This window comes from Pseudomonas sp. P4_C1 (assembly GCF_056402155.1).
Genome location: NZ_JBFUHY010000013.1, coordinates 1 through 56,415, shown reverse-complemented (window position 1 = coordinate 56,415; position 56,415 = coordinate 1). Strand labels below are relative to the sequence as shown.

54 protein-coding genes and 3 pseudogenes (1 of these 57 only partly in view) are annotated in these 56,415 nt (G+C 57.9%); 33 read left to right on the top strand and 24 right to left on the bottom strand.

From position 1 onward, the window contains the following. Both AC1DU9_RS11400 and AC1DU9_RS11395 read left to right on the top strand, forming a co-directional pair. A protein-coding gene (locus AC1DU9_RS11400) for a hypothetical protein (RefSeq protein WP_477810170.1) crosses the window boundary here: on the top strand, positions 1-162 show its 3' portion. It extends 3 nt beyond the left edge of the window; only the last 162 of its 165 coding nucleotides appear in the window; the start codon falls outside the window, past its left edge; its stop codon occupies positions 160-162. Positions 163-478: 316 nt separating this feature from the next. Continuing rightward, positions 479-979: a hypothetical protein gene (locus AC1DU9_RS11395; RefSeq protein ID WP_477810169.1), complete on the top strand. Its 501-nt coding sequence runs from the start codon at positions 479-481 to the stop codon at positions 977-979. Positions 980-1,045: 66 nt separating this feature from the next. Here AC1DU9_RS11395 and AC1DU9_RS11390 read toward each other — a convergent pair whose 3' ends face one another. Continuing rightward, the gene (locus tag AC1DU9_RS11390) at positions 1,046-1,636 is read right to left on the bottom strand and encodes a helix-turn-helix domain-containing protein (protein ID WP_477810188.1); all 591 of its coding nucleotides are present in this window, start codon (positions 1,634-1,636) and stop codon (positions 1,046-1,048) included. A gap of 53 nt (positions 1,637-1,689) precedes the next feature. Further along, positions 1,690-1,851, bottom strand: coding sequence for a hypothetical protein (locus AC1DU9_RS11385; protein WP_477810168.1), 162 nt, complete (start codon positions 1,849-1,851; stop codon positions 1,690-1,692). A 228-nt stretch (positions 1,852-2,079) separates the two neighbouring features. Between AC1DU9_RS11385 and AC1DU9_RS11380 the strand changes: the two genes are divergently transcribed. The 4 genes from AC1DU9_RS11380 to AC1DU9_RS11365 all read left to right on the top strand — a co-directional run bounded on the left by AC1DU9_RS11380 (position 2,080) and on the right by AC1DU9_RS11365 (position 7,322). Then, positions 2,080-4,194 carry an ATP-binding cassette domain-containing protein gene (locus AC1DU9_RS11380; RefSeq protein ID WP_477810167.1) on the top strand — a complete coding sequence of 705 codons (2,115 nt, stop codon included), beginning with the start codon at positions 2,080-2,082 and terminating at the stop codon, positions 4,192-4,194. A 13-nt stretch (positions 4,195-4,207) separates the two neighbouring features. Then, positions 4,208-5,257 carry an ABC transporter substrate-binding protein gene (locus AC1DU9_RS11375; RefSeq protein WP_477810166.1) on the top strand — a complete coding sequence of 350 codons (1,050 nt, stop codon included), beginning with the start codon at positions 4,208-4,210 and terminating at the stop codon, positions 5,255-5,257. After that, positions 5,254-6,174 carry a homocysteine S-methyltransferase family protein gene (locus tag AC1DU9_RS11370; RefSeq protein ID WP_223457259.1) on the top strand — a complete coding sequence of 307 codons (921 nt, stop codon included), beginning with the start codon at positions 5,254-5,256 and terminating at the stop codon, positions 6,172-6,174. The genes AC1DU9_RS11375 and AC1DU9_RS11370 overlap by 4 nt, the downstream gene beginning before the upstream one ends. Before the next feature lie 128 nt (positions 6,175-6,302). Further along, entirely contained in the window at positions 6,303-7,322 is a 1,020-nt protein-coding gene (locus tag AC1DU9_RS11365; protein WP_223457352.1) for an ABC transporter substrate-binding protein, read from the top strand. Between the two features lie 9 nt (positions 7,323-7,331). Here AC1DU9_RS11365 and AC1DU9_RS11360 read toward each other — a convergent pair whose 3' ends face one another. Then, a complete protein-coding gene (locus tag AC1DU9_RS11360) occupies positions 7,332-8,183 on the bottom strand; it encodes a LysR substrate-binding domain-containing protein (RefSeq protein WP_223457261.1) in 852 nt (283 codons plus the stop codon). 244 nt (positions 8,184-8,427) lie between these two features. Between AC1DU9_RS11360 and AC1DU9_RS11355 the strand changes: the two genes are divergently transcribed. The 9 genes from AC1DU9_RS11355 (at position 8,428) to metC (ending at position 18,544) form a co-directional block, all read left to right on the top strand. Further along, the gene (locus tag AC1DU9_RS11355) at positions 8,428-9,270 is read left to right on the top strand and encodes a transporter substrate-binding domain-containing protein (RefSeq protein ID WP_477810165.1); all 843 of its coding nucleotides are present in this window, start codon (positions 8,428-8,430) and stop codon (positions 9,268-9,270) included. Between the two features lie 61 nt (positions 9,271-9,331). Then, the gene (locus tag AC1DU9_RS11350; RefSeq protein ID WP_223457266.1) at positions 9,332-10,183 is read left to right on the top strand and encodes a transporter substrate-binding domain-containing protein; all 852 of its coding nucleotides are present in this window, start codon (positions 9,332-9,334) and stop codon (positions 10,181-10,183) included. Beyond that, positions 10,180-11,598, top strand: a complete 1,419-nt coding sequence (locus AC1DU9_RS11345) for an FAD-binding oxidoreductase (RefSeq protein WP_223457268.1) — start codon at positions 10,180-10,182, stop codon at positions 11,596-11,598. Before AC1DU9_RS11350 ends, AC1DU9_RS11345 begins: the two co-directional genes overlap by 4 nt. Beyond that, positions 11,595-12,806, top strand: a complete 1,212-nt coding sequence (locus AC1DU9_RS11340; RefSeq protein ID WP_223457270.1) for an aminotransferase class I/II-fold pyridoxal phosphate-dependent enzyme — start codon at positions 11,595-11,597, stop codon at positions 12,804-12,806. The genes AC1DU9_RS11345 and AC1DU9_RS11340 overlap by 4 nt, the downstream gene beginning before the upstream one ends. Beyond that, the gene (locus AC1DU9_RS11335; protein ID WP_223457272.1) at positions 12,803-13,537 is read left to right on the top strand and encodes an amino acid ABC transporter permease; all 735 of its coding nucleotides are present in this window, start codon (positions 12,803-12,805) and stop codon (positions 13,535-13,537) included. Before AC1DU9_RS11340 ends, AC1DU9_RS11335 begins: the two co-directional genes overlap by 4 nt. Then, on the top strand, positions 13,527-14,315 hold the full coding sequence (locus AC1DU9_RS11330) for an amino acid ABC transporter permease (protein WP_477810164.1): 789 nt from the start codon (positions 13,527-13,529) through the stop codon (positions 14,313-14,315). Before AC1DU9_RS11335 ends, AC1DU9_RS11330 begins: the two co-directional genes overlap by 11 nt. Then, complete coding sequence (locus AC1DU9_RS11325) at positions 14,302-15,138, top strand: amino acid ABC transporter ATP-binding protein (RefSeq protein ID WP_223457276.1); 837 nt, start codon at positions 14,302-14,304, stop codon at positions 15,136-15,138. Before AC1DU9_RS11330 ends, AC1DU9_RS11325 begins: the two co-directional genes overlap by 14 nt. 17 nt (positions 15,139-15,155) lie before the next feature. Next, positions 15,156-15,752, top strand: a complete 597-nt coding sequence (locus AC1DU9_RS11320) for a cysteine dioxygenase family protein (protein ID WP_223457278.1) — start codon at positions 15,156-15,158, stop codon at positions 15,750-15,752. 41 nt (positions 15,753-15,793) lie between these two features. Beyond that, positions 15,794-18,544: a cystathionine beta-lyase gene (gene metC / locus AC1DU9_RS11315; protein ID WP_477810163.1), complete on the top strand. Its 2,751-nt coding sequence runs from the start codon at positions 15,794-15,796 to the stop codon at positions 18,542-18,544. Positions 18,545-18,657: 113 nt separating this feature from the next. Here the strand turns inward: metC and AC1DU9_RS11310 are convergent, their stop codons facing one another. Continuing rightward, positions 18,658-19,533: a LysR family transcriptional regulator gene (locus AC1DU9_RS11310; RefSeq protein ID WP_223457282.1), complete on the bottom strand. Its 876-nt coding sequence runs from the start codon at positions 19,531-19,533 to the stop codon at positions 18,658-18,660. 102 nt (positions 19,534-19,635) lie between these two features. Here AC1DU9_RS11310 and AC1DU9_RS11305 point away from each other — a divergent pair. From AC1DU9_RS11305 to AC1DU9_RS11295, 3 genes and pseudogenes are all read left to right on the top strand, one after another. Next, a pseudogene (locus tag AC1DU9_RS11305) lies at positions 19,636-19,920 on the top strand (alcohol dehydrogenase catalytic domain-containing protein); the annotation flags it as partial. Positions 19,921-20,028: 108 nt separating this feature from the next. Further along, positions 20,029-20,571, top strand: a complete 543-nt coding sequence (locus AC1DU9_RS11300; protein WP_477810187.1) for a zinc-binding dehydrogenase — start codon at positions 20,029-20,031, stop codon at positions 20,569-20,571. A 33-nt stretch (positions 20,572-20,604) separates the two neighbouring features. Beyond that, entirely contained in the window at positions 20,605-21,474 is an 870-nt protein-coding gene (locus AC1DU9_RS11295; RefSeq protein ID WP_477810162.1) for an NmrA/HSCARG family protein, read from the top strand. Between the two features lie 102 nt (positions 21,475-21,576). Here the strand turns inward: AC1DU9_RS11295 and AC1DU9_RS11290 are convergent, their stop codons facing one another. Then, entirely contained in the window at positions 21,577-21,780 is a 204-nt protein-coding gene (locus AC1DU9_RS11290; protein WP_477810190.1) for a hypothetical protein, read from the bottom strand. A 126-nt stretch (positions 21,781-21,906) separates the two neighbouring features. Between AC1DU9_RS11290 and AC1DU9_RS11285 the strand changes: the two genes are divergently transcribed. The 5 genes and pseudogenes from AC1DU9_RS11285 (at position 21,907) to AC1DU9_RS11265 (ending at position 26,714) form a co-directional block, all read left to right on the top strand. Then, entirely contained in the window at positions 21,907-22,314 is a 408-nt protein-coding gene (locus AC1DU9_RS11285) for an acyl-CoA thioesterase (protein WP_108217673.1), read from the top strand. Between the two features lie 253 nt (positions 22,315-22,567). After that, a pseudogene (locus AC1DU9_RS11280) lies at positions 22,568-22,678 on the top strand (serine dehydratase beta chain); the annotation flags it as partial. An 11-nt stretch (positions 22,679-22,689) separates the two neighbouring features. After that, positions 22,690-23,715 (top strand): GlxA family transcriptional regulator, encoded by a 1,026-nt coding sequence (locus tag AC1DU9_RS11275; RefSeq protein WP_223457287.1) that lies wholly within the window; start codon positions 22,690-22,692, stop codon positions 23,713-23,715. A gap of 220 nt (positions 23,716-23,935) precedes the next feature. Further along, positions 23,936-25,147 (top strand): M24 family metallopeptidase, encoded by a 1,212-nt coding sequence (locus tag AC1DU9_RS11270; RefSeq protein ID WP_108217669.1) that lies wholly within the window; start codon positions 23,936-23,938, stop codon positions 25,145-25,147. 226 nt (positions 25,148-25,373) lie between these two features. Further along, positions 25,374-26,714 carry an MFS transporter gene (locus AC1DU9_RS11265; RefSeq protein ID WP_223457289.1) on the top strand — a complete coding sequence of 447 codons (1,341 nt, stop codon included), beginning with the start codon at positions 25,374-25,376 and terminating at the stop codon, positions 26,712-26,714. Positions 26,715-26,917: 203 nt separating this feature from the next. Here the strand turns inward: AC1DU9_RS11265 and AC1DU9_RS11260 are convergent, their stop codons facing one another. The 3 genes from AC1DU9_RS11260 to AC1DU9_RS11250 all read right to left on the bottom strand — a co-directional run bounded on the left by AC1DU9_RS11260 (position 26,918) and on the right by AC1DU9_RS11250 (position 30,500). After that, positions 26,918-27,934, bottom strand: coding sequence for a GlxA family transcriptional regulator (locus tag AC1DU9_RS11260; protein WP_477810161.1), 1,017 nt, complete (start codon positions 27,932-27,934; stop codon positions 26,918-26,920). 307 nt (positions 27,935-28,241) lie between these two features. Beyond that, positions 28,242-29,636: a GABA permease gene (gabP, locus tag AC1DU9_RS11255; protein ID WP_223457293.1), complete on the bottom strand. Its 1,395-nt coding sequence runs from the start codon at positions 29,634-29,636 to the stop codon at positions 28,242-28,244. Between the two features lie 81 nt (positions 29,637-29,717). Beyond that, entirely contained in the window at positions 29,718-30,500 is a 783-nt protein-coding gene (locus AC1DU9_RS11250; RefSeq protein WP_223457296.1) for a creatininase, read from the bottom strand. A gap of 432 nt (positions 30,501-30,932) precedes the next feature. Between AC1DU9_RS11250 and AC1DU9_RS11245 the strand changes: the two genes are divergently transcribed. The 4 genes from AC1DU9_RS11245 to AC1DU9_RS11230 are packed head-to-tail and all read left to right on the top strand — an operon-like array spanning position 30,933 to position 34,926. Next, entirely contained in the window at positions 30,933-32,060 is a 1,128-nt protein-coding gene (locus tag AC1DU9_RS11245) for an extracellular solute-binding protein (protein ID WP_477810160.1), read from the top strand. A 23-nt stretch (positions 32,061-32,083) separates the two neighbouring features. After that, positions 32,084-33,004, top strand: coding sequence for an ABC transporter permease (locus AC1DU9_RS11240; RefSeq protein WP_477810159.1), 921 nt, complete (start codon positions 32,084-32,086; stop codon positions 33,002-33,004). After that, a complete protein-coding gene (locus tag AC1DU9_RS11235) occupies positions 33,001-33,798 on the top strand; it encodes an ABC transporter permease (RefSeq protein ID WP_223457303.1) in 798 nt (265 codons plus the stop codon). Before AC1DU9_RS11240 ends, AC1DU9_RS11235 begins: the two co-directional genes overlap by 4 nt. A 39-nt stretch (positions 33,799-33,837) precedes the next feature. After that, positions 33,838-34,926, top strand: a complete 1,089-nt coding sequence (locus AC1DU9_RS11230; protein WP_223457305.1) for an ABC transporter ATP-binding protein — start codon at positions 33,838-33,840, stop codon at positions 34,924-34,926. A 286-nt stretch (positions 34,927-35,212) separates the two neighbouring features. On the opposite strand, the gene AC1DU9_RS11225 is transcribed toward AC1DU9_RS11230, so the two are convergent. Both AC1DU9_RS11225 and AC1DU9_RS11220 read right to left on the bottom strand, forming a co-directional pair. Further along, complete coding sequence (locus AC1DU9_RS11225) at positions 35,213-35,569, bottom strand: hypothetical protein (RefSeq protein WP_223457307.1); 357 nt, start codon at positions 35,567-35,569, stop codon at positions 35,213-35,215. Positions 35,570-35,664: 95 nt separating this feature from the next. Further along, positions 35,665-35,817: a DUF4406 domain-containing protein gene (locus AC1DU9_RS11220; protein WP_223457309.1), complete on the bottom strand. Its 153-nt coding sequence runs from the start codon at positions 35,815-35,817 to the stop codon at positions 35,665-35,667. Positions 35,818-36,001: 184 nt separating this feature from the next. Between AC1DU9_RS11220 and AC1DU9_RS11215 the strand changes: the two genes are divergently transcribed. The 3 genes from AC1DU9_RS11215 to arsJ all read left to right on the top strand — a co-directional run bounded on the left by AC1DU9_RS11215 (position 36,002) and on the right by arsJ (position 38,713). Next, the gene (locus AC1DU9_RS11215) at positions 36,002-36,373 is read left to right on the top strand and encodes a metalloregulator ArsR/SmtB family transcription factor (RefSeq protein WP_223457311.1); all 372 of its coding nucleotides are present in this window, start codon (positions 36,002-36,004) and stop codon (positions 36,371-36,373) included. 90 nt (positions 36,374-36,463) lie between these two features. Further along, a complete protein-coding gene (locus tag AC1DU9_RS11210; protein ID WP_223457313.1) occupies positions 36,464-37,468 on the top strand; it encodes an ArsJ-associated glyceraldehyde-3-phosphate dehydrogenase in 1,005 nt (334 codons plus the stop codon). Positions 37,469-37,477: 9 nt separating this feature from the next. Further along, complete coding sequence (arsJ, locus tag AC1DU9_RS11205; RefSeq protein WP_223457315.1) at positions 37,478-38,713, top strand: organoarsenical effux MFS transporter ArsJ; 1,236 nt, start codon at positions 37,478-37,480, stop codon at positions 38,711-38,713. 83 nt (positions 38,714-38,796) lie between these two features. Here the strand turns inward: arsJ and AC1DU9_RS11200 are convergent, their stop codons facing one another. From AC1DU9_RS11200 to AC1DU9_RS11175, 6 genes are all read right to left on the bottom strand, one after another. Beyond that, positions 38,797-39,561, bottom strand: a complete 765-nt coding sequence (locus AC1DU9_RS11200; protein ID WP_477810158.1) for an ABC transporter ATP-binding protein — start codon at positions 39,559-39,561, stop codon at positions 38,797-38,799. A gap of 16 nt (positions 39,562-39,577) precedes the next feature. Beyond that, complete coding sequence (locus AC1DU9_RS11195) at positions 39,578-40,288, bottom strand: ABC transporter permease (RefSeq protein ID WP_218429054.1); 711 nt, start codon at positions 40,286-40,288, stop codon at positions 39,578-39,580. Next, complete coding sequence (locus AC1DU9_RS11190) at positions 40,285-41,013, bottom strand: ABC transporter permease (RefSeq protein WP_108217648.1); 729 nt, start codon at positions 41,011-41,013, stop codon at positions 40,285-40,287. The genes AC1DU9_RS11195 and AC1DU9_RS11190 overlap by 4 nt, the downstream gene beginning before the upstream one ends. A 56-nt stretch (positions 41,014-41,069) precedes the next feature. Then, positions 41,070-41,852, bottom strand: coding sequence for a transporter substrate-binding domain-containing protein (locus AC1DU9_RS11185; protein WP_223457319.1), 783 nt, complete (start codon positions 41,850-41,852; stop codon positions 41,070-41,072). Positions 41,853-42,740: 888 nt separating this feature from the next. Continuing rightward, entirely contained in the window at positions 42,741-44,192 is a 1,452-nt protein-coding gene (locus AC1DU9_RS11180; protein WP_223457354.1) for a DUF1254 domain-containing protein, read from the bottom strand. 13 nt (positions 44,193-44,205) lie between these two features. After that, positions 44,206-44,541: an outer membrane protein transport protein gene (locus AC1DU9_RS11175; RefSeq protein ID WP_477810157.1), complete on the bottom strand. Its 336-nt coding sequence runs from the start codon at positions 44,539-44,541 to the stop codon at positions 44,206-44,208. A 313-nt stretch (positions 44,542-44,854) separates the two neighbouring features. On the opposite strand from AC1DU9_RS11175, the gene gbdR reads away from it, so the two are divergent. Then, entirely contained in the window at positions 44,855-45,958 is a 1,104-nt protein-coding gene (gbdR, locus tag AC1DU9_RS11170) for a choline metabolism transcriptional regulator GbdR (protein WP_223457324.1), read from the top strand. An 89-nt stretch (positions 45,959-46,047) separates the two neighbouring features. On the opposite strand, the gene antC is transcribed toward gbdR, so the two are convergent. The 3 genes from antC to antA are packed head-to-tail and all read right to left on the bottom strand — an operon-like array spanning position 46,048 to position 48,973. Further along, positions 46,048-47,079: an anthranilate 1,2-dioxygenase electron transfer component AntC gene (gene antC, locus AC1DU9_RS11165; protein WP_477810156.1), complete on the bottom strand. Its 1,032-nt coding sequence runs from the start codon at positions 47,077-47,079 to the stop codon at positions 46,048-46,050. Positions 47,080-47,097: 18 nt separating this feature from the next. Continuing rightward, a complete protein-coding gene (gene antB, locus AC1DU9_RS11160; protein WP_477810155.1) occupies positions 47,098-47,586 on the bottom strand; it encodes an anthranilate 1,2-dioxygenase small subunit in 489 nt (162 codons plus the stop codon). A gap of 1 nt (position 47,587) precedes the next feature. Next, entirely contained in the window at positions 47,588-48,973 is a 1,386-nt protein-coding gene (gene antA, locus AC1DU9_RS11155) for an anthranilate 1,2-dioxygenase large subunit (protein ID WP_477810154.1), read from the bottom strand. 309 nt (positions 48,974-49,282) lie between these two features. On the opposite strand from antA, the pseudogene AC1DU9_RS11150 reads away from it, so the two are divergent. Beyond that, positions 49,283-49,453: pseudogene (locus AC1DU9_RS11150) on the top strand (helix-turn-helix domain-containing protein); the annotation flags it as partial. Positions 49,454-49,617: 164 nt separating this feature from the next. Here AC1DU9_RS11150 and AC1DU9_RS11145 read toward each other — a convergent pair. From AC1DU9_RS11145 to AC1DU9_RS11130, 4 genes are all read right to left on the bottom strand, one after another. Continuing rightward, positions 49,618-50,871, bottom strand: a complete 1,254-nt coding sequence (locus AC1DU9_RS11145) for an OprD family porin (protein WP_223457330.1) — start codon at positions 50,869-50,871, stop codon at positions 49,618-49,620. Positions 50,872-50,962: 91 nt separating this feature from the next. Beyond that, positions 50,963-52,267: a CitMHS family transporter gene (locus tag AC1DU9_RS11140; RefSeq protein WP_477810153.1), complete on the bottom strand. Its 1,305-nt coding sequence runs from the start codon at positions 52,265-52,267 to the stop codon at positions 50,963-50,965. A gap of 123 nt (positions 52,268-52,390) precedes the next feature. Next, positions 52,391-53,725: a dicarboxylate/amino acid:cation symporter gene (locus AC1DU9_RS11135; protein WP_223457332.1), complete on the bottom strand. Its 1,335-nt coding sequence runs from the start codon at positions 53,723-53,725 to the stop codon at positions 52,391-52,393. Between the two features lie 43 nt (positions 53,726-53,768). Further along, complete coding sequence (locus AC1DU9_RS11130; protein ID WP_223457333.1) at positions 53,769-54,851, bottom strand: 4-oxalomesaconate tautomerase; 1,083 nt, start codon at positions 54,849-54,851, stop codon at positions 53,769-53,771. A gap of 164 nt (positions 54,852-55,015) precedes the next feature. Between AC1DU9_RS11130 and AC1DU9_RS11125 the strand changes: the two genes are divergently transcribed. Next, entirely contained in the window at positions 55,016-55,906 is an 891-nt protein-coding gene (locus AC1DU9_RS11125) for a LysR family transcriptional regulator (RefSeq protein WP_223457334.1), read from the top strand. 124 nt (positions 55,907-56,030) lie between these two features. Here AC1DU9_RS11125 and AC1DU9_RS11120 read toward each other — a convergent pair. Next, positions 56,031-56,415: NAD(P)(+) transhydrogenase (Re/Si-specific) subunit beta (locus AC1DU9_RS11120; RefSeq protein ID WP_477810152.1), on the bottom strand; the 385-nt coding region annotated here is incomplete at its 5' end.

The window sequence follows — 56,415 nt, the reverse complement described above, 5'->3', positions numbered from 1 at the left end:
TTCGTCGAATTGGGTTTTGGCGCACTGCTAACCCTGCTCCTTGTGTTGGTGTTCTCAGCCTTGCGGATTCTGCGTGAATACGAGCGCGAGGGCGGGGATTACCAGGCTGTCGGTGATTACGGCGAAGCAAGAGACGTTGAAGTCTCTCGAGTTTTTACATAATAGGGGAGCGTATGGTCCGTCTCCCGGCGGAGAAGAGAAACAAGTCGGTACTGGTTAGATCGTTTATTTCTTTCAGTTATGTAAAAAGATTTAAGTTGCATATCCAAAGCCGATGAAACGGCGTGATGGCTTTAAAGAAATCTGCAATAGCAATTAAACGGCTGCTATAGCAGTCGTAACTCCCCCTGGTACTTCATTAATCTGGCTCCGGCGTCCATTTTTGCTGCTGGATCACCCTCTTGCCGGCCATCCGCCAATCCTTAGAATCCACGCCATCAACTTCGTCCAACTCTCAAATCCTCCGGGGAACAACACCATGATGAACGCCATGCAGATGCCAATGCCAATGAACACCAACATGCCGATGATGGGCATGCCGATGATGATGGCGACCATGACTTGCGACATGATGGACGATGGCATGATGTGCAGGATGATGCCGGCCGCCGGCATGGACATGGCGATGTTCAAGAACAGCGCCGAAATGATGCAGATGATGATGAACTGCGGCATGCCGATGATGATGCATTGCGGCAACATGAGCATGATGGGCATGTCCCCGGCGAGCATGGCCATGCCGATGATGAACATGATGATGCCAATGCCGATGATGGGCATGCCGATGCCATCGATGAAGTGCGTGATGGAATGCACCATGATGGATGACTGCATGATGTGCAAAATCATGCCGATGGCAGGCATGAACATGGACATGATGAAAAGCTGCTGCGCCCTGATGATGAAAATGATGAACGACTGCAGCATGCCGATGATGATGAGCTGCAATGGCATGCCGCTGATGTGCTGCACCTGCTGATCCTTGGCATCAGACGTTAAAAAGCCCGGCAGGGTTAACCCTGCCGGGCTTTTTAATGTCCGCTTTTCAGTCCAGGCGTTCGGGGTAAGTCACCACAAGATAGGCCACCGCCTCACTGTCGGCCGGGTTGCGGTAGCGGTGGGGCTGGTCCGCATAGAACAGGATCGAGTCGCCGGTGGAGAGCAGGTAGCGCTTGTCGTTGACGCTGATCTCCAGCACACCCTGAGCCACCACCAGGTTTTCCTGCACTCCGGGGCCATGTCCTTCGGACTGATCCTCTCCCAACGGGCTCAGGCGCAGTTCGTAAAACTCCGATTGGCGCGCCACGTCGAACGGAAACAGCGCGCGGCTGACAAAGGCGCCGCTGGCACTGACCAGACGTTTGCTCTGGCTGGCCGACAGCATCGCCACCCCTTCGAAGGCCCGATGCTCCAGAAAGGCGGCCACCGACACCTTCAAGCCCTTGGCGATTTTGCACAGCACCTTGATGGACGGCACGCTGCGCCCGGACTCGATCTGCGCCAGCATCGCCCGGCTCACACCACACTGCCGGGCCAGGGCGTCAAGGGAAAGATGACGCTTGCTGCGCAGGCGTTGCAAGTTCTGTGCGACCCGTCCGCAGATCGGGTCTTCTTCCAATGGTTCCAGGTTGTTCAAATCCAGCACCGGTTCGTCGGCGCTCGCCAGAAAGCGCGAGGGTTCTTGCGCATTCACGCGTGACGCGTCTCGCTGGCTTTAGCGGCTTGCACCCACTGAGCGGCCTGCAAACCTGCATTGCGTGCGTACATTTCCCACATGGCCCGCGCCCGTTGCTGAGCCTGTTTGCGTTTGCGGTAGCTGACGAAGTCGATGACGTTGGCTGTCGGATTCATGGGGCACTTCCCTGTGGTGGTAAATGACGGGATGAACTGAGCGTACCCGGATAGTCATATAACTATAAATACTGTTTTTGTATTTATTAATTCTTTTTAGTTATTTTAAGCTCAGGCAATTGGACCGAGGTCTGACCCAGGGGAAGGAACGGAGCAGCTTAAGCTAATTCCAAAAAGATATTTGTTTGTGCTTTTTAAGATCCATTAGCTTTATAGAACTCAGAAAGTATGCCGGGAGCTCCTGTGACTATCATTCCATCCTCTTTTGCGACTGCCCGGCCCGAGTCTGCTCAACGACTTGCGAAACCCTCCGACGATCAAGCCAATGAGGATGATGTGGTCCTTGAGCTGCGAAACGTCACCAAAGCCTATCTGCGAAAAAAAGGTTCTTCTGCACCACCGGCAGTGAGCAATGTCAGCTTGAAGGTGCGTCGGGGCGAGGTCTTGTGCTTGATGGGGACGTCTGGAAGCGGCAAGTCGACGTTGTTGCGTCACATCAACCGCTTGATCGAACCCACGAGTGGTGAAGTCTTGATCGAGGGTCAAGCGATCAGCGGGTTGAGCCACAAGGCTTTACGTGATTTGAGGTCGCGACGCATCGGTATGGTGTTTCAGCATTTTGGTTTGTTACCTCACCGCACAGTGCTGGATAACGTCGCGCTTGCGCTGGAGTTGCGGGGCGAACGTGAGTCGATTCGTCACGCGGCAGCCTCCCTGCAGTTGCAGGCGGTAGGGCTGGAAGGTTGGGGCGAGCATTATCCGCATGAGCTCTCCGGCGGCATGCAGCAACGTGTCGGCCTGGCACGGGCCTTGGTGACGGAGCCTGAAATTCTGCTGATGGACGAGCCTTTCAGTGCTCTGGACCCAACCATCCGCCGAGATCTGCAAAGCCATTTCCTTGCACTGGCCCGCGAGCGCGGCATCAGCACCTTGATAGTCACGCATGATCCGGCCGAAGCCATACGCCTGGCAGACCGAATAGCTGTGCTGCGCCATGGCCGTCTGGTGCAGTTGGGCACTCCAGAACAGTTGCTTGAACATCCCGCTGACGCCGAAGTCGCGGACTTCTTTCGGGATTGCACATCCACACGATCCCCTCTGTACAGCGTGGACAGCGTTAGCTTCAAGGCTCCAGAAAGTGAACTGCGCGAGCATTCCGCTACCCCTGGCTTGCGTGGGTGGCAAGCTCTTTTGCTGGGGCCGGCGGCCCTGGGGGCGCGGGCCAAGGGCGGATTGTTCTGGCTTACGTTTGCCAGCGAACTCGCGGCATTGGCCGTCCTGGGTCAAGGCATTGCCAGTACATCGTTGTTTGCGGTGCTGGCGGCAGTCGTCGTGTTCGCTGCCAGCCGCTTCACTGCGTTCTCGCTGAGCCGCGCGCCCGTGCGACGAAACGCATCGGGTTGGGTTCTGCCGTTGGTGGTACTGCTGGTCAGTCAGGCCTTGGTGGTCTGGCGAGTCATTACGCCTGACACGACGAATGCAGTGCTGCAGTTCCCGGCCAATCGCCAGGCGCTACTGCTGGCAGCGCAGAGCATTGACGAATTTATCGGCTGGTCTCAGGTCACGTTCGAGGGGGCATTTATCGGCGTGATCGTTGTCGTTCGCACCGTCATCGAAGGGATTGAAAACCTGCTGGGCTGGCTGCCCTGGACGGTGTCGGCGCTGGCGCTGGTGTTGCTGGCCTGGCGTTCGGCTGGCGTCGCGTTGGCGCTGACCAGCAGCGCGGCGTTGTTGTACATCGGCCTGTTCGGCTTCTGGGAGCGAACCATCGCTACGCTGGCGCTGGTCGGTTCGTCGGTACTGATTGCTCTGGTCATCGGTGTACCCACCGGCATTGTGCTGGCGAAGCGGCCGCTGGTACGACGGCTGCTCACACCTTTGCTGGATGTCATGCAGACGCTGCCAACCTTTGTCTATCTGATTCCTGCCGTGGCGTTCTTCTCGGTGGGCAAGACCCCGGCCGTGATCGCGACGGTGATTTTCGCGCTGGCGCCGATGATCCGTTTGACCTCGTTGGGTATTCAGGAAGTACCGAAGGACGCTGTCGAGGCTGCCGTCGCGCACGGCGCCAGTTCTTGGCAAACCCTGATCAAGGTGCAGTTGCCGCTCGCTCGCCGTTCGCTGTTGCTGGGAATTAACCAGACGATCGTCATGAGCCTGTCGATGGTGGTTGTGGCCGCGCTGATCGGCGCCGGCGGACTGGGTTATGACGTGATGACAGCACTGCGCAATATCAAGGGTGGCGAGGGTGTGCTCGCCGGCGTGGCGATTGTCCTGTGCGCGCTGATCCCTGACCGAATCATTCAATCGAGCTTGCGCAAGCAAGATCACCTGCACAACTGACGTGAGACTTATCATGAAGACACACTTATCGCGCACTGTGGGCGCAGCCGCGCTGCTGGCCTCCCTGATTCTCCCGGCAACCGTGTTGGCCAAGGAAAAGATCGTCATTGGCGAGCAGAACTGGACAGGTGCAATCGCCATTCAGAACATCCTCGCAGAGGTGATCAAAACCCGACTGGACGGCGATGTTTCGTACCTGGCCGGGGATGTCGCGGTGCTGCTCAGTGCCGCCGCGAAAGGCGACGGCTCGGTCGATGTGTTGACCGACATCTGGCTGCCCAATCAGTCGGCTGCCTGGAACAAGTACGTCACGGGTGGCTCCCGTTCACTGGTGCCAAACGTCAAGCCTTATGCGGGCGAACAAGGGTTCTATATCCCCGGGTATTTGCAGGACAAATACGGCGTTAAATCCATCTACGACCTGAAAAAGCCCGAAGTGGCCAAGCTGTTTGAGCCACTGGGCGGCGGCAAGGCTGAGTTGCTGGTGGGGCCGGCCGGCTGGGAGTCGACTTACATTGGCCAGATCAAGGCCAAGGATTACGGGTTTGCCGATAAGTTCGAGTCGGTGTCCACGGAAGCTTCCGTGACCTATGCCAAGCTGGCCTCGGCCTACAAGGCGCAACGTGGCGTGGTGTTTTATGCCTACACCCCGGACTGGATCTTCTCGGCCTATGACCTGCGTCGCCTCGAAGAGCCCGCATTCGACGGCTACGCCCAGGACAACAAAAAAGGTGACCCGCTCTACAAGGTCGATGGCTGCTGGAAATTCATCAGCCCGACGGTCGATCCCGACTGGCTGAACAAAAGTCAGATTACCTGTGCCTTCCCGGATGCCAGGGTTCATGTCCTGGCGTCCGCAGCCTTGCAGACACGCGCCCCGAAAATTGCCGAGTTCCTGAAGAATGTCGCCATCGACCCGGCGCAGCTCAATGAGCTGATCCTGAAGATCGAAAAGGAAAAACTGCCGGCTGACGTCGCGGCCAAAGAGTGGGTTCAGGCGAACACCGCCAAGGTTGATCAATGGCTGTCCGCGTCGGCGCCTAAGGTGAGTGCAAGCCAATGAGTCAATCTTCTTTGCGTTTACTCGATGGCGGTATGGGGCGCGAGCTGAAACGTATCGGGGCGCCGTTTCGTCAGCCTGAATGGTCAGCGCTCGCACTGATCGAGGCGCCCGGGTTTGTGCTTCGGGCGCATAGGGCGTTCGTGGATGCCGGTGCCCGGATAATCACCACCAACAGCTACGCGGTTGTGCCTTTTCATATAGGTGAAGAGCGCTTTGCCGCGCAGGGGCGAGTGCTGGCTGAGCGGGCTGGGCGGCTCGCTCGTCAGGCGGCGTCCGAGAGTGCCGAGCCGGTGACCGTGGCCGGCTCGTTACCGCCGGCTCTCGGATCCTATCGGCCGGACCTGTTCGATCATCAACGTTCTGTCACGATCCATCGAGAGCTTATTGCCGGGTTGCGGGCGCATGTCGATGTCTGGTTAGCGGAAACTCAGAGTTCTACGGCTGAAGTCAGGGCGGTAGCAGAGGCGCTGGGCACCGAGCTCAAACCGTTGTGGGTGTCGTTTACGCTTCTGGATGAGGTCAATGAGTCACCGCAACTGCGTTCCACTGAGCCAGTCGGCGAGGCGGTACGCGTGGCGGCCGAGTTGGGTGCGAGAGTCGTGCTGTTCAATTGCAGTCAGCCGGAAGTCATGGCAGCGGCTCTGGCCGAAGCCCGGGATGTTCTTGATAGCCTCGACCAGAGCATTGAGCTAGGGGTTTACGCCAACGCATTTCCTCCCGTCAGCACAGAGGCCAAAGCCAACAGTACATTGCTGGAGATTCGTAGCGATCTGGATCCCGAGTCATATTTGCGTTGGTCCAGATCCTGGGTAGCGGCTGGCGCCAGTATTGTTGGAGGATGCTGTGGAATCGGCCCAGAGCACATCGCGCAGTTGCACCTGCACTTGTTGGCGGACAGTGGGGTCGCTGGAACATGAGCGATCTTCAACAGGAAACACAGGTTGAGCAGGCGACTTTTGGTGCCGGCTGTTTTTGGGGCGCTGAGGCGCCATTCAGAACATTGCCGGGCGTGCTCGGAGCTGATGGCGATGGCGATGGCGCTTTCATGGCAACTCCCTTCAAGCGTTCTGCGTTGACAGTGTTGGCGACCTCCCTGGCTGCGGCGAGTATGTTACTGAGCTCCGGCGTTCACGCCGAAGGCAAGATCAGCATTGCCCAGCAATTTGGTATCGGTTACCTGATATTGGATGTGGTACGGGATCAGCAGCTCATCGAGAAACATGGCAAGGGGCAGGGCCTCGATATCAAGGTCGACTGGAACAGCATCTCCGGTGCCACGGCGATGAACGAGGCACTGTTGGCCGGCGCGCTGGATGTGGTGTCAGCCGGCGTGCCGCCGATGCTCACGATCTGGGACCGGACAAAAGGCAAGCAGAACGTCAAGGCCATTGCCTCGCTGGGCTCGATGCCCAATTACCTGCTGACGAATAAACCGAATGTGAAGAGCCTCAAGGACTTCACCGAGAAAGATCGCATTGCCGTACCGGCGGCGGGGGTCGGTTTCCAGTCGCGCACGCTGCAGATCGAAACGGCCAAACAGTTCGGCAAAGACAATTTCAAGAAGTTTGACGATATCTCGATCAGCCTTGCGCACCCGGATGCTACAGCGGCGCTGATCGCTGGCGGTTCAGAGATCAATTCACATTTTTCCAGTCCGCCGTTCCAGTACCAGGAACTGCAGAATCCCAACGTGCACAAGGTACTGAGCTCCTACGACGTACTCGGCGGGCAGGCCACGTTTAACGTGCTGTACACCACTGAAAAATTCCACGACGAAAACCCGAAAACCTACAAGGCGTTCTACGACGCGCTGGCCGAGGCCGAGAAAATAATCAAGGCTGACAAGTCCGCGGCAGCCCAGATCTATATCCGGGTGGAGCAGTCGAAGCTGGCCTTGCCGCTGGTTGAGAAAATCGTCGCCGACCCCGAAATCGACTTTACCGTCGTGCCACAGCGCACCTTCATCTATGCCGAAAAATTGCAGGAGTTAGGCGTACTGAAAAACAAGGCGGCCAGCTGGAAGGACTACTTCTTTGAAGAAGCCCACGGCGGTGCGGGCAGCTGAACCGGGGCATCAGTGCCCTTGACTGCTTTTGATCAACTCATACGCCCGACGCACTAGCGGGTTTACGGTGTTCGGGCGAATCCACAAGTGATAGGTCACGTCTGGCAGTCGCGGCAATCCGTCATTTTCACCCAGTACGCGCATGTCCGGGCCGAGCATTTCCATACTTCTGGGGGTGACGCCCAGTCCCGCACGCGTCGCCGCTTTGATGCCGATCAGGTTCGATGCCAGGTAAGCCTGGCGCCAGGGAATGTTGGCGCGCTCCAGGGCCTCCAGCGCGTAGCGGCGATAGATACTCGGTTCCTCGACGAGAATCAGTGGCAAGGGTTCGCCCGGAGTATGGATGTACTGGGCCGAGCAAATCCACCACACCGGCGAGGTGCGCAAGGCAAAACCTTCAAGGCTGGAGTCTTCTCGGGTGGAAATCACCATGTCGACTTTGCCCCGGTGCAGGTCGTCCATCAGAAACGGGCTACGACCCACATCAATCTCCAGACGTAAGCGCGGTGCCGATCGCGCGATGTGGCTAAGCATGGGCGGCAGGATGGTGTCGGCGATGTCGTGGGGCGAACCGATGCGCAGCACGCCGCTCAGGCTGCTTTCGCGCAATGAGTTCAGCGCGTCGTCGTTGAGCGAAAGCATCTGCCGGGCATGCCGTAACAACTGCTGTCCGGCTTCCGTAAGGTGCTTTTGCCGCCCGCGTTTTTCGAACAGGCTCACGCCCACCTGTTGCTCCAGGCGTTGCATGTGCTGGGTGACCGACGACTGAGTGCGGGCCATTCGTGCACCGGCCTCGGCAAAACTGTGGTGATCGACCACGGCAATGAAGGTGCGCAGTAATTCGAGATCGAGGGTCGACATGGCGGCTGCTTTTATATCAAGGGCGCGAACATAAACATTACATATATTTATGTGTTAGGAGAAATTGATTTTTCTGTAAGCAGGTATAGGTCAATAAACGTTGGCTTATAAGCGTTCTTCTAAAAAATGACAGCGCCTGAGCTATAACGATATTAGATATTTGTATTTCCGTTACCTTGGCGCAGTACGCAGGATGCCCACTCATCAGATCGGGGTTACGCCGATCATCCATGAGGGGAAATCCATGTTGTTTGAGCGCACGCTTGTAAAACGATTATTGCCTGCGATGTTGGGTGCCTTGATTTCGCTGGCTGCCAGCACCGCTGCCCAAGCCGATGCGACGCTGGACAAAATCGAGCAGCGTCATGTGCTGGTGGTCGGCGTGCTGCTGTCGGGTGGCCCCTTTGGCGGGATCGATCCAGCCACGCAAAAACCGCGAGGCCTGAACGTTGAGCTCGCTCAGGAGTTGGGTCGGCAGTTGGGTGCTGAAGTCGAACTGGTGCCGGTGTTGCCGGCCAACCGTGTGCAGTTTCTGCAGCAGGGCAAAGTCGATTTGCTGATTGCCAACATGGAATGGACGGCGGAACGCGGCGAAATTCTCGGTTTTGTGCCGACGCCGTTTTACCGGGTCGGCGGCACCGCCGCAGTCCTCAAGGACAGCAAGATCGCACGTTGGGAAGACCTCAAAGGACAACCGGTCTGCACCTCGCAAGGCAGCAGCTACGTCAAACCGCTCACCGAGTTGGGTGTCGAGATCAAGGCCTTCAAGAGCTCGTCCGAATCCTTGCTGGCACTGCGCGGCAACAACTGCGTCGCGGCGGTGCACGACGCCACGCTGGTCAACCCGTTGATCGCCGACAGTCCCGAATGGAAGGACTACCGGGCGATCACCCCGGAACTGAACCCGGCGCCTTCAGTGATCTGGACCCGTCGCGGAGAGAGCGATACCCAGGCGAAGCTCGACCCGATCGTCAAGGAGCTGCACCGCAGCGGCTGGTTGATCGAGGCCCAGACCCGCAACCGCATCACGCCTGCATCGCCGGCGCTGGTCGAGCTGCAAAAGAAGTTTCAGGCCAACGGCGTCTGATTCATCTCATCGTCTTCAATACGCCGCCGCATTGCGCGACGGCCGTTCAAGGTAGTCGCGCATGAATCGTCTTTTTTCCGCTAAAACCCTGTCCTCGCTGTGCCTGGCCGGCGCTGTCGCATTGGCTGCAAGCCTGGCCCGGGCCGATGCCACGCTGGACAAGATCGAGCAGCGTCACGCCATCACTGTCGGGGTGATTCTCAGCGGCCCGCCATTCGGCACCATCGACCCGAAGACCGGTGAACACCTGGGCTACAACGTCGAGCTCGCCAAGGGCGTGGCCAAGGCCTTGGGCGTCGAGGCCAACACCGTCTCGGTGCTGGCGCCGAACCGTGTGCAGTTCCTGCAGCAGGGCAAGGTCGACATCCTGATCGCCAACATGCAGTTCACCGAAGAACGCGGCGAGATTCTCGATTACGTGCCCACGCCATACGAGGAAGTAGGCGGCGCGGCGTTGATTCGCAAAGGCTCGGGCATTGCCCAGTGGGCCGACCTCAAGGGCAAACCGGTGTGCGTGTCCCAGGGCAGCAACTTCATCAAGCCGCTGCAGGAAACCTACGGCGCCGAGATCAAGGCATTCCGCAGCCAGTCCGAATCGTTGTTGTCCCTGCGCGGCAACGGTTGCGTGGCGGCGGTGCATGTCAGCCCGACCATGCATGCGTTGTTGAGCGATGCCGAATGGGCGGGTTACGAGATCCCGTTGCCGGGTGACTTGATCCCGTCGAACTCGGTGATCTGGTTGCGCAAGGGTGAGCAGGATACCCAGGCGAAACTGGACGCCATCGTGCGCGATTGGCACCGCAGCGGCTGGCTGATCGAGCTCGGCGAACGCACGGACATGGCACCGTCTCAGGCGCTGCGTGACTTGCACGAAAAATATCGCAACGCCGCGCCGCTGGCGGTGCTTCCGTGAGTCTGTTCGCAGACTTGCAGCAACTGCTCGGCGCGAGCCATGTGCAGAGCAGCGAAGAGGCCGCGCCGTACCTGACTGACAAACAGGGACGTTACGTTGGCCAGGTCGTTGCCGCCGTGCACCCGGCCAACACCGAAGAAGTTGCGGCCGTGGTCCGCGCCTGTGTGGCCGCCGATACGCCGGTGGTGGTGCAGGGCGGTAATACCGGGCTGATGGGCGGCGCCACGCCGGACGCCAGCGGTCGTGCGGTGTTGCTGTTGCTGGATCGCCTGAACCGGGTGCGCGCTGTGGACACCGACAACGACACGTTGACCGTCGAAGCCGGCTGCATTCTGCAAAACGTGCAGGACGTCGCCCGCAACGCCGGTCGCCTGTTTCCCCTCAGTCTGGGCGCCGAAGGCAGTTGCACCATTGGCGGCAATCTCGGCACCAATGCCGGTGGTACCGCCGTATTGCGCTACGGCAATACCCGCGAGCTGACGCTGGGGCTGGAAGTGGTAACCGCCCAGGGCGAAATCTGGAACGGCCTGCGCGGTCTGCGCAAGGACAACACCGGCTACGATCTGCGTGACCTGTACATCGGCAGTGAAGGCACCCTCGGTATTATCACTGCCGCCACGCTGAAACTGTTCCCGCTGCCCAAGGCTCAGGCTACGGCGTTATTGGCCTTTGATTCGCTGGCGCAAGCGGTGCAATTCCTGTCCCATGCCCGTGCCGGGTTTGGAGCCAGCCTCACGGCTTTCGAACTGCTCAGTGCCGACTGCCTGGCCTTGTTGCACGAACAATTTCCCGAAGGTCCGCAACCTTTCCTCGGTGTCAGTCAGCCTTGGTTCGCGTTGCTGGAACTCTCGGATAACCACAGCGAAACTCACGCCCGCGAAGCCTTTGAAGCGGTGCTTGGCGATGCGTTCGAAAAGGACTTGCTGGCCAATGCGCTGATCGCCGAAAGCCTCGCGCAAAGCGACGCGCTGTGGCTGTTGCGCGAAAACATGAGCGAGGCGCAGAAGCGCGCCGGTCGCAACATGAAGCACGATATCTCGGTGCCGATTTCCCAGGTCGTGGCGTTCGTCAGCCACACCGATGCGCTGTTGCAGGCGCACTTTCCCGGTGTTCGCCATTTCACCTTCGGCCATCTGGGCGACGGCAACCTGCATTACAACGTCGCTCATCCGCTGGATTCGACGGTGGATGCGCACATGGCGAATTACGCGGCACTCAGTCTTCTGGTGCACGACAGTGCCCATGCCCGCGGTGGTTCCATCAGCGCTGAACACGGCATCGGCCAACGCAAGCTGGGCCTGCTGGGGCGCTACAAAAGCGCGGTGGAGCTGGATCTGATGCGGCGTATCAAACAAGCCATGGACCCGAAGAATCTGCTCAATCCGGGCAAGGTCGTGGAGGTAAGTCAGTCATGACGCTCAGACTTTCCAAGCGTGTGCAGCGCGTCTCCCTGTCGGCCAATGCCGCCGCCAAATCCCGCGCTACCGAATTGCGTGAGGCCGGTCACGACATCCTCGACCTGACCACCGGCGAGCCGGATTTCGACACGCCTGAACACATCAAGCAGGCGGCGTATTCCGCGATCGCCGCCGGTGCCACCAAGTACACGCCGACGCCTGGGGTGAAAGCCTTGCGGCTCGCCGTGCAGCGCAAACTCCAGCGGGAAAACCGCCTGGACTATTCGCTGCCCTCCATCGTGATTGCCAACGGCGCCAAGCAGGTCATCTTCAACGCGTTCGCCGCGACCCTCGACGATGGCGATGAAGTGCTGGTGCCCACGCCTTACTGGCCATCGTTCCCGGACAGCGTACGGTTCAACGGTGGCGAACCGGTGTTCATCGAATGCGGGCTTGAGCAGGGCTGCAAGCTCACGGCACACCAGCTTGAACAACACATCGGCGAGCGCACGCGCTGGCTGATCCTCAACGGTCCCGGCAATCCCAGTGGTGCGGTGTACAGCGCGGTGGAGTTGCAGGCGCTGGCCGAGGTGCTGCGCCGTCATCCGCAGGTGTTGATTCTGCTGGATGAGCTCTACGAGCACATTCGTTTCGACGGTCAGCCGGCGCAGAACCTGCTCAATGTCGCACCGGATCTGCAGGAGCGTTGCCTGCTGGTGGGCGGTGTGTCGAAGACGTATGCCATGACCGGCTGGCGCATCGGTTTTGGCGCAGGGCCACAGGTGCTGACCAGTGCGATGGCTGTGGTGCAATCGCAATCCACTTCCGGGGCGTCCTCGGTGGGCCAGGCCGCCGCGTTGGCGGCCTTCGAAGGCGGGCTGGATTTCCTGCCCGAGCAGGTCGTGGCCTATCAGCAGCGTCGGGATCTGTTGGTGAGCGCCTTGCGCGCTGTCGACGGTCTTGAAGTGCTTGAGCCGCAGGGCGGCTTCTTCGTGTTTGTCCGTTGTGCCGGTTTGCTGGGGCGTTATCGCCCCGACGGCAACCGCTTGAACAGCGACGCTGACGTCGTCGCCTATTTGCTGGAAGAGGGCGTGGCCGGTGTGGCGGGCAGTGCGTATGGCTTGTCGCCGTGGTTTCGCCTGTCCATCGCCACCGCGACCGACAGCGTCGCTGAAGCCGGGCGCCGCATCGCTCGGGCCTGCGCGCAACTGCGGGGGACGGCATGAGTCACTGGCTGGATCTTTTCGTCCACTGGACCGCCGGTTTCGGTCTGAACTACAGCTTTCTGCTGGACGCCTATCAGCGCGCAAGCCTGGTGCAAGGCGCGCTGACCACGGTGTGGTTGTGCCTGTTCACCATCGTTGGCAGTTTGCTCGCCGGTGTCGGCTTGGCGGCGATGCTGACGTCGGGAAAACCCTGGCTGGCGAAACCGGCGCGGGTCTTCGTCGAAGTCACTCGCAACACGCCGACGCTGGTGCAGCTGTATTGCGCGTTCCTGGTGTTGAACATGCTGCTGACCCAGGCGGTCGGCGCGGCGAACCCGCTGACGCCGTTCGCCTGGGTGGTGATCGTGATCTCGCTGCACAAGGGCGCGTTCCATGCCGAAGCCTTGCGCGCCGGCATCGAAGCGGTGCCGACCGTGACACTGGAAGCCGCCAGTTCCCTTGCGTTCAGCAGCCGCCAATTGCTGTGGAATGTGCAACTGCCGCTGGCGGTGCGCTTCGCCTTGCCGTCGCTGATCAACAACCTGATCGACCTGGTGAAGATGACCGCCGTGGCCTCGGCGATTGCCGTCGGCGACATCACCTACGCGTCGATCATGATCTGGACCCAGAGCGATAACGTGCTGGAGCTGATGATCCTGATCCTGAGCTTTTTCGGTCTTCTGAGTTTTATCGTCAATTGTGTGGGGCGCTACCTGGAAGCGCACTTGAGGATGCCCGGTTATGGCCATTGAATCGTCCGTCACCGCGCCGGTGGCCTGGTCGCGTCGGCATGTCGGCAAGCTGTTGCTGTTGCTCGGCACCGTGCTCTGGCTGCTATGGTTCGCCCCGCAAAGCCTGGTGCTCAACGCCTTGCTGCAATGGTCGCCGGCACTGGTTGCGGGCTTTGGCCAGAACATTCTGATCAGCCTGGTCGCCATCGCGCTGGGTTCGGTGCTGGGGTTACTGGTGGGGGCGCTGGCATTGTCGCCATTGCGCTTGCTGCGTTTGCCGGCGCGGATCTGGGTGCAGATTTTCCGCAATGCGCCGTGGCTGGTGCTGATCTATTTCACCACCTATGTGTTCCCGTTCGAGGTCAGGATCGGCAGCACCTATGTCTCGTTCCCCGACTGGGCCAAGGTCACCCTCGGGCTAGCGCTACCGGCGAGTGCCAACGTCGCGGAAATTTTCCGTGGTGCCATTGCCTCGATCCCCAGCACCCAATGGGAAGCCGCACGTTCCCTGGCGTTTACCCGCGGACAGATTTTCCGCTCGATCATCTTGCCGCAGTGCTTCAAACGCATGTTGCCGCCGTGGATGAACCTCTACGCCGTGATCACCATGGGCACGGCGCTGGCCTCGCTGGTGGGCGTGCATGACGTGATCGACACCGCGCAGATCGCCAGCAACACCGTGAACATGACCGGCTTCACCGTGGTGATTTACCTGAGCCTGCTGGTGTTGTTCTTCGCTTATTGCTACCCGATTTCCCGTCTCACCCAACGCCTGGAGCGACGTTATGCCTTCTACTGAAACCGTCGCCGAGCCTCTGGTCAGCCTGCGCGATCTGCACCTGTCGTTCGCCAGCAATCCGGTACTCAAAGGCATCGACCTTGATGTGCACCGTGGACAGGCGGTGTCGATCATCGGCCCGTCCGGTTCCGGCAAGTCGACGATTCTGCGTTGCATCACCGGGTTGTTGCAGCCGCAGCGCGGCACTATCCGCGTCGGCGCCACCGAGGTGCATAACCTGGCGCAGGAAGCCCAGCGCATCGAGTTGCGCAAGCGCGTGGGGTTTGTGTTCCAGCAGTACAACCTGTTCCCGCATTTGTCGGTGCTCGAAAATCTGGCGATTGCGCCGCGCAAGGTGTTGGGGCGCAGCCGCGCCGATGCCGAAAAAGACGGGCGTGCCTTGCTGGCGAAAGTGCGCATGGAGCACAAGGCCGATGCCTATCCGGGGCAACTGTCCGGCGGCCAGCAACAGCGCGTGGCGATTGCCCGGGCGCTGGCGATGCGCCCGGAACTGATCCTGTTCGATGAAGTGACCTCGGCCCTTGACCCGGAAACCGTCGGCGAGGTGCTGACGGTGATTCGCGAGCTGACCGAAGAGGGCATGACCTGCGTTCTGGTCACCCACGAAATGCGCTTCGCCGAAGAGATCAGCGACATCGTCTACTTCACCGAAAACGGCGTGATCGTCGAACACGGCAGCGCCGCACAGATTTTTCAGCACCCGACCAGTGAGCGCACCCAGGAATTCCTGCGTCATGCCTTGGGTGATCCGGGGCGCCGTCCCGCCGTTGCCAACGATCCGTATCTGCTGACCAACCTGGGTCGCTACAGCCTGTCCGTCTAACACCGAGGAGCCTGTTCATGAGTACCGAAAACCGTGCCGCCGTCATCGAGGATTTCCTGAAGAAAATCCGCGTCATCAATCAACGGGGCGTCGACCGCGCCGCGCTGGTGGAAATCGTTGTTCTGCTCGAAGCACTGGCCGAGCGTCGTGATCTGTTCAATTTCGACGCCTTCCCGGCACCGGTGCCGGGGCAGGGCAGCACCGCGTTTCGCTACCGTCTGAATGACGACGGCGACACGCCGACGCTGTACCTGAACTCGTTGTTGCCGGGTAAAAGCACAATCGCGCACAACCACGAAACCTGGGCAATCATCAGCGCCGTCGAAGGCCAGGAAATCAACTACGTGTACGGCCGTGACGACGAAGGTTGCGAACCCGGTTTCACCACCTTGCATCTGCAAAAAGAAGTGATCGTGCAACCCGGCACCTCGATCTCGTTTCTCGGCGAAGATCTGCACGGGATTCGCGTCGAAGGCGAGCAGGCGACCCTGCATTTCCACCTGTACGGCCTGCCGCTGGAATCCCTCAATGGCCGTTACGGCGTCGAGGCTGACGGACGCATTCTCAATTACAACGCCTCGCAAATGGCGCCGTCGATCAAGGCTTACGCATGATCGATCGCGCTTCAATAATTTCTTTTTCAAGCGGGACTTCCATGAGCCAGACCGTAACCCCAGCGCAATTGCAGCAGTGGCTGTTCGACGGACAGGAAATCGCCCTGTTTGATGTGCGCGAGCACGGCCAGTATGGCGAGGCCCATCTGTTTTTCGGGGTGAACCTGCCCTATAGCCGACTGGAGCTGAAGGTGCGGCGTCTGGCGCCGAATCCTCAGGTGCGGCTGGTGATCTATGACCAGAATGTCGGCGATGTCGCCGCACGTTCCGCTCAGCGCCTTCAGGCGTTGGGGTATGAGCGCGTGCACGTTCTCGAGGGTGGCGCCGAGGGTTGGCAGGCTGCCGGTTACCGACTGTTTGCCGGTGTGCATGTGCCGTCAAAGGCCTTCGGCGAGTTGGTGGAAGAGGCCAGTCACACGCCGCATGTCACCGCGCAGCAGTTGGCCGATTGGCAAGCCCTTGGCGAACCGTTGGTGGTGCTGGACGGTCGGCCGTTCGATGAGTACCGCAAGATGACCATTCCCGGTTCCGTGTGCTGCCCGAACGGTGAGCTGGGTTATCGCATCCATGACCTGGTGCCGGATGAAACCACGCCGATCGTGGTCAATTGCGCCGGTCGGACCCGCAGTATCATCGGCGCGCAAACGCTGATCAACCTGGGATTGAAGAACCCGATCTACGCCTTGGAGAACGGCACCCAGGGTTGGTACCTGGAAGATTTTCAGCTGGAGCATGGCAGCAGCCGTCGTTATGCCGATGCCGTGTCGGTCGCACCTTTGGCCGCACAGCGTGTGGCCGCCGCCCGACTGGCGGAACGCGCCGGGGTGAAAACCGTTGTGGCCGAGCAAGTCGCGCAGTGGGCCGAAGAGGCCGGGCGCAGTCTGTTTCTGTGCGACGTGCGCACTGCTGAAGAGTTTGCCGCCGGCAGTCTTCCCGGTGCACAACACACGCCGGGCGGGCAGTTGATTCAATCCACCGATCTGTACGTTGGCGTGCGTCAGGCGCGGTTGGTGCTGATCGACAGCGACGGCGTGCGTGCGCCGATTGTCGCCAGTTGGCTGCGTCAGTTGGGGCATGAAGCCTATGTGCTTGAAGGTGGCGTGAGCAGCAGTCTGGCGTTGCCCGCAATCGAGGTTGAAGCTGAAGAGACGTTGCCATTGATCACGCCATTGGCACTGGCCGATGCGTTGAAGGATGACGCGGTCGCGCTGATCGATTTGCGCCCGAGCATGGCCTATCGCAAGGGCCATATTGCCAGCTCGCGCTGGTCGATCCGCTCGCTGTTGGCGACACATGTAGCCGGTGAGAACCGGCCGTTGGTGTTGCTGGCCGATGATCCATTGCTGGCCGCATTCGCGGCGCAGGAGTTGCCCGAAACCCAGCGTGCACAGCTGCGATTGCTGGACGGCGGACTGGCTGCCTGGCGTGCGGCCGGTTTTGTTGTGGAGGAACGTCCAGACACGCCTGCCAATGATCAGTGCATCGATTTCCTGTTCTTCACCCATGATCGCCACTCCGGCAACAAGGAGGCGGCGCGGCAGTACCTGGCCTGGGAAATCGGTTTGCTGGCGCAGATGAACGACGATGAAATCGCCAGTCTTAACCCCCTGCAGTCTCAAACCCGTGACGATGCGCGGGTGCGCACGCGCCTGGTTCATGCGGCGCGTACCGGGCAAGGCGTCGGTGGTCGATCAGTCAACGTGCCGGTCACCCGTTTAAGCACCGTGCTGTTCGATAACCTGGCGCAAATGCGCGACGCCCGTGCGCGCCGTGATAGCGAGCGGGTGCTGAGTTATGGCGCCCGTGGCAACCCGACGGCCTTCGCCCTGGAAGACCTGGTCACCGAGCTGGAAGGGGGTTATCGCACGCGCTTGTTCGGCACTGGCCTGGCAGCGGTTGCGCAGGTGTTTCTGGCGTACCTGCGTCCCGGCGATCATGTGTTGATCACCGATGCGGTATACGCCCCGGTTCGGCGTCTGGCCCGGGATTTTCTTCAGCCTTTCGGCATCCAGGTCAGCTACTTCACCCCGGATGGCAGCGACCTGCAGGCGCAACTGCAAGCCAACACGAAAATGGTCTACACCGAAGTGCCAGGCTCATTGTTGTATGAATTGTGCGATTTGCCGGCCATCGCCGCCCTGTGCAAACCGCGAGGCATCCTGCTGGCCGTCGACAACACCTGGGGCTCGGGTTACCTGTACCGCCCGCTGACCCTCGGCGCGGACATCTCGATCATGGCGCTGACCAAGTACCTGTGCGGCCACAGCGATGTGGTCATGGGCAGCGTCTGCACCCGTGAGGAAACCTGGCAGCCACTGGCGGCCATGAGCGACACCTTTGGCGCCACCGTCAGCCCGGACGATGCTTATCTGGTGCTGCGCGGTGCCCGGACACTGGCAACGCGACTGGAGGTGCACGAGCGCCAGGCGCTGGAAATCGCCCATTGGTTGCAAGCGCAACCGCAGGTGAAACGGGTGTTCCATCCGGCCTTGCCCGACCATCCCGGCCACGCCTTGTGGCAACGGGATTTCAAGGGCAGTAACGGCTTGCTGTCCTTTGAGCTCAACGAAGCGGACGACGCTTATGTCGAGCGCTTCATCGATGCGTTGCAGTTGTTCGGACTGGGCGCTTCCTGGGGCGGTTTCGAAAGCCTGATTACCGTTGCCGATACCCAGGATCGCCAAAGTGCGACGGACCGTTCACTGAGTCCGGTGTTGCGATTGCATATCGGGTTGGAGGATGTCGAGGCATTGATAGAGGATTTGAAGCGCGCGTTTGCTGCCGCAACGTAAGCCCGAAGTGCCTCGGCTGTAGAAAGAACTCGGTGACGTGGCTCGGAGTCAGCCTCTTCTGCGCTTGATACACCCAAAAAACAATTCCAGATTGAGTCTTGGGGAGTGGGCTTCTATCCCTTTAAAACCAGTGACATGTCCGGGTATTTCGCGCACATGAAATCGACGAATGCGCGAACCTTCGGAGCAGCAAGGCGCCTGGAGGTGTGCAAAACCCAGAGCTCGGGTTCTACACCCGATACCGTGCCCCACTGGACCAACTCGCCACGGGCAAGCTGGTTCCATGCGATGGACTGTGGAATGAGGGCTGCACCACCGCCAGCGATAGCAGCATCGCGGATCATCAGTAACGAAGAGAACCGCAGCTTGGGGATGGGCTCCAGAACCAAGTGTCCTCCATCGAGTTTCCAGTGGGTGGGCTGGAAACTCGAAACCACGATGCTGGGAACCGGTCTGATCGCACCGGGCATGGGCTTGGGTATTTCAGGCGCAGCCACAACTACCAGCCGGTCCTTGGCGAAGCAGCGGCCGACCAGACTGCTGTCTGGGCTCGGGTTGATCCGGATGGCGACGTCAAATTGTTCCTCGACCAGGTCGACCAGGCGATCCTCCGCCACGACTTCGATTTCGACCTCCGGGTAGGCGGCACAGAATTCGGCGCCGATGCGGCCCATTGCAAGCTGGGAGAACAGGACTGGGGAGGCGACACGCAAGCGTCCGCGAGGCGTCGATACGCCCTCACGGGCCACCGTCATGGCTTCGGCCACCTCGGCCAACGGGCCTTCTGTTCGAGCCATCAGCATTTCGCCGGCTTCGGTGAGCTTCAGGCCGCGAGCGCTGCGCTCGATCAGCCTCACGCCCAGTTGTTCCTCAAGGTCGGAGATTCGGCGCGATAAGGTGGCTTTGGAGATACCGCTCGCACGGCTTGCCTTTCCCAGCCCCTCATTCGTTGCGACGAGTATGAAATCGATCAGAGCGTTCAGGTTCATTGTGTTCCATTTTTGAAACGAAGTGTCTGTATTTTGGTGTCTCTGCTTTACCTGTGCAACAGCATATCTTCTCGTCATCGGAACTCGATACGAGGAATTGTTATGAGCACCATGCAACGTGCTGTACTGATCCGGGCATACGGCGGCGCTGACGCCGCGCAAGTGACCGAGATCGAAAAGCCAGAACCAGGGCAAGGTCAGGTTCTGGTTCGAGTTCGAGCCGCTGGCGTGAACGGCATCGATTGGAAGGTCCGTGAGGGCCATGTGCGAAATGCTTTCCCGCTTCCACTGCCAATAGTACTCGGCGCCGAAATGGCGGGAGTTGTCGAGGCTGTCGGCCCCGGAGCCTCTCGCTTTCGTGTCGGCGATCGAGTCATGGGCGCGGTGGGAGGGCTGGGCGCGTACGCCGAATTCGTGAGCGTCAGTGAAGCGAGCCTTTCCCTTACGCCTGAAAATCTTGATGACGTCCATGCTGCCGCCATACCCGTAGCAGCCTTGGCGGCCTGGAAGAGTCTTCATCACGCAGGACCGATCCATCCAGGCCAGCGAATCCTTATCCATGGCGCGGCAGGGGCGCTGGGCGCCTATGCCGTGCAGTACGCCAAGCGGGCCGCCGCCGAGGTCTTCGCAACTGCGGGCACGGCTGACCTGGATTATGTGCGCAGCCTCGGCGCGGATCATGTCATCGACTATCAATCCCAACGTTTCGAGGATGTAGTCCGGGACATTGACCTGGTGCTCGATTACGTCGGGGGTGAGGTACTGGATCGCTCGTGGCAGGTGTTGGCGGAAAACGGCGTCATTGTCGGCACGTCATCACCGGACATTCTGGCGCGCACGCCGGTGAATCGCCGAGGCCTCTGGTTCATGAACAAACCCGACCCGGAATTGCTGGAGTCGCTGGCCCAGGAAATCGCCAGCGGCACGCTGCAGTCCAGGATCGGCAAGATCGTTGGCTTCGCCGACATCCCTGAGGCCATCGAACGCAATCGCAGCGTTTCACGGACTGGCAAGGTCGTTGCGGACTTCTCTCGCTGACCCACCTAAGTATCCACTGTAGGAGATTCAAAAATGAGCATTCTCGTTATTGGTGCCACGGGCACCATTGGTTCACTCATCACTCAGGGCCTTGCCGACGCGGGCGCCGAGGTCAAAGCCCTTGTGCGCCAACCTGGTAAGCGGGACTTCCCGGCCGGCGTCACTGAAGTTGTTGCAGACCTCACCGATGTACCGTCGATGCGCCTCGCGCTGTCGTCGGTGCGGACGCTGTTCCTGCTCAACGCCGTTACGCCCGATGAGTTGACGCAAGCCCTCATCACGCTGAACCTTGCACGCGAGGCTGGCATCGAGCGCCTCGTTTACCTGTCGGTGATTCATGCCGACAAGTTCACCAATGTTCCGCACTTCACCGGCAAGCATACGGTTGAACGCATGATCGAAAGCCTCGACATCCCCGCAACTATCCTGCGTCCGGCTTACTTCATGCAAAACGACCGTATGGTCCAACAGACGATTCAGAACTACTCGGTGTACCCGATGCCGATCGGCTCGGCGGGCGTCTCGATGATTGATGCACGCGATATCGCCGATGTCGCCGTTGCCGAGTTGCTGCGACGCGACAAAGCGTCTTCTGCTCTGGATCGCGTAACCCTGGAGTTGGTTGGACCGCAAGCGCTTACCGGTGCGTCCGTGGCGAAGATCTGGAGTTCCGCCCTGGGTCGCGACATTGCCTACGGCAGTGACGATGTGGCGGCCTTCGAAGGACAGCTGGCTTCGTACGGTCCCACCTGGTTGGCCTATGACATGCGCCTGATGATGGCGGGTATCCAGACGTTCGGCATGCATGCGGCTGACGGAACAGTGGACCGGTTAGAGGCCATCATCGGGCACCCGCTGCGCACCTATGAAGACTTCGTTCGCGAAGCCATTGCAGAGGTTTAAACAGCGAGGGCAGTGAGGACGGGGCGTTTGTTTTTGTGTGGGCGACAAACAAAAAATGGCCTTCCAGCCCATTAGCGCCATCAGTTGGCGGCCCCGAGTACGCTAATCGCACGTTTTAGGTTTCAGGCATTCACTGCCAAGGCCATTTCCGCTCTCGCTCCCTCCAGTTGGCGCAGCAGGAATATATGTGGCGCAGGGCATGACGTAGAGCACGTCGGAGTAATCGCCGCTGCCAGAACTGAATTTCATCTGGCAGCCGCACTCGGCCGGCTCACCGTTCACGAACGTTATCTTTTCTTCAGGCATGACTTCGTCCTTGCCGCTATAGCGGCTATGCATTAGAGATGAGAGGGAGGTATCGTCTACCCCGGACAAACAGGCGCTGCGACGCGGTTGTTTGAGCGCTGTCACTCAATACTAAGGATTGATCTTGTGCCGAACTCAGTGACTATCAAGAGAAAGGTATTGTTCGGCGACTGTGATCCGGAGGGGATTGTCTATACACCCAGGTTTTCGTATTTCGTTGTCGAGGCCATTCATGATGCCCTTACAGTCTGGCTTTCCGGTCCCGGATTAAGAACCCTGCTCGGTTTTAATCTACTGCCTCCAGCAAGGGCTTTCTCGCTAGAGTTTCTTCATCCGGTCACTTGGGATGACGAACTTTCCATGAAGGTAAGTGTTTCCAGTATTGGGCTTCACTCGTTCACATTTCTAGTCGAAGGTAATGTAGCGCCAGATGTCATGGCATTTACTTCCAGTCTTACACACGTTTGCATCTCGCCGGTTACCAGGGAAGTTATTGAGGTTCCAGAGCAACTGAGGGCGCTGCTCCAGTCTTGAGCTTGAGCGTTGTAGTCGCTCGGACGAGATTGAGCTGGGCAGGCGACTGTCTTGCGTTCCACAGCCATCCCGATCATCGGCGATTCAGTGTGCGCATCGTTTAATGCTCCTCAAGGCTAGTGCGAGCAATACATCCAGCTCGCCATTGGTAGTGACGAGCACTTAGGGGTCGATATCTGACACGCCTTGATGATTCCTGACGCCGACAATCGGGTGAATTCCTGACACCTTTGAAGCGGCGCGGAGATCGACGATGGCTATCAGTGTTTTTGACTTGTTCAAGATGGGTGTCGGCCCCTCCAGCTCCCATACCGTCGGCCCGATGCGTGCCGGGGCTTTGTTTGTCGAGTATTTTGACCAACGGGGGAGTGGAGCATGCTGCAACTGACCGAGTCTGGCCGGCCACAACCGCCGGTGCTGCGTATTGGCTTCTGGTTGATGGAAGCCTTCGATTTGTATGCCCTTGCCAATGCGCTGGAGCCATTACGCCAGGCCAATCAGTTGGCGGGGTGCAATGTTTGCCAATGGCAAATGCTTAGCCTGGACGGACAGCAACTGAACGCCAGCAACGGCATCGCAACCGCCACTGCACGACTGGATCAGGCACAAATGTTCGATGTATTAATCCTCTGCGGTGGGGATAACCTGCATCTTCGAACTGAAAATCCAGACTTGCTCCAGCAGCTGAACCACTGGGCGAGGCAACCGATCAGCCTGGGGGCGTTGGGTAAGGCCGGTTGGCTACTGGCGCAGATTGGCGCGCTGGATGGTTTCCGCTGCAGTTTGCCGGAGCCCATCCCATCCCTGACCTTTGCTGCTTTGCGCGAGTTGACGCCGGTAGCGGCACCGTTCTGTGTCGATCGCCAACGCCTGACCTGCGTCGGCCCGCAGGCCGTTCAAGGGTTGATGCATGAGCTTCTCGCCCGGACCCACGGGCGTGGTCTGATACTGCGGATGGAAAAACATGCAGCACGCCAGGCCCGGCCGCTACTTCCTTTGCGTGACGCCCCGGAAAAACTTCAAGCAACACTGGCACTGATGAACGAGGACTTGCGCCGAACGCTGGGTATCGACGAACTGGCCGACACCATGGGCATTTCCCGGCGACATCTGGAACGGCTGTTCAAGCGCAGTCTGGGTTGTTCGCCGTCCCGACACTACCTGGACTTGCGGCTGCAACAGGCGCGCCAGTTGTTGCGGGCCGGTGAACATTCCTTGTCAGATGTCGCCGGGGAGTGCGGTTTCGTCTCGGTGCAACATTTCTCGCGCTGCTATCGCCAATACTTCGGAGCACACCCTCGCGATCATATGGGCGCGAGCTTGCTCACGAAGGTGCAGAATCAGCGGGTAGCAATGTTGAACGCACCGGCCACATCGCGAGCAAACACGCTAGCGCACTGACTGCGTTGCCAATGCCTCCGCCAAGCGGCTTTTATCGTGCTTGGCGGGGGCATTTTTGTTTCTGCCGGGGGGATCCGGGACCAGATTCCCAAACAGCGGATATGACCAACTACGGGTCGGATTCGCACAAAAAACCTCACCTTGCATCTGTTCGAATGATCTTCAGCGGCCCGCCAGATTGGCGCCTTCTGTTGCTCAAACAATGACAAGGATAAATGACATGCAAATGCCGAAAACCATCCAGATCAAGAACGGCGAAAAAGTGAATCCGACGTTCTCGGCTCAGGAATATGCCAACCGCCAGGCCAAATTGCGGGCTTATCTGGCGCAGAACAATATCGACGCGGCGGTCTTCACGTCTTATCACAACATCAACTACTACAGCGATTTCCTGTACTGCTCCTTCGGGCGTCAGTACGCGCTGGTCGTGACCCAGGACAGCGCCGTGACCATCAGCGCCAACATTGATGGCGGTCAGCCATGGCGCCGTACCGTCGGCACTGAAAACATCGTCTACACCGACTGGCAGCGCGACAACTACTTCGTCGCGATCCAGCAGGCCTTGCCCAAGGCCGGGCGCATCGGCATCGAGTTCGATCATCTGAACTTGCTCAATCGCGACAAACTCGCCAGCCGCTATCCGCAGGCTGAGCTGGTGGATATCGCCGCACCGTGCATGCGTATGCGCATGATCAAGTCCGCCGAAGAACACGCGATCATTCGCCATGGCGCGCGTATAGCGGACATCGGTGGTGCGGCCATCGTCGAAGCCTTGCGTGATCAGGTTCCAGAATACGAAGTTGCCCTGCATGCCACTCAGGCGATGGTGCGCGAAATTGCCCGCACTTTCCCGGATTCCGAACTGATGGACACCTGGACCTGGTTCCAGTCCGGTATCAACACCGATGGTGCACATAACCCGGTCACGTCGCGCAAGGTCAACAAGGGCGACATCCTCAGCCTTAACTGCTTCCCGATGATTGCCGGTTACTACACCGCACTGGAACGTACCTTGTTCCTGGACCACTGCTCCGATGAGCATCTGCGCTTATGGGAAGTTAACGTTAAAGTGCACGAGGCCGGTTTGAAGCTGATCAAACCAGGCATGCGCTGCTGCGATATCGCGCTGCAATTGAACGAGATTTTCCTGGAACACGATCTGCTGCAATACCGCACCTTCGGCTACGGCCACTCCTTCGGTACGCTGAGCCATTACTACGGGCGCGAAGCCGGGCTGGAATTGCGCGAAGACATCGACACGGTGCTGGAGCCAGGAATGGTGGTGTCCATTGAACCGATGATCATGCTGCCCGAAGGCCTTCCAGGTGCCGGCGGGTATCGTGAACACGACATCCTGATCGTCAACGAACAGGGTGGGGAAAACATCACCAAGTTCCCGTATGGCCCGGAACACAACATCATCAAGAAGTAAGATCCCGCGCCGCACAGTGAACCTGTGCGGCGTTTTGTTTTGACGAGTGGCGAAAAATCTTCCCGGTGGCTGAGATAAACCGGAACAAAACAATGCATGCACACTAAATAGCGCGCAGCATTTACCGAGCCTTGACCCTGCCAAGTAAAACAATAGAGGGTTTTGTCATGTTCTACGCCTCGACTCTTCGTTTCGATCACCACACCTCTGACACCGGAGGTGCCCAATGAGCACCCAAAGCGCAAGCCTGACGCCGACCCTGGCGCAGAAACTTGAACAGACCGCCGAGCGCAAGGCCCTGCGGCGCGCGGCCAGTGCCAGCTTCATGGGCAATTTCGTCGAGTGGTTCGACTATGCGGCCTACGGCTACCTGGCAACCGTCATCGCGCTCACGTTTTTTCCGCAAACCGACAAGACGACCGCGCTACTGGCGACGTTCGCCGTGTTTGCGCTGTCATTTATCGTCCGCCCGCTGGGGGGACTGGTCTGGGGCCACTTCGGTGACAAATACGGGCGGCGTAGTGCGCTGTCCTGGTCGATTCTGATCATGTCGATCTCGACCTTTTGCATCGGCATCCTGCCGACCTACAACCATATCGGCCTGTGGGCACCGGCCTTGTTGTTGCTGATTCGCTTGTTCCAGGGTTTTTCCGCTTCAGGTGAATACGCCGGGGCCTCGGCCTTTCTCGCCGAGTACGCGCCCGAGGGTAAACGCGGTTTGTACACCAGCATTGTCCCGGCGAGTACGGCGGCAGGTTTGCTCTTCGGCGCGGTCTTTGTCGCCGGCCTGCATGCGTGGATGAGTGTCGAGGATTTGCACAGCTGGGGCTGGCGTTTACCCTTTCTGCTGGCAGCGCCATTTGGGCTGGTGGGGCGCTACATCCGCATGAGTCTGCAAGACACGCCCAAGTTCCTGGAGATGGAAAAACGCCTTGAAGCAAAGGAATGCGCAACCCACGCTCCGGTTCGCGAATTGCTGACCGTGCACCGACGCAAAGTGATGATCGGGATCGGCGCGACCTGCCTGAATGCGGTGGCGTTCTACTTGTTGCTCAGCTACATGCCGACCTACCTGTCCACCGAAATGGGTATGAGCGAGAGTGATTCGTTCCTGGCATCCACCGTATCGCTGGCGACCTACATCGGGCTGATCTTTCTGATGGGCAAACTGTCGGATCGGTTCGGGCGCAAAACCATGCTGCTGACCGCTTCAGTATTGTTCTTGGCGCTGACATTTCCGCTGTTCGGGATGTTGGAGAATCAGCCGCTGATGGTGATTCTGATGATCCAGATTGCTTTCGGCGCGATCCTGGCGATGAACGACGGCACCTTGCCGTGCTTCCTCGCCGAGATTTTCCCCACCCGCGTCCGCTTCAGTGGTTTTGCCTTCAGCTTCAACATCGCCAACGCGGTGTTCGGCGGCACCGCGCCGTTTATCGCGACCTGGCTGATTCAACTGACCGGCAACAAAATGGCCCCGGCCTGGTATCTGTTGGCGGCAGCGGCGGTGGCATTGATTGCCATGTTGGCGAGTCGGGAAACGGCGCATAAGGCGTTGCAGGACTGACCCGCCCTCGACATGAAACACAACCGGCCCGCGAGGGTGACATTGCGGACGCCATCGCGGGCAAGCCGGATCGCCGCACCGCCGCTCCCACAGGGGTTTTCAGTGCATAGGGATTGTGTATCCACTCAAGATTCCTGTGGGAGTGGGCTTGCCCCGGGCGGCGTTCCGACGAAGAGGCCAGCCCGGCCAACATCAATGTCGAATCAATGCACCGCCGCTACTTGCTTGCGCTCACCCATCGGCGATACGCCAAAGAAACGGCTGTAGCATTTGGAGAAATGCGCAGGCGAAACGAAGCCGCAGGCGAGGGCGATATCACGTACCWGCGATTCGCTGCGCAGCAATAATTGACGCGCCCGTGCAAGGCGCAACTCCAGGTAGTACTGACTCGGCGTGCGCTGCAGGTGCTTGTGAAACAGGCGTTCGAGCTGGCGCACCGACACCTCGTTCAACCGCGCAAGTTCCTCAAGGCCCACCGGCTCCTCGAGATTGGCTTCCATGATCGCCACCATCTGGCTGAGCTTGGGCTGCGAGGTGCCCAGCTTTTGCCGCAATGGCACACGCTGTTGTTCCTGTGCATTGCGTACCCGATCACACAACAACAACTCGGCCGCATGGGCTGCGATATCGCGACCACCAGGTTCGCGGGCGATCAGCTGCAGGGTCATGTCCATGGAGGCCACGCCACCGGAGCAGGTGTAGCGATCACGGTCCAGCTCGAACAGCTGGTTGGAAATGATGATCCCCGGAAAACGCTCTTTCAGTGCTTCGATGTCTTCCCAGTGAATCGTGCAGCGATAACCCTTGAGTAGATCGGCGCGCGCCAACAAGTGGCTGCCAGTGCAGATCCCGCCCAGTGGTACCTGATCATGCGCCAGCTTGCGTAGCCAATTGAGCAGTGGTCGGCTGCTGTGATTGGAGACGATCGGGTTTGATCCGACAACGAACAGCATGTCGAGTTTGGGTGCATCGGTGATGGTATGGTCAGGCAGGATGCGCATGCCGTTGCTGGCCGTCACCGGCTCCAGGCTGGCGGCGATGATGACCGTGCGGAACATCGGTTTGCGCGCGGCCAGGTTGGCCATGCGCAGTGTTTCCACGGCGGAGGCGAAGCCGATGGTGGTGAAGTTGGGGATGACCAGGAAACCCACGGTTTTCACCGGTCGTTGTTCATTCGCCGAACGTCCTGCGGCGGGTTGCGCCACCCGGAGTTTCGCCATTATTACCGCTCCTCAACTGCATCAGTGACAGGCGCCGCGGCAAGCTGCCGATACGGGCAACGTCATCTCGTTCTTGTGATTGTAAGCCGTGTTTACAGGCTCCAGGATTTTACTGTGTGTGTCCGGTCAATGGACCGTGACGAAAGTCTTATGCACGCAAGATGTCATGAGTCTCGATTGGCCGCAGGGGTGTAGAACACGTGGGGTGTAAGGCATGAGTGATCAACAAAAAAACCGGCCAGCTCCGTGGTGGAGAGCGGCCGGAAAGAGGTGAACGAGGATGAGTGTTGCTATCGTGGGTAGCGGTTCAAGCGTTTTCGGTTCGTGCAATGTCGACGGCTTGCACTGTCTTCTTCCTGGCGTTGAAGATTGCACCCATACAGACGATGGACAGTGTCAGCGCACCCGTCGCAACAACTTCCATGCGATGCTGCGGCAAGATCAGCATGACCACCAGGATGCTCAAGATGCAGGCAATGACCAGGTAGCTGAGCCAGGGGAAAAACCACATCTTGAACGCGATCGGTTGCCGCGAAGCATTCATCTTCTTGCGCAGTACCAGTTGCGAAACAGCGATGACCAGATAGACCAGCAGCGCAACGGCACCGGAGCTGGCCAGGAGGAAGGAGAAGACTTCGTTGGGCGCAAAGTAATTGAGTGCCGTGGTCAGAAAACCGACCGCTGTGCTGGCCAGCACAGCGATATAAGGCACCCCTGAAGACGACGTCTTCTGCAGCAATCGAGGGCCATCACCGCGTTTGCTCAGGGAGTAGACCATGCGTGACGCGGTATAGATGGCTGAGTTGAGGCAGCTGGCTACAGCAATCAGCACGACGATATCGACGATCATTTTCGCGTGTGGAATGTTCATCAACTCGAGCGCCCTCTGATAAGAGCCGACTTCCATGAGCATGGGGTCGTTCCAGGGGACGATGGAGATGATGAGGAATACCGAGACGATATAGAAAATCCCCATTCGCCAGACGACGGAGTTGGTCGCGCGGGTGATCTGTTTGGCGGGGTTTTGCGATTCGGCAGCGGCAATGGTGACGATTTCCGTGCCCATGAAGCTGAACACGGTAGTGAGCATCGCGCCGATGACGGCGGTCATGCCATTGGGCATGAAACCACCGAACTCATGACTTAGTTGAACGACTCCACTCACCGTCGTATCCGGTAATCCGCCCACCAGGGCAAGCGCGCCAAGCGCGATAAACCCCAGAACCGCGATGACTTTGAGCATGGCGAACCAGAACTCGAACTCTCCGTACCGGGCGACACTGAACAGGTTGGTCAATGTCAGCAGGCCGGTGACCGCTATGGCGAACTCCCAGGTCTGAATGGCGGGAAACCAGGCGTGCAGGATGGCGGCAGCGGCGATGGCTTCAATCGGAATGACCAGTACCCAGAACCACCAGTACAGCCAGCCGATGGTGAAGCCGGCGCTGCGTCCCATCGCCCGCTCGGCGTAGGTCGAAAACGATCCTGTATCGGGCGACGCTACGGCCATCTCTCCCAGCATGCGCATCACCAGCACGACCAGGGTGCCGGAAAAAATGTACGCCAGGATGGCGGCCGGCCCCGCCGAGGCGATGGCGTGTCCTGAACCGATGAACAGGCCTGCGCCAATGGCACCGGCAATGGACAGCATGGTGACGTGACGCTGCTTGAGGCCTGGGGCCAAGGTTGAGCTGCTGGACATGAGACTTACCCTTTTTTTGTTCTACTTGGGGAGGGTGAAGCATTACCGCGGGATATTTGTTTCGGCACGTCCGGGTGCTCTTCAGGTGTCCAATTCAAAGGCCTCGCGCACCGCGGCGCTGATGCCCGAGATACAAACGTCGAGAATCAGCTCGCCTTTCTCGCGACTGGAACCTTTAGGCGATGACAGGGTTCCGCAGGCCGGCGTGCGCTCCGCGATGATGGGAAACACGTCGTAAGGTGGGAAGGTCGCGGGAGGATGATCGACCGCACGACTCAGATCGACCTTGTCGGGGTGCAGGGCCAGCATCAAAGAGGTTTCGAAAATACCGCCATGCTCGATATCCCAGCCGAGGAATCCCTCGGGATATAGCTTTTCGATGACCGCAGGATCGTTGACGAAGTCCCAATAGGACAGCACGACGACCTTGAAGTCACTGATGCCACCGTAGCGAAGCTCCCGAAGGGCAAGGTCTATGCCCTCGACAATGAACATCGAGTTTTCAAAGTGCCCGTTCATCATCACCAGTTTGCGTGCGCCATGGCGTGCAAGTTCTCTGATGATGTCCTGCACGGTATGGGTCAGCGTGGCGCCATCGAGGCTGGTTGTTCCCGGGAAGTGGTTGCCGCCGCCTGATTTCTGCTGAGACTTGTAGCCATAGGCGAGGGCAGGCAAGACCAGGCCGCTGACGTTCTGCGCTACCGCCTTGCATATCGCGGTAGGCAGCAGTACATCGACTTCCATGCACATGTGATGTCCATGCTGTTCCAGTGCACCCACGGGCAGAAAGATCGGGCTGCCGGCAGCGACCTTCTCTGCATACGCAGGCCAGGTGAGTTCTCCAATAACGACACTGTTGTTCATCTACACACCCTCTGAAAGTGTTTGACCGTTGGTAATTTTCAACCGGTGGTTGGGGGCGTTTGCCTATCGTCTGACCGACCTTGCGGATTGCAGGAGTCGAAGGTGGCGCGTGAATCAATTCGATCAGAGGGGGAGGGTGCAGAATTGTCTGAATCCGACCCGTAAATGACAAAACACCCTCTGATTTGTCATTTCTGTCCGGTTATCGGATTGGGGCTCGTCGCTTTTGCGTGAAAAGGGGCATGAGTCGGATCTGACAAAGTCCAGGTCGAGCGCGCACAAAAACGGGTGATGGCGACCTGCTGCAATGCATCCAGCCAGCGAATGATGCTGTGGTTGGCAGCGATAGCAGGCAGCAGGCAAGAGCAAAAGGATGAGACGGACAGGAGCAGTTTTCATCAGAGCCACTTTCCATCACCAGGCGAGACAATAATGAAAAATCGCATCGACCTTTCACGCCGTACATTCCTCAAGACCTCMAGCATCCTGGCAGGCACCGCAGCGCTTTCTGGTTTGCTGCCCTTGAGAAGCTTCGCCGCAGCGGAAAAAGAACTGGTCATACTCGCATGGGCCGGACACGCAGAGCCGGACATCGTCGCTGAGTTCGAGCGCAAATATGGGGTCAAGGTCCGGGCCAAGTACTACACCGGCGGCGACAACATGCTGGGGTTGATCTCTCAGTCCCCGCCCGGCACTTTCGACCTGATCCTGTCCGACGCCGAATATGTCCAGCAACTCAATGCCGCCGAGTACATCGAGCAACTTGACCCCGCTGACTACCCCTTCGATGACTTCTACCCAGAGTTCCAGCATTTTCCCGGCCACTGGCAGGGGGACAAGCTCTACTCGGTCCTGATTCGCTTTGGCTTCCTCGGTATCGCCTACAACACCCGACTCGTTCCCGAAGCCAAGGTGCACAGCTATGACGTGTTCTGGGACGAAAGCCTCAAGGGCAAGGTTGGACACTTCGACTGGCACTTGCCGAATCTCGGACAGATCAGCTTGATGAATGGCAACGCGCGCCCGTACGACATCGATACCGCGCACTGGCAAACGGTGCAGCAGAAGATGATGAGCCTGCGTGCGCAAATCGGCGGCTTCTTCGATTACGGCGGAACCTTTTCTTCACTGAAAAATGGTCAGATCCATGCCGTGTGCGGCATCGGCGACTGGATCACCGGTGTCTTGCAACGTGCCGGCGCACCGGTGAAAACCGTATTGCCGAAGGAGGGCGGGTTGCAATGGACGGAGTCTTACTGCATCGCTAAAAAAGCACACAGCCCGGAACTGGCGAAGAAGTTCATCCAATACATCACCTCACCCGAAGGCCAGGTCAAGTCGGCGAAGATGGCCGCTTATCCAGCGCTGATCCCGAGCAAAAAGGGCTGGGAACTGCTCAACCAGACCGATCCCGCCGAGGCGAAGCGCCAAGGCATGCTGCTCGGTCARCGCAACGTCATGGATGACATACGCGATGGTCGTATCAAGTACCGCGAACTCCCGGTCCGGCAGAGTCTGGATGAGTGGAATGACTTCTGGTCGCAATACAAGGGTGCTTGACGAGACGAGTGGAGGTGGTCGCTATGATTTCAGACAAGTTGAAGGCTTCGCCGTCAGGGCTTTCGGGAAATACCGATGCCCAAACGCAGCATCCCGGCAAGAAGGTGTGGCGCTTGCCGTTGTTTGGCCTGTGTTTCTCGATGCCAATCCTGATCTGGCAATTGATTTTCTTCGTATTCCCGCTGGCGTTTCTGGTGGCCATCAGCTTTTGGCTTGTACGTAACTTCCGGATGGTGCCGACGTTCGAATGGCTCAACTGGAGCTACATGTTCAGCCGCGGCTTCTTTTGGGATGCCTACGTCCATACCCTCGCCATGGCGGCGGGTGCCACTGTGCTGGTCAGCCTGGTGGCCTTTCCCTGCGCTTATACGATCGCCTTCAAGTTTCGCGAGTCGRCAAAGCAGCTGCTGGTGTTGCTGCTGGTCACGCCGTTCTTCACCAGCTACCTGGTGCGCACCTATTCATGGCAGGTGTTCCTCAGCGATAACGGCATCTTCAATGCCGCGCTCGGTCTGCTCGGGCTGGAGCCGTTTACCATGCTCAATACAGCGTTCGGTACTTATATTGGCTACTTCACGCTGTGTCTGCCATTGGTGGTTTTGCTGCAACTGTTCAGCCTGATGTACATCGACAGTTCATTGATCGAGGCGGCGCACAACCTCGGCTGCGGACGATTGCGAACGGTGCTGCTGGTGGTGGTGCCGTCGGCGCGGATCGGCATCGTGGTTGCGGCGCTGTTCTGCTTCATCCTGACCTTCGGCGACTTTGTCAGCCCGCTCTACCTGGGTGGTGGTCAGCCGCCGACCTTGAGTACGCTGATCACGGACACCACCAAGTCCGGCCAGCAATGGCCACGCGCGGCGGTGATCGCAACGATGATGATCGTGACGTTGCTCATCGCCGCTTTTGGTGCGGTTCGTTTCGCTTACCGGAGGCGCGCATGAACGAGCATCGGTTGATCAACTTCTTGCTTCGCAGCTTTGTCGTCATGGTGTTCCTCTTCATCTTTTTGCCGATTGCCGGCAGCTTCGTGTTCTCGTTCAGCATTGACCGTTTCCCTTCCTTGCCACTGGGCGGTTTCAGCCTGCACTGGTACGAGACGATCGCCAGCGATCCGGCGGTCTGGCAGGCATTCAGGAACAGCCTGACGGTGGGTGTGGTCGTGTCGCTGGTATCAACCCTGCTTGGGTTTACGGCGGCTTACACAGACTTCCGTTACCAGTTCTTCGGCAAGTCGATCTACATGGCGCTTGCGCTACTGCCGCCCACCATTCCGGTGGTGATCATGGGGCTGGCGATGCTGGCTTTCCTGTCGCGGGTCGGGCTATCCGGCGAGATCTACGCGGTGATGATCAGCCATGTCGTGATGTGCGCACCGTTCGCCATGGCGGTCATCAGGATGCGCCTGGCGCAGATGGATCCGAACATCGAGGCGGCGGCCTGGAACCTGGGGGCCAATCAATGGAAGGCCATGCGTCATGTGATCCTGCCATTCACGGCGCCGAGCATTTTCGCCGCGCTGTTCGTGACCATGGCCGTTTCCTTCGATGAGTTCGCTGTCGCCTGGTTCGTGTCGGGGCTTAACGAAACGGTGCCCGTGCGCATCCTCAATACGCTGCAAGGGCAGGTGAGCCCGACCATCAACGCGATCGGCACCATCGTCTTCATCACGACCATGACCCTAGTGATCCTCGCGCAACTGCTGTTGATGCGGCGGCGTAAGCCCGCCAGTGCCTGATACCACCCTGACAATCATCCGAACACGAAGGATTCAGCCATGACTCAACCGTTGGTGGTATTCGACAACGTGGTTAAACATTTCGATAGCTATCAGGCCGTCGAACGTATGAGCCTGGAGATTTACAAAGGTGAGTTCGTCGCGATCATGGGGTCGAGCGGCTGCGGCAAGACCACAACGCTGCGCATGCTCGCGGGGCTGGATAAACCCAGTGAAGGCGAAATTCGTCTTAACGGTGAGCGCATCAATGATCTCTACTCCTGGGAACGGGAGACGCCGCTGGTCTGGCAAAACCTGGCGCTGTTCCCGTTTCTTGACGTGCTGGAGAACGTCGAGTTCGGTCTGCGAATGAGAGGGATGGCCAAGGCTGAGCGACGCAAGAAGGCGCTACTGTGGCTTGAACGGCTTGGATTGGAGGAGTTCGCCACTCGCGATATAAGCCTGCTCTCCGGTGGCCAGCGGCAACGCGTGGCGTTGGCACGCTCGTTGGTCACCGAACCGCCGATCCTGCTGCTCGACGAGCCCCTGAGCGCCCTCGACGCTCATCTGAGTGTGCGCATGCAAGGCGTGCTGACTGGACTGCAGAAGGACCTGGGTATCACCTTTGTCTACGTCACTCACAGTCAATCCGAAGCCTTTGCAATGGCCGATCGTGTAGTGATCATGAGTCGCGGCCGGGTCGAACAGATCGGCTCGCCGCAGGACGTTTTCCTTGAGCCTCACAACCGCTTCGTTGCCGGGTTCGTTGGCGGTAAAAACATCCTTGATTGCACCGTCGTTGGCTTCGACGATAGCGGGTTGGTTTGCCTCGATTCGGAGCACGGTGGATTCCTGGCGCGGCTGCCTGAGGGTAAAACGGTTGTTCCCGCTGAGCGCGTTACAGTCTGCGTCAGCGCCGAGCATATCGACCTGACCGCGCAGCCTATGCGACGCAACCGGCTGAACTGCACCGTCGTCGGTGAAGAGTTCATCGGCTCGATGGTCAACATCTATCTCGAAGCCAGCGGCGGGCTTGAGTTGCAGGTGCAGAAACGGCATGCCGATTACAACTTGCCTGGCGTGCACTGCGGGCAAAAAATCTTCGCCGAGTGGGATGGCGCGCATGCGCTGATTCTGCGTGGGGACTGACTCGCTGGTTTGTAACCAGGCATTGATAATGCAAGCGCACCACTTGAATCAGCAGTGGGCCAATGGTTTGCAGGTAACTATCCGGCTGGCATCAATTGCAATCAGCAACTCGGGTTCTTCGAGGATGATTTTGGTCGATGAAATGGATTTCCCCTATTTTTCCCCCCACAAAAACGTCGGCTCTTGATGGCCGTCACTGGACTCTCGTAGAGCAGAACACTGCTGGAGCTCAAGTAAGTACTTGCAGCTTCAATAGCGGCTGACTTTGAAGGGGAGGGGAATGGTGTTACTTGAGGGCAGACGCAGAGATTTTGGAGTAAGTGTCGATATCAGTTGTGGCAAGCAGGCAGCGGCCATCTTTGAATTTTGCGTAGAAAGTTATTTCCTTTTCTTTGTCACTTAGCCACCAGCCCGCAACCAGTCCAACCGGACCTAAAAGCAATGCTCCAGCCAGGCTCCATCGAATAACGCTTCCTTTCTTATTAACTATTTCCTCGGTTGCTGTTTCTAAAGTTTCTATTTTTGAAAGGGGTATTTTTATTTTAAGGGAAGGTTTTACTGCGGATTTTAAAATGAACAGTCCAGATTGAAATTCAGCAGCACCTGTCAGAAAGTCACCGGATATTACCGTTATCTTCGACATGGTGTTTCTCTTCTGATCAGGTTTAGCCAGCTGACTACTGGGCTCCAAAGGTCTCTGTCAGTCAATCGACTTACGACAAAAGGTGAGACCGACAGTCACCCCATCGATACCAGATCCTGGGCATTCACAACCGTCATGCCGAGGCGGTCGGCGATCAGCACTTCCAGTCGTGCACCTTTCGAATGCTCCCAGCCAGGGAGCGTGGCCACGGTGTTGCAGTCCATCAGGGCGGCGATGTCGCGGCGCATGCAGTCGCTTTGATGTATTGGTTTGCAGTTGTCTCTTTACGTTGTATACGGAAATTCATATATTCGATAAACCGTATATGAGCTGAGGCTTCACAATGACTGGCAAAGCCCGTGTCCTCCTTCACGAAATTCATGAGCGCATCAAGATGTTCGTCTTGGTCAAAAACAAACACTGAGAACTGATATGGCTGACCATCTGACACCGACTACTGTTTTCAAATGCCTGGCTGACGATACTCGGGTCCGCACGATGATGCTCATCACCCGTGAAGGAGAGCTATGTGTTTGCGAGCTGACCTGCGCGCTGAACGAGAGTCAGCCAAAAATCTCCAGGCACCTCGCACAACTGAGAACCTGTGGCCTGTTGGCGGACCGTCGGCAAGGCCAATGGGTCTATTACCGACTGCACCCCAATCTGCCGGATTGGGTTCATCAAGTGCTGACCACTGCACTGGAAAGCAACAAGCATTGGTTGAGTCCTGATGCCAAACGCCTTGATGAGATGGGCGACCGTCCCGAACGGGCACTCGCCTGCTGTGAAAGCCAGATCGCCTGATTCCGCCTTCGACCCTGCCCATATCGACTACATCGGCCAGTTCGACACCCAGTCGAACGCCCACTGACAACAGATACAGAGCACAACAACATGACTATCAAAGTTGGCATAAATGGTTTTGGCCGGATCGGTCGCCTCGCTCTGCGAGCAGCCTGGAGCTGGCCAGAGTTTGAATTCGTGCAGATCAACGATCCGGCAGGGGACGCGGCGACTCATGCCCACCTGATCAACTTCGACTCGGTGCATGGCCGTTGGCACAACGAAGCCAGCGCCGAAGGCGATCATGTCGTGATTGGCGGCAAGCGCGTCAAAGTAACGGCCAACAAGGCGATTGCCGACACCGATTGGTCGGGCTGCGATCTGGTGATTGAAGCCAGCGGCAAGATGAAAACCGTCGCGGTGTTGCAGGCCTACCTGGACCAAGGCGTGAAGCGTGTGGTGGTCTGTGCACCGGTCAAGGAGCAGGGCGCCTTGAACGTGGTGATGGGCGTTAACCAGCACCTGTTCGACCCTGCGCAGCACCGCATTGTGACCGCCGCCTCCTGCACCACCAATTGCCTGGCCCCTGTCGTCAAAGTCATCCACGAAAAGCTGGGCATTCGCCACGGCTCGATCACCACCATCCACGACCTGACCAACACCCAGAGCATCCTCGATCAGCCGCACAAGGATCTGCGCCGTGCGCGTGCCTCCGGAATGAGCTTGATCCCAACCAGCACCGGCTCGGCCACCGCCATTGCCGAAATCTTCCCGGAGTTGCGCGGACGTCTGAATGGTCACGCGGTACGGGTGCCGCTGGCCAACGCTTCGCTGACTGACTGTGTCTTTGAAGTCGAGCGGGCCACCACTGTCGAAGAAGTGAATCAACTCCTCAAGGACGCTTCAGAGAATGAGTTGAAAGACATCCTCGGTTTCGAAGAGCGTCCATTGGTGTCCATCGACTACCGTACCGACCCGCGCTCATCGATCATCGATGCGCTGTCGACCATGGTCATCAACGGCACCCAGGTCAAACTCTATGCCTGGTACGACAACGAATGGGGCTATGCCAATCGCACCGTCGAACTGGCCAAAATGGTCGGTCTGGCGGTCTGAGGAGCGGTCATGAAAGCGTTGTCAGCCCTCGCTCCGCAAGTGCGGCAGTACCTGCTCGTGACGGGCAACTACTGGGCCTTCACTCTCACTGATGGCGCCTTGCGCATGTTGGTGGTGCTGCACTTTCACACGTTGGGCTACAGCCCACTGCAAATCGCGGCATTGTTTCTGTTCTACGAAGTCTTTGGCGTGATCACCAACCTGGTGGGTGGCTACCTCGGCGCCCGGCTGGGGCTGAACCGAACCATGAACATCGGGCTGGGCCTCCAGGTCGCGGCGTTACTGATGCTGACGGTTCCAGTGGCCTGGCTGACCATCCCTTGGGTGATGGGCGCGCAGGCGCTGTCGGGGGTTGCCAAAGACCTGAACAAGATGAGCGCCAAAAGCTCCATCAAGCTTCTGGTTCCGGATGGGCAGCAGGGCAAGCTCTACCAGTGGGTGGCGATCCTCACTGGCTCGAAGAACGCACTCAAGGGTGTCGGCTTCTTTCTTGGCGCAGTCTTGCTGGCATTGATCGGCTTCAAAGGCGCCTTACTGGCCATGGCCAGCGTACTGGCGCTGATCTGGATCGGCAGCTTGATCCTGTTGAGGAAGGACCTGGGCAAGGCCAAAGCCAAGCCAAAGTTCCGCGACATCCTGTCCAAGAGCCGGGCGATCAATATCCTTTCTGCGGCACGGATGTTCTTGTTCGGCGCCCGCGATGTCTGGTTCGTGGTGGCCTTGCCGGTGTACTTGAGCAGCGTGTTCGGCTGGGACTTCTGGAAGGTTGGCGGCTTCCTTGCGACCTGGGTGATTGGCTACGGCATCGTACAGTCCTTCGCGCCCCACATCACCGGCAAGAAGCGTGGACACGTACCGGATGGTCGTGCGGCATTTCTGTGGGCGCTGGCACTGGCCGGTCTGCCTGCTGCCATTGCTCTCGGGCTGAACACCGGGCTGTCGCAACAGGTGGTGCTGTTGGGTGGATTGATGGTTTTTGGTGCGTTGTTCGCGGTGAATTCGTCGCTCCACAGCTATCTGATCGTGTCCTACGCCAAGGAAGATGGTGTGTCACTGGATGTGGGTTTTTATTACATGTCGAACGCCATGGGACGGCTGATAGGTACGGTGCTTTCCGGCTGGATTTATCAGGTCTATGGATTGGGTGCGTGCTTGTGGATATCGAGCGCGTTCGTACTTCTCGCTGCCTTGATTTCCATAGGTCTGCCCAGGCATTCTGCGTCGCTGCTTGACGACGTAGTCTAGTGTTTTCCGAGGGCGGCTATTTAGCGGCCTTTGAGGGAGCCAGTGCCTTCGAGCGATCTGTTGGTTGCTCGAAGGCGCTCTTGCTACTTCAGGTTGCCGCTGAGGAATTGCTGCAGGCGCTCGCTTTTTGGATTGTCCAATACGTCCTCGGGCGCACCCTGCTCTTCGACCCGCCCCTGGTGCAGGAACAGCACCTGGTTCGACACTTTGCGCGCAAAGCTCATTTCGTGGGTCACCATGATCATGGTGCGGCCTTCTTCGGCCAGCCCCTGGATCACCTTGAGCACTTCGCCCACCAGTTCCGGGTCCAGGGCCGAAGTCGGCTCGTCGAACAGCATGATCTCCGGTTCCATGCTCAGGGCGCGGGCAATGGCGACCCGTTGCTGCTGACCACCCGAGAGGAACGCCGGGTATTGATCGGCCACCCGTGCCGGCAAACCGACCTTGTCCAGGTAGCGCCGGGCGCGATCCTCTGCGTCCTTCTTGCTGACGCCCAGCACCCGGCGTGGGGCCATGGTGATGTTGTCGAGCACGGTCATGTGGCTCCACAGGTTGAAGTGCTGGAACACCATGGCCAGGCGGGTGCGAATTCGCTGCAGTTCATTGGCGTCGGCCACGCGCATGCCGTGGCGGTCATGGACCATTTGAATCGGCTGGTTATCCAGGCTCATGGCGCCGTCATTGGGCGTTTCCAGGAAGTTGATGCAACGCAGAAAGGTGCTCTTGCCCGAACCACTGGCGCCAATCAGGCTGATCACATCGCCGGTCTTGGCGTTTAGCGAAACGCCCTTGAGGACTTCATGGTTGCCATAACTTTTGTGCAGGTTTTCAACGGTCAGTTTGTACATGAACAAGCATCCTGAATTAGTGAGCCGGGCCGAGGAAAGACAACCAGCGGCGTTCAGCCAGGCGGAACAGGCCGACCAGAGAGAAAGTGACTGCCAGGTAGATCAACGCGGCGATGCCGAACGACTGGAAGGTCAGGAAGGTCGCCGAGTTGGCGTCCCGCGCGACTTTCAGGATGTCCGGGATGGTCGCGGTGAAGGCCACGGTGGTCGAGTGCAGCATCAGGATCACTTCGTTGCTGTAGTACGGCAACGAGCGACGCAGGGCCGACGGCATGATCACGTAGGCATACAGCTTCCAGCCGGTCAGCCCGTAAGCCTTGGCCGCTTCGACTTCACCATGGGCCATGCTGCGGATTGCCCCGGCGAAAATCTCCGTGGTGTAGGCGCAGGTGTTCAGGGCGAAGGCCAGGATGGTGCARTTCATCGCATCGCGAAAGAACGCATCCAGCACGGGCTGAGCACGCACCGCGGCCAGGCTGTAAATGCCGGTGTAACAGATCAGCAGCTGAATATAGAGTGGAGTACCCCGAAACAGATAGGTGTAGAACTGCACCGGCCAGCGCACCCAGACATTGCTCGAGACCCGGGCAATCGACAGCGGGATCGACATCACGAAGCCGAAGAAGATCGAGGCACTGAGCAGCCAGAGGGTCATGGCCAGCCCGGTGATGTGATTGCCGTCCTGGAACAGGAAAGGTTTCCAGTATTCCTGCAGTAGTTCGATCATCGCACGGCCTCCCGGGTGCCTGCGGCGTAGAAGATTTCCATCCGGCGCAAGACGTAGTTCGAAACGGTGGTTATCACCAGATAGATCAAGGCGGCCAGAATCAGGAAGAAGAACAGCTGATAGGAGCTCTTGCCCGCGTCCTGGGCCACCTTGACCAGATCGGCCAGGCCAATGATCGACACCAGCGCGGTGGCCTTGAGGATCACCATCCAGTTATTACCGATGCCCGGCAGGGCAAAACGCATCATTTGCGGGAACACCACCAGGCGAAAGCGCTGAGCGCGGGTCAGGCCGTAGGCGGTAGCCGCTTCCATCTGCCCTCGCGGTACGGCAAGGATGGCGCCACGGAAGGTTTCGGTGAAATAAGCCCCGTAGATGAAACCCAGGGTAATGACCCCGGCGCTAAAGGGGTTGATTTCGATGTATTCCCATTCCATGAAATCGGTAAACGAGGTCAGCCAGGTTTGCAGGCTGTAGAAGATCAACAGCATCAGCACCAGGTCCGGCACCCCGCGGATCAGCGTGGTGTAGGCCTGCGCGGGGACGCGCAACAGTGCCGATTTCGAAAGCTTGGCGCTGGCGCCGATCAGGCCCAGGCCAACGCTCACCAGCAAGCACAGAAAGGATAATTTGACAGTCATCCAGGAGCCTTGCAGCAACAGCGGGCCGAAGCCTTTAAGGCTGAAGCCTGACAGCCCCAGAATCATCAAGAGGTTTTCTAGCATTGGGCAGCCCTACGTCAATCAAAAAAAGTGCCCATCCGGAAATGGGCGCAGGGTCATTATTTGCCGCTGTATAGATTCAGATCGCCAAAGTGCTTCCGCTGGACGGCCGCATAGGTGCCATTGTCGTGCAGTGCCTGGATACCTTTGTTCAGCAAGGCCTGGAGCTCGGCGTTGCCTTTGGTGAGACCCACGGCGGTTTTGGCTGGCAGCAGGGGGCTTTCGACCGGCTCGCTGACCTGGAAGTCGGCGCCTGGTGGCGACTTCAGGAAGCCCAGTTCGGCTTGCAGCATGTCCTGGATCCCTGCATCGAGACGTCCGGAGATCAGGTCGGCGTACACCTGGTCCTGGTTGGCGTAGGCCTGGGTCTCTACCCCGGCCTTGTCCAGCACGGCCTTGGCGTAGGCTTCCTGGATGGTGCCTTGCTCGTAGCCGACTTTCTTGCCCTTGAGGGAGGCCGGATCGGTGCCGATGGCCACGCCTTTCTTGAATACCAGCGCGGTCGGGCCAGAGAACAGCTCGTTTGAGAAATCGATGACTTTCTCACGCGCTGGCGTGGCGGTCATGGAAGAGATCACGCCGTCGAACTTGTTGGCCTTGAGGCCGGGAATCATGCCGTCGAAGTCGCTTTCGACCCACTTGCACTTGACCTTCAGCTGCGCGCAGATCGCGTTACCCAGATCGATATCGAAGCCCACCAGGCTGCCGTCGGCGGCCTTGGATTCGAACGGCGCATAAGAGGGGTCGACGCCAAAGCGCAATTCCTTGTACTCCTTGGCCAGCGCAGAACCGGCAGCCACACACAAAGCCAATGCAGAAAGGGTGAGAAATGCTTTTTTCATTATTTTATTCCCTGGGACCATCGAAAGCGCTTGTGACGCAAGAGCACGGGTACTGCTGGCAATATGTCTTATGCACACGCAGATACTTGTACAGACAAGCATATGCAATCACCCGGCCAATTCGCGGATTTTGCATCTGAGAAAGCGCGTACAGCGCTCTGGGATGGGCTTTGCAGGCAAGTTTGCGCAGGGAGGGAGGCAGCCTGCGAGGCTGTTACCAAAGCAGGTTTTTACACACGAATGGGGTATGCGGTAACAAAGTGTGAGATTCAGGACGCCGGCTTTCCTGGCTCAATCCTTGATGTCCCGGCAGCATCGACGGCCAGAACGACGGAGTGTCATCGCAGGCATTGAGTGGTCATGTGTACGACGAGTTCGACCCGGGGAACATGAAGCTGTATGGGAGGAAATGTAAATCAGGCTGAGCAAAGCGCCGCAGACATGCGGATCTGAAAAAGAACTGTTGAGCATCCCTTCGGGATGCTCAAGCAATAAAAAGGCGGACACCATCGCAATGCTGTTCAGTCAAGCGAATGTGATCTTCTGTAGGAGCGAGCTCGCTCCTACAATTTCCTTAACTGAACAGCATTGGGACACAATCGCCCTTGATTTTGGAGTTCGGTAGGCGTGTTTGCCATTCGCTTAGTGCGCCAGTCAAAGCTGGCGGAGGATAGTCGATGAAAGTTCGATACTGGTAAGAAATGGCGAATCAACCAGGCCCCGAGTCATCCATGTTGCACTGTGAGGTACAGTTTTCATGAAACATGCTTGTTGTTCTCTGTTGGTCAGACCCTGCGGCCTCAGCCCTTTCGGCAATAGGGTCCGCTGGATCTCTGCCTGAGCAATCGAACGACTGCTTGCCAACTGCAAGCAGTCGCAAGCGTTGCGTTACTTCGAAGCCACCACTGCCGGCGGCTGCCAGCTACCGGCGCCAGCGGGAAGAATCGAAGGCTGCGTGGCCTTCGGCCAATAGAGGCGCATCACCAGATAGGCCGTGTCGTCAGGCGCCGGCAACCAGTTGGACTCCTTGGTCTTGCCTGGCGAATCCTTCTGGATGTACAGGGTCAGTGAACCATCCGCGTTCTTCTTCATGGCCGACAGCATCGGCGAATTGATCAGGTAGCGGTTGATCGGGTTCTTGATCAGCAGTTGGCTCTTGCCGTCGTACATGGTCACCGACCAGAAGGCATTGACGGGTGGCAGTTTGCCGGCGGGGAAGGTGAGCGTGTAGTTGTGCTTGCCGGTATTCAACGTCTGGCCGGTGCCGTCGGTACGCGTAATGGGGTACATCGCCTCGGCGGCGTCATTACCGTAGAGACCCGCCTTCGCGGCGCCAGCCCGCATCAGCCAGTCGCCTTTGTAGAACGCCTGGTCGCCGAAGAACGCGCCGACGCTCCAGCCGTTGATATTCTTCATTCCGCTCGAGAGAAACTTGTCGACCTTATCGTCGCCGGCCTTCATCCCGAGCAGGACCACGGCCTTGTGCTCGAGCGAGAGGTCTTTGAATTCGAAGCTGCGACCGGGGCCTACGCCGATGCTGGCCAGCTTCGCCCGGATCGCCTTGTTCTCAGCCGATGCTGGCACATACTCCAACGCGGCCGACAGGTACTCGAAGAAGTTGGCCTTGATGCCCTCAGTGGTGGCCGGCACGAAAGCAATCTTCGGCGCAGCGGACGGCGCGGGTTGATGGAGGAACGCGGACAGCGGCTGGACCTTGTAACCCGCTTGCAGCTTCTCGACATTTGGCATGTCGTCCGGATTGAACAGCTGGGTGCGGATCAGCGTCAGTGCGAAAGGGGTCGTGGAGCTGAACACCTTGTCGATGCCTGGAGGTGTCGCACCCTTCCAGTCGGGGCCTGCGATCAGATAGCTCCCGGGTGCGCTGGCCGTTGCCCGGCTGCCGATGTAACCGTAGTTATAGGTGTTGCCGTCGATCAGCTGAACCGAGTAGTAGCGCTTTTTGGAGACGGCCGGCACGGTGATCACCAGCGGCTCTGCGCGCAGGTCGGCCCAGAGAAAGGAGTACGGCGTGTCGCTGTTGGGTGTAATGATGGCTGTGTCAGCGGGGGTCGCGACCTTATGATCGTTGTGCAGTTGGTTGAAGGGGGCCTTGAACTGGCTGGACTTGGAGTCCACCGCGAATTCGTTCATCACGGCGTAGTTCATGACCAGCGGCAAGCCGTAGATAAAGCCTTCCTCGGCGATCGCCTTGGTTTGCTCGAGACTCGGCGCAGCCACGCCCTTGGCCACATCCGCCTTGTCTGCCTGCGCGATCGGGTCGTTCTTGCCCGCACACCCCGCGAAAAGCGTTGAACCTACGACGACGACCGCCGCAGCCATTGTCCAGCCCCTGTTAGACTTCCTGTTCATTTCCACCTCGTTGGTTTTGTGCAAGCTGGCGTTGTGAGTGTCCATGTGAAACGGTTCTGGAAGTGTCTGCGTCAATGCCGATGTCGCCGAATTTCGACCAATCCTGCCAATTGACTGTGGCCAGAATAGACCATTGCGTATCCAGTTGCCGGTACAGGCTGAGGGTCGCCGTTTGCGGTACTTTCAGGTCGACTTTGGTGTTGAGGCTGTTGAGGCTGTTGAGGCGGCTCACCAACGGAGCACTGCTCTTCACATCCAGGTGATCCTTGAAGTCGAGGACAACCTTCAGGTTGCTGCAATCACTAACGTCATCGCCCATTGTTCTTTTCGAAAACCGACCTGTGCATGTCGGTAGCAAGCAAGTGATCGTTTTCGGTCATTCCCTCCCAAAAACGCTACCTTATTGCCCACTGCCAATGAGTAGAGTGGTTGACCACATCTCCTTCGCTTTTAACCTTACCCCTTGCGACCATCGAGATAGAGACATTGGAGTGTCGTTTTTTGAACGCATGGAAGGATCCATTGAAGTTGGGTGTGAGTTTTGCAGGTAAATACAAATAGCTCGCCGGACGAGCAATAAAAAGAGCCTGCGCCTGAGGCCGTTTACCCGCTTTGTGTGAGGAAATACCGCGATGACGACGTTCAACTCCGGGGCCCAACCCCAGAACCGTGCGCCTCAATCCATCGGCTTTCTGCTGCTGGACAATTTCACGCTGATTTCCCTGGCGTCCGCAGTGGAACCCCTGCGCATGGCGAATCAGTTATCCGGCCGCGAGCTGTATCGCTGGACCACGCTCACCGTCGATGGCGGTCAAGTCTGGGCCAGTGACGGTCTGCAGATCACGCCTGACGCCGCCATGCACAAAGCGCCGCCGCTCGACATTGTGATTGTCTGTGGCGGGATCGGCATTCAACGCACGGTGACCCGCGCACACGTGTCGTGGCTGCAGAGTCAGGCACGTCAGTCCAAACGCTTGGGCGCGGTGTGCACCGGTAGCTGGGCGCTGGCCGGTGCCGGCTTGCTGGATGGATTCGATTGCAGTGTGCACTGGGAATGCCTGGCGGCGATGCAGGAAGCCTTTCCTCGGGTGACCATGAGCACCCGGCTGTTCACCCTCGACCGGAACCGCTTCACCAGCTCCGGCGGCACCGCGCCACTGGATATGATGCTGCACCTGATCAGCCGCGATCACGGGCGTGAACTGTCGGCGGCCATTTCGGAAATGTTCGTCTACGAGCGCATTCGCAACGAGCAGGATCACCAACGCGTGCCACTCAAGCACATGCTCGGCACCAACCAGCCGAAGTTGCAGGAAATCGTGGCGCTGATGGATGCCAACCTTGAAGAGCCGATCGACCTCGACGAACTGGCGGTGTATGTCGCGGTGTCCCGTCGTCAGCTGGAGCGGCTATTCCAGAAGTACCTGCACTGCTCGCCATCGCGTTACTACCTCAAGCTGCGCCTGATCCGCGCGCGGCAATTGCTCAAGCAAACGCCGATGTCGATCATCGAAGTGGCGTCGGTCTGTGGTTTCGTGTCCACGCCGCACTTCTCCAAGTGCTACCGCGAGTACTACGGTATTCCGCCACGCGACGAGCGTGTAAGTTCCAACACCACACAACAAGTGGCGATGACGCCGCTGCCACAGGCCCTGGTGCTGTCGCCGTTGTCCGGACCGTTGTCGGCGCTGAGCCAGGCGCGCAATGAGTCGACGTTTGCCAGTGTAAGGCTCTAGACCGAGGCGTTATTAAAAGATCGCAGCCAACGCTTAACTGACTGGCATTAGGGGAGTATCTGGTCGATTCCAGATACTCCCCTTGGTTCTTAATGTTTTGAATTGCTCTCGATGAACTTCTCGTAAAACATCTGGAATTTTTCGATTCGCTGCTCGATGAACCAGGTCTTGACCGCTTCCACCATTGGCGGAGGGCCGCACAGGTAAATATCGAATGGATCAGCCTCAAACGCATTTCGGTCAAAGTGATCAGGAATCCATCCGGTTTTTCCTTTCCACTGCTCTGATGGCCTCGACACGATGAGGTGGTAGTCGAAATCCACGATACGTTCGCGATAGTCCGCCAATCGTTGGGTTTCGCACAGGTCATTGTCCTGAGTGACCCCATAGAACAGTTGGATCGGGTGCCCACAGCCACCTTTTTCTGCAATGTTATCCAGCATCCCGAGGAAAGCCGACAGGCCGGTTCCTCCTGCGACCAGCACCAGAGGCTTGGTCACCTGGCGTAGATAAAAGCTACCCAAAGGGGCTTCGAACTCGATGGTTTGACCGGGTTGGCAATGCTCACGAATGAAGTTGCTCATCACGCCATCCGGCAGGAGGCGGATGAGAAATTGAAGCTGGTTAGTGGGATTGGGCCGGTTGGCGAATGAGTAGGAGCGCCACTCACTGGTTCCAGGTACATGCAGTCGAGCGTATTGCCCCGGAAGAAAGTCCAATTGCTGCGGGTGGGAGCAAGCGTCCAGATGAAGGATCGCGGTCGTGGCTGAAACCTGCTCCACACGGGTAATCACCGCTTGCAACAATTGGGTTGCCCCGGCGTTGCACAAGCTCGAATCGAAATCGAAATAGAACGACGCATCCGATTGCACTCTAGTCTGACAAGAGAGCATCTTGCGTTGCGCCAGATCGTGTTCGGACAAAGCCTCGTCATCGACATAATCTTGCGTGTATTGACCTGATTCGCAGCGCCCCTGACAGGTGCCGCAGACACCTTCGCGACAGTCCAGCGGGATGTTCACGCCATTGCGCAGCGCAGCGTCGAGCAACAACTCGTTTGGCTTGACCTCGAAGAACGAGGTCTTGCCGTCGGCGAAGCTGAAAGCGACTTTATGGTTCATGACAGCGTGCTCCGCAGGTCACAGGTGATAGAAATCAAGCACTGAGTTGATGGTGTCGTTGAGCAACACGATGTGCTTGCGAGTGATCTTCCAGCTGTCTGCGACCGCTTTAAGGTGGTAGGTCACATGGCCGTAGAACTGCTCGGACAACCCTTGACGCGTGAAGAGCGTGACCCAGGCTGCCTTGACTTCAAGCAAGCCGTTATCGAGCTCCTTGATCCGCACATTGCTGATCTGGTGCAGGGTGCGCGGCATCGGGTTTGACGCCGCCGATTTACCCGTGCGCAGGCGAAACACCCGGTCTTCAAGGCCAGAGCGGTTCGAGTAGTAAATCAGCGACATGCCGCGCTTGGGGTCGGTGGTGTACACATGCTCCGACTCCCATTGCGGCAGGTGGAATTCACTCTGCTCATCGAAAAGGGCGATGTAGGCGTCCCAATCCTGCTGATCACACAGTTCGGCTTTGCGGTAGAGGAACTGCTCGATGGAATGTTGTAGTGCGCTCATTTCACACCTCCTTCAACTTCAGGGCTTTTTGTTCCAGACCTTGCAGAAGGAAGCGCTGCCAGGAACCGTGCTGATTGATGTAGAGGCCTTCATGGGTGAACTCGGTGCCAGTCAGCACCGGGTTGATGCCCAGGACCTCGCTGTTGGAAGTGGGGCCTTCGACCCATTTTTCACTGCCGCGGGACACTTCGTTCCAGCGTTCAAGGCGTGCCTGGAAGCCGCGCTGGGCTTCACGAAACTCCACCAGGTCGTCGGGGGTTCCCATGCCTGAAACGTTGAAGAAGTCTTCGAACTGACGAATGCGGTTTTCCCGGTCCGCGTCGGACTCACCCTTGACGCCGATGCACTGGCTGGTGATTTCTGTCTTGTTCCAGGCCACCGGACGCACGATACGCAGCTGCGAGCTGATCTGATCCATGAAGAACAGGCTTGGGTAGATGTTGAGGTTGCGCAGACGGTGCATCATCCACTCAGCCTGCTGCTGGCCGTATTCCTCCACCAGGCGCGGCATGACGCTGGCATAACCGGCGCGCACAGTCGGGTTGGGCATATCGCTGAACAAGAGGCTGTGGCCATTCTTGAACGAGAACCAGCCATCGTCGGTTTCCGCATCACCGGCACCCAGTTTGCTGTAGTCCAGTGTGCTGGAGCCGCCGCCGTTGGCGGCATTGACTTGCTGGCGATGTTGCACCGTGGAGACGTAGTTGTAGTGCACGGTGCTGACGTGATAACCGTCCAGACCGTTTTCGTGCTGCAGTTTCCAATTGCCGTCGTAGCTGTAGGTCGACTTGCCGGGCAGTATTTCCAGCTCGCCGGTAGGAGACTGGGCGACCATCATGTCGAAGAACACCTTTGCATCGCCGAGGTAGTCTTGCAGCGAGTCGCTGCCGTTGACGTCCAGGCTGATGAAGACGAAGCCTTTGTAGCTCTCGATCCGTGCTTTCTTCAGGCCGCGGGTAGCCTTGTCGAAGCCTTCCGGGTATTCCCCCGGGGCCTTGACCTTGACCAGGCGGCCGTCACTTTTGTAACACCAGGCGTGGAACGGGCAGGTGAAGGTGGACTGGTTGCCTTTGCTGACGCGAGTCAGGGTCGCGCCCCGATGCTGACAAGCGTTGATCAGCGCGTGAAGCTGATTGTTGCCATCGCGGGTGATGATCATGGGCTGACGACCCGCACGCATCGTCAGGAAATCATTGGGGTTGGCGATTTCACTCTCGTGGCAGGCGTAGATCCAGTTCTTCTCGAAGATCAGTTCCATCTCCAGGTCGAACAGTTCCGGCTCTGTAAACATGTCACGGGCAATGCGGTAAATGCCTTCAGCCGGACGGAAATCCAGGCAGCCCTGAATGTATTCTTGCCACTGCGCAATGCTTCTCGAATTGTTCATCAGGTACACCCTTTTGTAGTTTTTAGGCTCACCCCGATTGAAAGCCTTTTTGTGTGGTGCATCTATCCGGATTCGAGGCGATATCTATCCGCTTCTGAGGGGGTACGGCTCACTCTTTATGGGACATGCATGGCGGTTTTCTTTTGTGCGTTTTCATGATGATTTTTGCATTATGCGGATAGTGATTCCGAGGCGTTGAAAGTACGGTTGTAGCCTGATCTGTCACTCTTGTGGTGCTGCGATGAATCTGCAAACTCATGCCGGGAACAATGCTGAGTTTCAAGACATCCATGCGGTGCTTTAAAGCGTTTTCGGTTGGAAGCGGTAAGGCAGGCGCTGCTGGAAGGTGGATGCAATGGCAATATTACTGCGGTGGCGATGCAGTGGGGATTCACCCACTTGGGCCGATTCTCATCCGACTACAAGAAGTTATTTTTGGAAGTGCCGTCAAAAACAGTTGAACGGAGTCGAAAACACTAGTCATAAAGTCGGCTCATGAGTGGTGCTTTGTGCATTGCGGCCTCGGGGGGAGATCCGCAGCCATCGTTCGAGTGGCCTCAGGCGGAGGTTCTTTTATCGCTCGTTCAAATGGATTGGCTCGTGATCGCGGCCCCGAGCCTTGGTATCCGGTCGTGATCCGCGTCCTACCAAAGGACAATGTCGTAGGTAAGGTAGATCCGGTTGCTATCACGCCCCCGGGAAAAATCCGAGCGGTAGACATAGTTGCGAAGGCGCACGCCCAGGCCGTTGAAAGAACCTCCTTGAACGACGTAAGCCAGCTCGGTATCACGCTCCCATTCCTTGACGGTGGTATCGGATTTACCGTCATTGCCACTCAGGTAGCGCGTGGAAAAGGTCAAACCAGGCACGCCTGCGGCCGCGAAGTTGTAGCCGTAATTAAGCATCCAGGTCTTCTCGTCTTCCTCAATGAATTTGCCAATGCCAGCGTTACTGAATGAATAGACGGTAGCACCACTGATGAAGGGTAAGCCTGCATCGCCGCTAAGAGTCTGATAGCCACCCCCCATCGTATGGCCCGCGATGGCATATGACAGTTGGCCACTGAGCATGTCGTTGTCGATTTTGCCGTCGAAGGCAGATCCAGTATCAGCGCTATGGAAGTAGCGCAAGTCACTGGTGAGCACTCCACCGGCCAAGGGCAAGTCGTGTTGGATGCCTGCGAAGTTCTGGCGATAAAAGTTATCGAGCTCGCCATAGAAATAGCTCAGACGGAGGTCCTTGCCCAATTTATATTCGGCACCGGCGTAGCTGAAATCTCCTGATTTATCCCCACTGAAACCGTCAGGTACGATCGGCATGCTGTCGGTAGAGTCCCGGAGTTTGAAACGGTCCAGGTATCCTCCGGTGACGGTAAGGTTTTCTATGTCGCTGCTGCTTATTTGGGTGCCTTGATAGGTCTGTGGCAACAATCTCGCATCGTTGTAAATCAGCACAGGGGTCTTGGGCAGCAAGGTGCCGTATTTGACGGTGGTCTTTGCAAGCCGTGCTTTTGCTGTAACACCGGCACTGGCAAACTCGTCGGCCGCCCGACCGTCATCATGAACCGGCAATAGTCCGGTACCGCTACGGCCACGGCCTGAGTCGAGCTTGACCCCAAACAGACCAAGGGCATCAATGCCAAACCCCATCGTCCCTTGTGTAAATCCTGACTGATAGTCCAGCAAGAATCCTTGAGCCCACTCAGTTCGCTCACTTTTTGCGGTTCTCGCTGCTCGTGCGCTCATGCCGTGCTCGTCACGAAAGTTTTCATTGAAATACACATTTCGTAGTTGCAGTTTAAGTTTGCTGTCATCGATAAAGCCTTCGGCGCTGGCACCGGCCATTGGCAACAAACCTAAAACGCAAAACAAAGCCTGACGGGAATGCAAAAAACTCATGGCAAATTACTCATTGTTGTTATTTAGAGTGCAGGACAGCGCGCGCCTCGCTAGTGAGGCTCGTTGGAAGACGGCATAAGATTTGGGTGAATCAGGTGAACAGGCTGATTGCCCCGGTTAACAAGGCCAGTGCAGTAACCACCAGGGAGGTGAGCACCGCCCATTTGACGGTGGCTTTCTGGAAGTCGCCAATATCGCGGTCGACCATTCCCACCAGCAACAGAGTAGAAGCGACCAGTGGGCTCATCAGGTGTACAGGCTGTCCGAGAATAGACGCCCGGGCGATCTCCACGGGATCAATGCCATAAGCTGCGGCCGCATTGGCCAGGATCGGCAATACGCCAAAATAGTAGGCGTCGTTAGACAGCACGAAAGTCAGCGGCATGCTGGTGATCGCAACGACCAGTGGGAACAGGTGCCCCCAGGACGGCGGAATCCAGTCGACGAGGGTTTGGGCCAAGGCGTCGACCATTTTTGTACCAGAAAAAATCCCGGCAAAAATCCCGGCTGCGAACACCAGTAACACGACGGTCATGGCGTTGCCCGAATGGGCAAGGATGCGTTCTTTCTGAATGTCCAATTGTGGATAGTTGATCATCAGCGCCAGAACGAAGCCGATCAGGAACAGAATCGCGGAGTGCATCAGCCCCATCACGAGAGCCGCCATCACTGCAGCTACGAGTAGCAGGTTGATGTACGCAAGCTTGGGACGCTTGTGCGGTGTGTCCTCAAGAATCGCCTCGATGTAGCAATCGCCGCCACCACTTTGCAGCTGAACATTGCCGATACGCTTACGCTCGGCACGGCCCAGCAAAAACGCGGTAAAGACTACCCACATCGCACCACCAATCATGGTCGGTAGCAAGGGCACGAAGTATTTACCCGCATCGAGGCCCAATGCCGCGATCGCGCGAGTCGCGGGGCCGCCCCATGGCGTCATGCCACTCATAATGCTAAGAGACAACATAGCGATGGTCGCTAATATCATCGGGTTCATGCCAATACGCTTGTACAGCGGCAGCACTGCCGCGCAAGTAATCATGTAAGTGGTTGTGCCGTCACCGTCCAAAGCTACAAGCAAGGAGAGGAGGGCAGTGCCAACAGCGATCTTCATTGGGTCACCATTGACTCGCTTCAAAATTTTGCGAATCAGTGGGTCGAACAAACCGGCGTCGATCATCAAACCAAAGAACAGGATTGCGAATAAAAGGAGTGCGGCTGAAGGGGCGACCATTTTCAGGCCGTCGAGCATCATCTTGCCGGTGGTACCGCCAAAGCCACCGATGATGGCGAATACGATGGGTACAACAGTCAGTGCGACAATGGGCGACAGACGCTTAGTCATTATGAGGACGGTGAATACGACCACCATGGCTAAGCCAAGGAAAGCGAGCATAGAACGATTCTCTTGTTGTTATCGTTAGAGTGGCTGACGCCGAGGCATACGCACCCCAACCCGCTAAGCGACACGATCAACGGTGCCTGGCGGGTGGGTTTTGAGTAAAGTCAGGAGTAGGGACTATCCGATCTTGGCGTTCTTGGCGACTTTCAGGTCTTCCCAGGATTCTTTCTTGGCCAGCTCCTCAGCCGGAACAGGTTTTCCGTCCAGGGTCTGGATCAGCGTTTCCCGGTTGCAAGCATTTTCCGAGATAGAGATCACGACAGTTGCCACAGCATTGCTGGCCAGGCTGGTCAGTGCACGTGCCTCAGACATGAATCGATCGATGCCAATCAGCAAGGCCAAGCCGGCCAACGGAATGTCGTGCATCACGGTCAGCGTAGATGCCAGTGCGACAAAACCGCTGCCGGTAACCCCAGCGGCTCCTTTTGAGGACAAGAGCATGATCGCCAACATGGTGATGGTCTGGGTGAGGGTGAGGTCGATGTTGCAGGCTTGGGCAATAAAAATGGCGGCCAGCGACAGATAGATGGCAGTGCCATCCAGGTTGAACGAATAACCAGTCGGCAGCACCAGACCCACCACGCCTTTTTTGCAACCCAAGGCTTCGAGTTTCTCCAGCATGCGTGGCATCACAGGTTCGGTGGAAGAAGTCCCCAGCACCACCAGAAACTCCTCACGGAAGTATCGCAACAGCTTCCAGAGACTGAAGCCATTAGCGCGACAAATGCTTCCCAGCACCACGAAAACAAAGAAACCGCAGGCGATGTACAAAGTCATGATCAATTTCGCCAGCGAACCAAGCGAAGTGATGCCGTACTGCCCTACCGTGAACGCCAACGCGCCGAAAGCGCCGATGGGTGCAAAACGCATCAGGTAAGAGAAAATCTTGAAGACCATGTGCGACGCTGCTTCAAGAACGTCAAGCACCGGCTTGCCACGCTCGCCAAGCGAGGACAGGGCAAAGCCAGACAACACCGCAATGAACAGCACCGGCAGTACTTCACCTTTGCTGAATGCACCGATAAAGGTATCGGGGATGATGTGCATGAAAAACTCGACCACCCCCAGCTGCGCAGCCGACTCGGTGTATTGAGCCAGTCCGCTAGTGCTCAACTGACTCGGATCAATGTTCATGCCGGCGCCAGGCTTGAACACATAGACCGCGACCAGGCCGATGATCAGGCTGATCACCGTCAACCCAAGAAACAGCAACATGGTCTTGCTGAGCAAGCGACCGAGTGAACGCTTGTCACTCATCCCGGCAATACCGGTGACGATGGTGCAGAACACGACAGGTGCAATCATCATCTTGATCAGCTTGATGAAGGCATCACCGAGCGGTTTGAGAGCGATAGCTTGCTGAGCCCAGAAATGCCCGACGATTACGCCCAGCAGGACAGCGCAGAGAATCTGGAAATAGAGCGATTTAACAACTTTCATGGCATCACCCATTTTTAGAATTGTGCTGATGCAAAAATGCCAACGACTACCGGGTCTATCCGGCAAGTCGCGCAGAGGCGGTGGCGTAAACGTAACCGGCGAATAGCCTGCGTGCCGTGCGTACGACTGAGGCGCGAATGGTCTCACCCTTGGCACCGGTGTAGGACAACACGACGTCAATTGCGCCGCTTGGATGCTCGATTCGAACATTTTCCAGACGAGGGGTACTGATTCCACCCAGCATCTGCGCGACTACGCTGCCTTCAGTGACGCAAGCGGTGGCCAGGCCGATGGAGCCAGTAATGGCAAGGGCACGGTGGCAGTTGTGTGGCATGAAGTAGCGAACCTGGATCGTGCCACCGGCTTTAGCCGGTGATACCAATACGGGTTTGGGAATTACCTTGTCGCTGACATCACCTAGACCCATTGCGAGGCCTGCTTGAAGTCGCAACGACTCGAGGCGCCGCAAAAATTCCTTGTCGGCGTCCAGTTCGGCCGGGCTTTCATCTCCACGTTTGCCCAACTGGCCAGCTTCGACAAGAAGCATTGGCATTGCCATGTCGATGCAGGTCACAGGAACGTTATCGATCACATCCTGTGTGTTTCCTGTAGGGAAGAGTTTGCCAGTCTTGCTGCCGGCTGCATCGAGGAAGGTCAGTTGCACCGGAGCAGCGGTACCCGGCACGCCGTCGATTGCAGTCTCTCCCTCGTAACTGACTTTGCCATCCGGGGTCTGCACCTCGGAATTCACAAATGTCCCTGTGTTCAAATTGCGAATGCGCACACGAGTACGCTCGCGGGACGCCTTGACCAAGCCCTGTTCAATAGCAAACGGGCCAACGGCACAAAGCATGTTGCCGCAGTTGGGTGCGGTATCTACCCGACGTTGTGAAACCATCACTTGTACGAACAGATAGTCGACATCCGCGTCTGGGTGCAACGAAGGGCTGACGATAGCTACTTTGCTGGTTTGCGGGCTGCCGCCGCCGATGCCATCGATTTCCAGCTCATGACCTGAGCCCATCAGGTTGAGCAGCAGCTCGTCACGGGCTTCGATGGATGCAGGTAAATCCCAAGCGAGAAATACCGGGCCTTTGGAGGTACCGCCGCGCATTAGCACACAGGGAATTCTTTGCATGACACAGACTCTTGTTGATCAATCGGGGTAATTGATGTTCTGAAGGCAAGAGTGTCAGGCTTTAAAAAATGTTTCCAATGCAAATATCGTCGCTATTATTGCGTTTGACGAATGATTAAATTGAGATAGATTGCTATCCATCCTCGTTGCTGGCGTGACAAAAAATGGACTATGAGCTTAATGACATACGATCTTTCGTGAAGATTGCCGAACTGGGCAGTTTTCACGAAGCGGCTGATGCCCTGCATCTGTCTCAGCCAGCCTTGAGCCGGCGAATCAAAAAGCTGGAAGAAGGGTTGGGAACCGCATTGCTCGATCGCACAACGCGCAAGGTCAGCCTGACCAGCGTAGGTAGAGATTTTCTGCCTAAGGCACGGCGATTACTGGACGATTTCGATGAGTCGATTCTCAATATCCGCGAGCTCGCGGAACGTCAAATTGGCAGGGTGACCCTGGCGTGTATTCCGACTGCCGCATTCTACTTTCTGCCTTCGGTGATCCGCCTGTACAACGAGCGCTATCCTAAAATTCGAATCCGACTGCTGGACCTTAGTGCGAATGAAGGCCTTGAGGCGGTCCTGCGGGGCGAAGCCGATTTCGGCATCAATATGATGAGCGGCCAGCACCCGGATATCGAGTTCGTGCCATTAGTGAATGAACCTTTTGTGTTGGCCTGCAGGCGTGATCATGAGTTGGCTGAACGTAGCTCGGTGACTTGGTCTGAGCTCAGCGATTATCGTCTTATCGGCGTTGGTCGCCTGAGCGGAAACCGTATGCTGCTGGATCACGCTTTATCAGGCTTGAGCTGGCGCCCACAGTGGTTCTACGAGGTACAGCACTTGTCTACTTCTCTGGGCCTGGTAGAGGCTGGGCTCGGCGTATCGGCGATGCCAAGTCTGGCAATGCCTGCCGGGGATCACCCAACGCTGGTAAGCGTCCCTTTGATAGAGCCTGTGGTGAATCGATCGTTGGGGTTGGTTTACCGTCGGGGGGCATCACTATCCCCCGCAGCGGAGAAATTCGTTTCAATACTGCTCGAACAATGGCCGCAATAAGGGAGCGGCGATTTTTATAGTAAGCGTCGTCGAGCAGACTTCACTGGTGAGTGGGTGGGCTTCACCCTCCCATTAACCCCGTCCTGTCAATGGCCGGGGTTTTTTGGGAGGGGCTGGGCAGGTTTTACTCGACGGCCTTGACCATGTCTTCGATGACTTTCTTCGCGTCGCCGAACACCATCATGGTCTTGTCCAGGTAGAACAGCTCGTTGTCCAGACCGGCATAGCCGCTGGCCATCGAGCGCTTGTTGACGATGATGGTCTTGGCCTTGAATGCCTCGAGGATCGGCATGCCGGCAATCGGCGATTTCGGATCGTTCTTCGCCGCCGGGTTGACCACGTCGTTGGCGCCCAGCACCAGCACCACGTCGGCCTGGCCGAACTCGGAGTTGATGTCGTCCATCTCGAACACCTGGTCGTAAGGCACTTCGGCCTCGGCCAGCAACACGTTCATGTGCCCCGGCATGCGACCGGCCACCGGGTGGATCGCGTACTTCACGGTCACGCCG

Coding starts and splice junctions, on each gene's coding strand:
- AC1DU9_RS11330 (WP_477810164.1), top strand. CDS start 13,527: ATGGCCATTGAATCGTCCGTCACCGCGCCGGTGGCCTGGTCGCGTCGG.
- AC1DU9_RS11145 (WP_223457330.1), bottom strand. CDS start 50,871: ATGAGTTTTTTGCATTCCCGTCAGGCTTTGTTTTGCGTTTTAGGTTTG.
- AC1DU9_RS11325 (WP_223457276.1), top strand. CDS start 14,302: ATGCCTTCTACTGAAACCGTCGCCGAGCCTCTGGTCAGCCTGCGCGAT.
- AC1DU9_RS11335 (WP_223457272.1), top strand. CDS start 12,803: ATGAGTCACTGGCTGGATCTTTTCGTCCACTGGACCGCCGGTTTCGGT.
- AC1DU9_RS11265 (WP_223457289.1), top strand. CDS start 25,374: ATGAGCACCCAAAGCGCAAGCCTGACGCCGACCCTGGCGCAGAAACTT.
- antA (WP_477810154.1), bottom strand. CDS start 48,973: ATGAACAATTCGAGAAGCATTGCGCAGTGGCAAGAATACATTCAGGGC.
- AC1DU9_RS11385 (WP_477810168.1), bottom strand. CDS start 1,851: ATGAATCCGACAGCCAACGTCATCGACTTCGTCAGCTACCGCAAACGC.
- AC1DU9_RS11130 (WP_223457333.1), bottom strand. CDS start 54,851: ATGCAAAGAATTCCCTGTGTGCTAATGCGCGGCGGTACCTCCAAAGGC.
- AC1DU9_RS11275 (WP_223457287.1), top strand. CDS start 22,690: ATGCTGCAACTGACCGAGTCTGGCCGGCCACAACCGCCGGTGCTGCGT.
- AC1DU9_RS11230 (WP_223457305.1), top strand. CDS start 33,838: ATGACTCAACCGTTGGTGGTATTCGACAACGTGGTTAAACATTTCGAT.
- AC1DU9_RS11290 (WP_477810190.1), bottom strand. CDS start 21,780: ATGCCTGAAGAAAAGATAACGTTCGTGAACGGTGAGCCGGCCGAGTGC.
- AC1DU9_RS11185 (WP_223457319.1), bottom strand. CDS start 41,852: ATGAAAAAAGCATTTCTCACCCTTTCTGCATTGGCTTTGTGTGTGGCT.
- AC1DU9_RS11310 (WP_223457282.1), bottom strand. CDS start 19,533: ATGAACCTGAACGCTCTGATCGATTTCATACTCGTCGCAACGAATGAG.
- AC1DU9_RS11125 (WP_223457334.1), top strand. CDS start 55,016: ATGGACTATGAGCTTAATGACATACGATCTTTCGTGAAGATTGCCGAA.
- AC1DU9_RS11190 (WP_108217648.1), bottom strand. CDS start 41,013: ATGCTAGAAAACCTCTTGATGATTCTGGGGCTGTCAGGCTTCAGCCTT.
- gabP (WP_223457293.1), bottom strand. CDS start 29,636: ATGTCCAGCAGCTCAACCTTGGCCCCAGGCCTCAAGCAGCGTCACGTC.
- AC1DU9_RS11375 (WP_477810166.1), top strand. CDS start 4,208: ATGAAGACACACTTATCGCGCACTGTGGGCGCAGCCGCGCTGCTGGCC.
- AC1DU9_RS11365 (WP_223457352.1), top strand. CDS start 6,303: ATGGCAACTCCCTTCAAGCGTTCTGCGTTGACAGTGTTGGCGACCTCC.
- AC1DU9_RS11320 (WP_223457278.1), top strand. CDS start 15,156: ATGAGTACCGAAAACCGTGCCGCCGTCATCGAGGATTTCCTGAAGAAA.
- AC1DU9_RS11355 (WP_477810165.1), top strand. CDS start 8,428: ATGTTGTTTGAGCGCACGCTTGTAAAACGATTATTGCCTGCGATGTTG.
- AC1DU9_RS11175 (WP_477810157.1), bottom strand. CDS start 44,541: ATGGGCGATGACGTTAGTGATTGCAGCAACCTGAAGGTTGTCCTCGAC.
- AC1DU9_RS11395 (WP_477810169.1), top strand. CDS start 479: ATGATGAACGCCATGCAGATGCCAATGCCAATGAACACCAACATGCCG.
- arsJ (WP_223457315.1), top strand. CDS start 37,478: ATGAAAGCGTTGTCAGCCCTCGCTCCGCAAGTGCGGCAGTACCTGCTC.
- AC1DU9_RS11225 (WP_223457307.1), bottom strand. CDS start 35,569: ATGTCGAAGATAACGGTAATATCCGGTGACTTTCTGACAGGTGCTGCT.
- AC1DU9_RS11370 (WP_223457259.1), top strand. CDS start 5,254: ATGAGTCAATCTTCTTTGCGTTTACTCGATGGCGGTATGGGGCGCGAG.
- antC (WP_477810156.1), bottom strand. CDS start 47,079: ATGAACCATAAAGTCGCTTTCAGCTTCGCCGACGGCAAGACCTCGTTC.
- AC1DU9_RS11250 (WP_223457296.1), bottom strand. CDS start 30,500: ATGAACAACAGTGTCGTTATTGGAGAACTCACCTGGCCTGCGTATGCA.
- AC1DU9_RS11220 (WP_223457309.1), bottom strand. CDS start 35,817: ATGCGCCGCGACATCGCCGCCCTGATGGACTGCAACACCGTGGCCACG.
- AC1DU9_RS11210 (WP_223457313.1), top strand. CDS start 36,464: ATGACTATCAAAGTTGGCATAAATGGTTTTGGCCGGATCGGTCGCCTC.
- AC1DU9_RS11200 (WP_477810158.1), bottom strand. CDS start 39,561: ATGTACAAACTGACCGTTGAAAACCTGCACAAAAGTTATGGCAACCAT.
- AC1DU9_RS11295 (WP_477810162.1), top strand. CDS start 20,605: ATGAGCATTCTCGTTATTGGTGCCACGGGCACCATTGGTTCACTCATC.
- AC1DU9_RS11135 (WP_223457332.1), bottom strand. CDS start 53,725: ATGGGTGATGCCATGAAAGTTGTTAAATCGCTCTATTTCCAGATTCTC.
- metC (WP_477810163.1), top strand. CDS start 15,794: ATGAGCCAGACCGTAACCCCAGCGCAATTGCAGCAGTGGCTGTTCGAC.
- AC1DU9_RS11270 (WP_108217669.1), top strand. CDS start 23,936: ATGCAAATGCCGAAAACCATCCAGATCAAGAACGGCGAAAAAGTGAAT.
- AC1DU9_RS11380 (WP_477810167.1), top strand. CDS start 2,080: ATGCCGGGAGCTCCTGTGACTATCATTCCATCCTCTTTTGCGACTGCC.
- AC1DU9_RS11235 (WP_223457303.1), top strand. CDS start 33,001: ATGAACGAGCATCGGTTGATCAACTTCTTGCTTCGCAGCTTTGTCGTC.
- AC1DU9_RS11180 (WP_223457354.1), bottom strand. CDS start 44,192: ATGGCTGCGGCGGTCGTCGTCGTAGGTTCAACGCTTTTCGCGGGGTGT.
- AC1DU9_RS11215 (WP_223457311.1), top strand. CDS start 36,002: ATGGCTGACCATCTGACACCGACTACTGTTTTCAAATGCCTGGCTGAC.
- AC1DU9_RS11360 (WP_223457261.1), bottom strand. CDS start 8,183: ATGTCGACCCTCGATCTCGAATTACTGCGCACCTTCATTGCCGTGGTC.
- antB (WP_477810155.1), bottom strand. CDS start 47,586: ATGAGCGCACTACAACATTCCATCGAGCAGTTCCTCTACCGCAAAGCC.
- AC1DU9_RS11340 (WP_223457270.1), top strand. CDS start 11,595: ATGACGCTCAGACTTTCCAAGCGTGTGCAGCGCGTCTCCCTGTCGGCC.
- AC1DU9_RS11140 (WP_477810153.1), bottom strand. CDS start 52,267: ATGCTCGCTTTCCTTGGCTTAGCCATGGTGGTCGTATTCACCGTCCTC.
- AC1DU9_RS11350 (WP_223457266.1), top strand. CDS start 9,332: ATGAATCGTCTTTTTTCCGCTAAAACCCTGTCCTCGCTGTGCCTGGCC.
- gbdR (WP_223457324.1), top strand. CDS start 44,855: ATGACGACGTTCAACTCCGGGGCCCAACCCCAGAACCGTGCGCCTCAA.